This is a genomic window from Knoellia sinensis KCTC 19936, assembly GCF_000768705.1.
Lineage (GTDB): Bacteria > Actinomycetota > Actinomycetes > Actinomycetales > Dermatophilaceae > Knoellia > Knoellia sinensis.
Map to the genome: position 1 here is coordinate 287,904 of NZ_AVPJ01000004.1, position 43,894 is coordinate 331,797.

47 protein-coding genes and 2 riboswitches (1 of these 49 running past the window's edge) are annotated in these 43,894 nt (G+C 67.6%); of the genes, 25 read left to right on the plus strand and 22 right to left on the minus strand.

The window, feature by feature from the left end; translation table 11 throughout:
- A protein-coding gene (locus N802_RS07745; RefSeq protein WP_052109576.1) for a phospholipase D family protein crosses the window boundary here: on the minus strand, positions 1 to 448 show its 5' end (the start). Its footprint begins 1,172 nt before the window's first position; the window shows 448 of its 1,620 coding nt (coding positions 1-448); its start codon is at positions 446 to 448; the stop codon falls past the left edge of the window.
- Complete coding sequence (locus N802_RS07750; RefSeq protein WP_035914300.1) at positions 445 to 1,587, minus strand: MalY/PatB family protein; 1,143 nt, start codon at positions 1,585 to 1,587, stop codon at positions 445 to 447. Before N802_RS07750 ends, N802_RS07745 begins: the two co-directional genes overlap by 4 nt.
- Before the next feature lie 36 nt (positions 1,588 to 1,623).
- On the opposite strand from N802_RS07750, the gene clsA reads away from it, so the two are divergent.
- From clsA to gcvP, 10 genes are all read left to right on the plus strand, one after another.
- Complete coding sequence (gene clsA, locus N802_RS07755; protein WP_052109578.1) at positions 1,624 to 2,226, plus strand: cardiolipin synthase ClsA; 603 nt, start codon at positions 1,624 to 1,626, stop codon at positions 2,224 to 2,226.
- On the plus strand, positions 2,223 to 3,134 hold the full coding sequence (locus N802_RS07760; protein WP_052109579.1) for a DUF881 domain-containing protein: 912 nt from the start codon (positions 2,223 to 2,225) through the stop codon (positions 3,132 to 3,134). The genes clsA and N802_RS07760 overlap by 4 nt, the downstream gene beginning before the upstream one ends.
- A complete protein-coding gene (locus tag N802_RS07765) occupies positions 3,131 to 3,463 on the plus strand; it encodes a small basic family protein (RefSeq protein ID WP_035914305.1) in 333 nt (110 codons plus the stop codon). The genes N802_RS07760 and N802_RS07765 overlap by 4 nt, the downstream gene beginning before the upstream one ends.
- A gap of 10 nt (positions 3,464 to 3,473) precedes the next feature.
- Complete coding sequence (locus N802_RS20600) at positions 3,474 to 4,997, plus strand: DUF881 domain-containing protein (protein WP_211254359.1); 1,524 nt, start codon at positions 3,474 to 3,476, stop codon at positions 4,995 to 4,997.
- Positions 4,998 to 5,019: 22 nt separating this feature from the next.
- Entirely contained in the window at positions 5,020 to 5,409 is a 390-nt protein-coding gene (gcvH, locus tag N802_RS07775; protein WP_035914307.1) for a glycine cleavage system protein GcvH, read from the plus strand.
- Positions 5,410 to 5,506: 97 nt separating this feature from the next.
- Positions 5,507 to 6,007, plus strand: coding sequence for an FHA domain-containing protein (locus N802_RS07780; RefSeq protein WP_035914308.1), 501 nt, complete (start codon positions 5,507 to 5,509; stop codon positions 6,005 to 6,007).
- Positions 5,988 to 6,695, plus strand: coding sequence for a transcriptional regulator FtsR (gene ftsR / locus N802_RS07785; RefSeq protein ID WP_035914311.1), 708 nt, complete (start codon positions 5,988 to 5,990; stop codon positions 6,693 to 6,695). Before N802_RS07780 ends, ftsR begins: the two co-directional genes overlap by 20 nt.
- Positions 6,696 to 6,712: 17 nt before the next feature.
- The gene (locus N802_RS07790; protein WP_035914313.1) at positions 6,713 to 7,213 is read left to right on the plus strand and encodes a bifunctional nuclease family protein; all 501 of its coding nucleotides are present in this window, start codon (positions 6,713 to 6,715) and stop codon (positions 7,211 to 7,213) included.
- A 158-nt stretch (positions 7,214 to 7,371) separates the two neighbouring features.
- Positions 7,372 to 7,947, plus strand: a complete 576-nt coding sequence (locus N802_RS07795; RefSeq protein WP_035914315.1) for a MerR family transcriptional regulator — start codon at positions 7,372 to 7,374, stop codon at positions 7,945 to 7,947.
- Between the two features lie 68 nt (positions 7,948 to 8,015).
- A riboswitch (glycine riboswitch) is annotated at positions 8,016 to 8,115 on the plus strand.
- 73 nt (positions 8,116 to 8,188) lie between these two features.
- Positions 8,189 to 11,077: an aminomethyl-transferring glycine dehydrogenase gene (gcvP, locus tag N802_RS07800; RefSeq protein ID WP_035914319.1), complete on the plus strand. Its 2,889-nt coding sequence runs from the start codon at positions 8,189 to 8,191 to the stop codon at positions 11,075 to 11,077.
- A 47-nt stretch (positions 11,078 to 11,124) separates the two neighbouring features.
- Here gcvP and N802_RS07805 read toward each other — a convergent pair whose 3' ends face one another.
- Together N802_RS07805 and N802_RS07810 are read right to left on the minus strand one after the other, a co-directional pair.
- Positions 11,125 to 14,328 (minus strand): AAA family ATPase, encoded by a 3,204-nt coding sequence (locus N802_RS07805; RefSeq protein ID WP_035914321.1) that lies wholly within the window; start codon positions 14,326 to 14,328, stop codon positions 11,125 to 11,127.
- An 11-nt stretch (positions 14,329 to 14,339) separates the two neighbouring features.
- Entirely contained in the window at positions 14,340 to 15,512 is a 1,173-nt protein-coding gene (locus tag N802_RS07810; RefSeq protein WP_084071983.1) for an exonuclease SbcCD subunit D, read from the minus strand.
- Between the two features lie 158 nt (positions 15,513 to 15,670).
- Between N802_RS07810 and N802_RS07815 the strand changes: the two genes are divergently transcribed.
- On the plus strand, positions 15,671 to 17,158 hold the full coding sequence (locus N802_RS07815; RefSeq protein WP_156971319.1) for a glutamate-cysteine ligase family protein: 1,488 nt from the start codon (positions 15,671 to 15,673) through the stop codon (positions 17,156 to 17,158).
- Between the two features lie 19 nt (positions 17,159 to 17,177).
- Here the strand turns inward: N802_RS07815 and N802_RS07820 are convergent, their stop codons facing one another.
- Positions 17,178 to 17,786 carry a histidine phosphatase family protein gene (locus tag N802_RS07820; protein ID WP_035914516.1) on the minus strand — a complete coding sequence of 203 codons (609 nt, stop codon included), beginning with the start codon at positions 17,784 to 17,786 and terminating at the stop codon, positions 17,178 to 17,180.
- A 26-nt stretch (positions 17,787 to 17,812) separates the two neighbouring features.
- On the opposite strand from N802_RS07820, the gene N802_RS19375 reads away from it, so the two are divergent.
- The 4 genes from N802_RS19375 (at position 17,813) to N802_RS20605 (ending at position 20,376) form a co-directional block, all read left to right on the plus strand.
- Positions 17,813 to 18,355: a DUF1697 domain-containing protein gene (locus N802_RS19375; protein WP_052109581.1), complete on the plus strand. Its 543-nt coding sequence runs from the start codon at positions 17,813 to 17,815 to the stop codon at positions 18,353 to 18,355.
- A gap of 126 nt (positions 18,356 to 18,481) precedes the next feature.
- Positions 18,482 to 18,949: an OsmC family protein gene (locus N802_RS07830; protein WP_052109583.1), complete on the plus strand. Its 468-nt coding sequence runs from the start codon at positions 18,482 to 18,484 to the stop codon at positions 18,947 to 18,949.
- Between the two features lie 3 nt (positions 18,950 to 18,952).
- Positions 18,953 to 19,576, plus strand: coding sequence for an L-threonylcarbamoyladenylate synthase (locus N802_RS07835; protein WP_035914322.1), 624 nt, complete (start codon positions 18,953 to 18,955; stop codon positions 19,574 to 19,576).
- On the plus strand, positions 19,573 to 20,376 hold the full coding sequence (locus tag N802_RS20605) for a GNAT family N-acetyltransferase (protein ID WP_035914324.1): 804 nt from the start codon (positions 19,573 to 19,575) through the stop codon (positions 20,374 to 20,376). Before N802_RS07835 ends, N802_RS20605 begins: the two co-directional genes overlap by 4 nt.
- Before the next feature lie 238 nt (positions 20,377 to 20,614).
- Here the strand turns inward: N802_RS20605 and N802_RS07845 are convergent, their stop codons facing one another.
- Positions 20,615 to 21,112 (minus strand): flavodoxin family protein, encoded by a 498-nt coding sequence (locus N802_RS07845; protein WP_035914326.1) that lies wholly within the window; start codon positions 21,110 to 21,112, stop codon positions 20,615 to 20,617.
- A gap of 154 nt (positions 21,113 to 21,266) precedes the next feature.
- On the opposite strand from N802_RS07845, the gene N802_RS07850 reads away from it, so the two are divergent.
- Positions 21,267 to 22,169: a phosphotransferase family protein gene (locus N802_RS07850; protein WP_245613860.1), complete on the plus strand. Its 903-nt coding sequence runs from the start codon at positions 21,267 to 21,269 to the stop codon at positions 22,167 to 22,169.
- The gene (locus tag N802_RS07855; protein ID WP_035914327.1) at positions 22,162 to 22,509 is read left to right on the plus strand and encodes a hypothetical protein; all 348 of its coding nucleotides are present in this window, start codon (positions 22,162 to 22,164) and stop codon (positions 22,507 to 22,509) included. Before N802_RS07850 ends, N802_RS07855 begins: the two co-directional genes overlap by 8 nt.
- A 126-nt stretch (positions 22,510 to 22,635) precedes the next feature.
- Here the strand turns inward: N802_RS07855 and N802_RS07860 are convergent, their stop codons facing one another.
- Genes N802_RS07860 through N802_RS07870 form a run of 3 tightly spaced genes read right to left on the minus strand, consistent with a single transcriptional unit; the run spans position 22,636 to position 24,028 of the window.
- The gene (locus N802_RS07860) at positions 22,636 to 23,148 is read right to left on the minus strand and encodes a putative immunity protein (protein ID WP_035914329.1); all 513 of its coding nucleotides are present in this window, start codon (positions 23,146 to 23,148) and stop codon (positions 22,636 to 22,638) included.
- A 6-nt stretch (positions 23,149 to 23,154) separates the two neighbouring features.
- A complete protein-coding gene (locus tag N802_RS07865; protein WP_035914331.1) occupies positions 23,155 to 23,565 on the minus strand; it encodes a VOC family protein in 411 nt (136 codons plus the stop codon).
- Between the two features lie 10 nt (positions 23,566 to 23,575).
- Entirely contained in the window at positions 23,576 to 24,028 is a 453-nt protein-coding gene (locus tag N802_RS07870; protein ID WP_245613861.1) for a helix-turn-helix transcriptional regulator, read from the minus strand.
- A 75-nt stretch (positions 24,029 to 24,103) separates the two neighbouring features.
- Positions 24,104 to 24,169, plus strand: a riboswitch (guanidine-III (ykkC-III) riboswitch).
- A gap of 13 nt (positions 24,170 to 24,182) precedes the next feature.
- Between N802_RS07870 and N802_RS07875 the strand changes: the two genes are divergently transcribed.
- On the plus strand, positions 24,183 to 24,497 hold the full coding sequence (locus tag N802_RS07875) for a DMT family transporter (protein ID WP_035914334.1): 315 nt from the start codon (positions 24,183 to 24,185) through the stop codon (positions 24,495 to 24,497).
- Here N802_RS07875 and N802_RS07880 read toward each other — a convergent pair.
- The gene (locus tag N802_RS07880; RefSeq protein WP_035914528.1) at positions 24,487 to 24,822 is read right to left on the minus strand and encodes a single-stranded DNA-binding protein; all 336 of its coding nucleotides are present in this window, start codon (positions 24,820 to 24,822) and stop codon (positions 24,487 to 24,489) included. The two genes, N802_RS07875 and N802_RS07880, sit on opposite strands and share 11 nt — an antisense overlap.
- A 209-nt stretch (positions 24,823 to 25,031) precedes the next feature.
- On the opposite strand from N802_RS07880, the gene N802_RS19380 reads away from it, so the two are divergent.
- The 4 genes from N802_RS19380 (at position 25,032) to N802_RS07900 (ending at position 29,417) form a co-directional block, all read left to right on the plus strand.
- Positions 25,032 to 25,775: an SGNH/GDSL hydrolase family protein gene (locus N802_RS19380; protein WP_052109585.1), complete on the plus strand. Its 744-nt coding sequence runs from the start codon at positions 25,032 to 25,034 to the stop codon at positions 25,773 to 25,775.
- 93 nt (positions 25,776 to 25,868) lie between these two features.
- Complete coding sequence (locus N802_RS19385; RefSeq protein ID WP_156971321.1) at positions 25,869 to 27,380, plus strand: D-alanyl-D-alanine carboxypeptidase family protein; 1,512 nt, start codon at positions 25,869 to 25,871, stop codon at positions 27,378 to 27,380.
- Between the two features lie 49 nt (positions 27,381 to 27,429).
- Positions 27,430 to 28,815, plus strand: coding sequence for an MFS transporter (locus N802_RS07895; protein WP_052109588.1), 1,386 nt, complete (start codon positions 27,430 to 27,432; stop codon positions 28,813 to 28,815).
- A 239-nt stretch (positions 28,816 to 29,054) separates the two neighbouring features.
- Complete coding sequence (locus N802_RS07900; protein WP_035914336.1) at positions 29,055 to 29,417, plus strand: RNA polymerase-binding protein RbpA; 363 nt, start codon at positions 29,055 to 29,057, stop codon at positions 29,415 to 29,417.
- A 129-nt stretch (positions 29,418 to 29,546) separates the two neighbouring features.
- Here the strand turns inward: N802_RS07900 and N802_RS07905 are convergent, their stop codons facing one another.
- The 9 genes from N802_RS07905 to kdd form a co-directional block, all read right to left on the minus strand.
- Positions 29,547 to 30,044, minus strand: a complete 498-nt coding sequence (locus N802_RS07905) for an FxsA family protein (protein WP_245613862.1) — start codon at positions 30,042 to 30,044, stop codon at positions 29,547 to 29,549.
- Positions 30,041 to 30,814, minus strand: a complete 774-nt coding sequence (locus tag N802_RS07910; protein ID WP_035914338.1) for a polyprenol monophosphomannose synthase — start codon at positions 30,812 to 30,814, stop codon at positions 30,041 to 30,043. Before N802_RS07910 ends, N802_RS07905 begins: the two co-directional genes overlap by 4 nt.
- Complete coding sequence (gene lnt, locus N802_RS07915; RefSeq protein ID WP_035914539.1) at positions 30,807 to 32,399, minus strand: apolipoprotein N-acyltransferase; 1,593 nt, start codon at positions 32,397 to 32,399, stop codon at positions 30,807 to 30,809. The genes N802_RS07910 and lnt overlap by 8 nt, the downstream gene beginning before the upstream one ends.
- A 23-nt stretch (positions 32,400 to 32,422) precedes the next feature.
- Entirely contained in the window at positions 32,423 to 32,818 is a 396-nt protein-coding gene (gene kal, locus N802_RS07920; protein ID WP_035914340.1) for a 3-aminobutyryl-CoA ammonia lyase, read from the minus strand.
- Positions 32,819 to 32,822: 4 nt separating this feature from the next.
- The gene (kamE, locus tag N802_RS07925) at positions 32,823 to 33,623 is read right to left on the minus strand and encodes a lysine 5,6-aminomutase subunit beta (protein ID WP_035914343.1); all 801 of its coding nucleotides are present in this window, start codon (positions 33,621 to 33,623) and stop codon (positions 32,823 to 32,825) included.
- Complete coding sequence (kamD, locus tag N802_RS07930) at positions 33,620 to 35,209, minus strand: lysine 5,6-aminomutase subunit alpha (protein ID WP_035914347.1); 1,590 nt, start codon at positions 35,207 to 35,209, stop codon at positions 33,620 to 33,622. The genes kamE and kamD overlap by 4 nt, the downstream gene beginning before the upstream one ends.
- A 78-nt stretch (positions 35,210 to 35,287) precedes the next feature.
- The gene (locus N802_RS07935; RefSeq protein ID WP_035914349.1) at positions 35,288 to 36,343 is read right to left on the minus strand and encodes a hypothetical protein; all 1,056 of its coding nucleotides are present in this window, start codon (positions 36,341 to 36,343) and stop codon (positions 35,288 to 35,290) included.
- Entirely contained in the window at positions 36,340 to 36,948 is a 609-nt protein-coding gene (locus tag N802_RS07940) for an RNA polymerase sigma factor (RefSeq protein ID WP_084072006.1), read from the minus strand. Before N802_RS07940 ends, N802_RS07935 begins: the two co-directional genes overlap by 4 nt.
- A 146-nt stretch (positions 36,949 to 37,094) precedes the next feature.
- Positions 37,095 to 38,195: an L-erythro-3,5-diaminohexanoate dehydrogenase gene (gene kdd / locus N802_RS07945; RefSeq protein WP_245613863.1), complete on the minus strand. Its 1,101-nt coding sequence runs from the start codon at positions 38,193 to 38,195 to the stop codon at positions 37,095 to 37,097.
- Positions 38,196 to 38,281: 86 nt separating this feature from the next.
- On the opposite strand from kdd, the gene N802_RS07950 reads away from it, so the two are divergent.
- Positions 38,282 to 39,727 (plus strand): KamA family radical SAM protein, encoded by a 1,446-nt coding sequence (locus N802_RS07950; RefSeq protein WP_035914351.1) that lies wholly within the window; start codon positions 38,282 to 38,284, stop codon positions 39,725 to 39,727.
- A gap of 32 nt (positions 39,728 to 39,759) precedes the next feature.
- Positions 39,760 to 40,254, plus strand: coding sequence for a Cys-tRNA(Pro) deacylase (gene ybaK / locus N802_RS07955; protein WP_035914353.1), 495 nt, complete (start codon positions 39,760 to 39,762; stop codon positions 40,252 to 40,254).
- A gap of 10 nt (positions 40,255 to 40,264) precedes the next feature.
- Here the strand turns inward: ybaK and N802_RS07960 are convergent, their stop codons facing one another.
- From N802_RS07960 to N802_RS07970, 3 genes are all read right to left on the minus strand, one after another.
- Positions 40,265 to 40,687, minus strand: a complete 423-nt coding sequence (locus N802_RS07960) for a hypothetical protein (RefSeq protein WP_035914357.1) — start codon at positions 40,685 to 40,687, stop codon at positions 40,265 to 40,267.
- Positions 40,688 to 40,821: 134 nt separating this feature from the next.
- A complete protein-coding gene (locus tag N802_RS07965; protein WP_035914360.1) occupies positions 40,822 to 42,603 on the minus strand; it encodes an HNH endonuclease signature motif containing protein in 1,782 nt (593 codons plus the stop codon).
- 258 nt (positions 42,604 to 42,861) lie between these two features.
- Positions 42,862 to 43,284: an Lrp/AsnC family transcriptional regulator gene (locus N802_RS07970; protein ID WP_035914364.1), complete on the minus strand. Its 423-nt coding sequence runs from the start codon at positions 43,282 to 43,284 to the stop codon at positions 42,862 to 42,864.
- Positions 43,285 to 43,322: 38 nt separating this feature from the next.
- On the opposite strand from N802_RS07970, the gene N802_RS07975 reads away from it, so the two are divergent.
- Entirely contained in the window at positions 43,323 to 43,682 is a 360-nt protein-coding gene (locus N802_RS07975; protein ID WP_035914368.1) for a hypothetical protein, read from the plus strand.
- Positions 43,683 to 43,894 lie beyond the last annotated feature (212 nt).

The window sequence follows — 43,894 nt, forward strand, 5'->3', positions numbered from 1 at the left end:
GCGCACCCCCACGGCGAACCCGCATGTCGAGCAGGACCTCGGCGTGGTCGACGTCCTCGTCCGCGAACTCTTCCGCGACCTGGCGGTTCTTCTCGGCGGAGAAGTCGACGGCTTCGGTGTGGGAGCGCCAGATCAGGCCGCGCACCTGTACGCGCCGGGCCTGGGCCCGGTCGAGCACCTTGAGAAGGGTGCTCGACGGGTCATCCGTGAGCTGCTGATCGCCGTCCACGCGCCAGCCCACGAACATCACCATGTCGCCCTCGGTGGTGGCCTCGATGACCCGATGGAGCTCGGCGAAGTATTCGGCACCGTCGACGAGCGGCCGCACGACGTTGCCGGTGGACCACGCGGCCTCCCCATGGTGTCCGTCGTCGAGTCGCGTGTGCGGATTGGCCCGCTCTGACTGGGTGAGCAGCCATCGAGTGACCTCGGGCCCAGGTGTGCTCACGCGAGGGCTCCGACCATCCGCTCCACGGCCTCCTCGAGGATCTCGGGCGACGTCGCGAGGTTGACTCGGACGAACCCGTTGCCGGTCTGCCCGAAGGTGGGACCGGAAGAGAAGGCCACCCGCCCGCGCTCTCGCAGCAGCGCCGCCGGGTCGTCGCCCAGTTCCAGCGTGCGGCAGTCCAGCCACGCAAGGTAGGTCGACGCGGGCGGGGCGTACCCGATCTGGGGCGCACCCTGAGCGAGCAGTCGCCCGAGGAGGGCCGCGTTGTCCGAGATCTCTCGGGTGACCTGCGCGAGCCAGTCGTGCCCGGACGTCCACGCCGCCACGGCGGCGATCTGGCCGAGGTGGCTGGAACCATGGGTGTGCACCTCGTGGAGCAGCAACTCCTGCGGTGCGTCCGGACCGACGGTGACCAGGGCGGCCTTGAGCCCGGCGAGGTTCCACGCCTTGGAGGCCGAGATCAGGCTGACGCCTCGTTCACCGCCGGGCACGGTGAGATACGGAGTGAACGTGCCCTGATGCACGATCGGGGCATGAATCTCGTCGGCGATGACGATGACGCCATGTCGATGGGCGAGTTCGGCCAGGGCGGACAGTTCCGCCTCGGTGTGAACGGTGCCGGTCGGATTCTGCGGGTTGCACAGCAGGTATGCCGCCCGCTCCCCTCCCGTCGTGGCCGCCGCGAACGCCTGATCGAGGGCCCCTGGATCGAGGCGTCCGGCCGCTGTCAGGGGGGCGTCGACAACCCTTCGGCCCAGCATGTCCGCGAAGTCGAAGAACGCGTTGTAGACCGGGGACGAAAGCACCACCGGACCGCCGGGGGACGTGACCCCTCGGAGAAGTTCGCTCAGCCCGATCATCACGTCGGCGACGGGGAAGGACCGCGAAGGATCGATGGTCCACGACCAGGTGCGGGCGGCATACAGGGTTCCGGCCTCGACGAAGTCACGGCCATGGGGATAGCCCGTGTCTCCTCGTCGCATGGCCGCATCGACAGCCTCGACGACCGGGGGGCAGGGGGCGGCGTCCATCTCGGCCACCCACAGTGGGAGGACGTCCGGTGAGTACAGCCCCCACTTCACTCCAGTCCGCCGCGTACGCCAACTCATGGCATCGCCATCAAGGATGCGAGACGTCATGACTCGACTCTAGGGGCGACCGCATAGGCTGACGCCATGACTGCCGGAGAGAGCGTGAGGGGGACAGACAGCGCCCCCGTCGATCGTGTTCTCACGATCCCCAACGCGCTCTCTGCGCTGCGCCTCCTCGGCGTGCCGGCGTTCATCTGGGCCATCGCCACCGAGCACGACGCGATTGCTCTGGTCATCCTGATGGCGTCAGGGATCACCGACTACCTCGATGGCAAGATCGCTCGCCACTACGGCCTCGTGTCGCGCGTGGGTCAGCTTCTCGACCCGATCGCCGACCGCCTCTACATCGTCACCACCCTCGTCGGCCTCGCGTGGCGGGACATCATCCCGTGGTGGCTCGTGGGCATCCTGTTCGCTCGCGAAGCGTTCATGCTCGTGGTCGTCCTGATCGCCAAGCACCATGGATGGACAGGGCTGCCCGTGCACTTCATCGGCAAGGCGGCGACATTCAACCTTCTCTACGCGTTCCCCGCACTCCTCATGGCCGAAGGTGACGGCTGGCTCGCGTCGTTGGCTCGCCCCGTCGGGTGGGGCTTCGCCTGGTGGGGGACCGTGCTGTACTGGGTCGCTGGCATTCTGTATGCCGTGCAGCTCCGTCAGCTTCTCGCTCGCCGGGGTGCCCGATGAGTCACGAAGCCCCCCGACCGTCGCGGCGCCCCGACGCGTCGATGACGCTCATCACGTCGATGCTCGAGCGGCCCCTCGACCCGGGCTATGCGGCTGCCGCTGAGCGGCGCGAGTCGGCGGGCCTGCCACGAGCCACGAGCCTGCGCTCCTGGAGGCTGATCGTCTTCGCCGTGATCATCGGCGTTCTCGTCGGGATCGCAGCCATGCAACTCCGGGGGAGCGAGACGAACAGGCAGAAGACCAAGGCGAGCCTCATCGAGCGGATCGAGAAGGAACAGGCCGTCGTCGACTCGAGGGTGGGGGAGGCGGGCGCCCTGCGCTCCGAGATCGCCGCCCTCGACGCAGAGACTCTTCGACAGGTCAGCGGCGATCTTGCCGCCGACGTCGAGCGACTCTCCCTGGTTGCCGGCGCGGTCCCAGTCCAGGGTCCCGGCTTCGTCGTGACGGTCGACGACGCCCCGTCGGCCGGTGGTGACGGGTCGAACGCCCTGCCACGTGAGGAAACCGAGGACACCGACGGAGAGGTCCTCGATCGCGACCTCCAGATCCTCACCAACAGTCTCTGGGAAGCCGGGGCGGAAGCCATCTCCGTCAATGGGCAGAGACTCACCACGACTGCCTCCATCCGGTTCGCTGGCGAGGCGATCCTCGTCGACTTCCGCCCCCTCAAGAGGCCCTACGTCATCACCGCGATCGGCAACCCGGGCACCTTGCCTGCTCGATTCGCCAATGGCAGCGGCGGGACCTACCTGTCGACCCTCAAGAGTTCGTTCGGCATCCGCGCGGAGACCGTGGTCCGCGCCCGGGTGACGATTCCGGCCGCGGCCACATTGGGGACCCGCGAGGCGGTTCCCGCCGATAGGGTCAACGACTCAGCCACACCCACCTCCGAAGGAGACTCGTCGTGATCCCCGCCCTGGGACTGGTCATCGGCATCGTTGTCGGTGTCCTCCTACAGCCCGAGGTCCCGTTGTGGCTGCAGCCCTATCTGCCCATTGCGGTGATCGCGGCGCTCGACGCCGTGTTCGGCGCCGTGCGCGCCGTCCTCGACGGCATCTTCAACGACAAGGTGTTCGTGGTGTCGTTCCTGTCGAACGTCGTCGTCGCCGCGTTCATCGTCTTCCTCGGCGATCAGTTGGGGGTGGGCAGTCAGTTGTCCACCGGTGTCGTCGTCGTGCTCGGCGTGCGCATCTTCTCCAACGTGGCTTCGATCCGCCGCCACCTCTTCAACGCGTGAGCTGCGCCCGATGAGCAACAAGAAGTCGAAGCGGGCCAAGGCCGCGCGCCGCGCGCGTCGAGCGGCGCAGTCGACCGCACCCGTGACCTCAGCCGAGGTCACCCCGGGCGACGAGGTGCTGGAACCGGAGACACGGGTGCTCCCGGCAGTGCCGAAGCCCGCGGCCGAGCCCAGAGATGTGGGGCGTGCCGAGCCGGAGGACCTGGCCGACGAGACTGTGCCCGAGGACGCCGATTCCGACGCTGAGCCAGAGCAGGTCGACGAGACCGTCCCTGATGGCGAGCAGGAGCTGGGCGAAGAGACCGTCGCCGAGCAGTCCGAGCCCGAGGACCTGGCCGACGAGCTCGAGGCCGAGCAGGAAGACCTGGCCGACGAGCTCGAGGCCGAGCCCGAGGAGACTGTCCCCGAGCAGACCGAGACCGAGGACCTGCCCGACGAGGCCGAGGAGACTGTCGCCGAGCAGACCGAGACCGAGGTCTTGGCCGACGAGACCGAGGCCGAGCCCGAGGAGACTGTCGCCGAGCAGACCGAGACCGAGGACCTGGCCGACGAGCCCGCCCCCGACGCGTCGCGAGACGTCGCCCGCGAGGAACCGGACGCCTTGTCAGAGGCTGGGACAGAGGACCTCGAAGCGGACCAGACGGTCGACGAGTCCGAACCGTCCGAGGCGGAGCTGCAGTCGCACGAGGCCCTGCACTCCGCGAGTGGATCACTCGAGACCACGGACGACGGAGCCGGGCGCGCCGTCGATGAGGAGCAGGATCGTCCGGAAGAGGTCGTCGCAGCAGCCCCGCCAGTGGACAGCTCGCGCCGGGCGTGGCGCCGCCTCAGTCGAGTCGGGCGCCCTCGGCCCACCAAAGCCAATGTCCTTGTCACGATCCTGGCGATCGGGCTGGGCTTCGCCATCGCAGCGCAGGTACGCCAGACGTCGATCGAAGGACTCGAGGACCTGCGCGAGGACGAACTCATTCGCATCCTCGACACCGTGGACCAGGACGGCAACCGACTTGCCGAGGAACTCCAGACCCTGCGTCTTTCTCGTGATCGGCTGCAGAACGACACCACGAGCCTGACCGAGTCTCGCAACGCGGCCCAACAGCGACTCGACTCCTTGGGGATCATGGCCGGGACCGTTCCGGCCAAGGGTCCGGGCATCGTCCTGACGATCCAGGATCCGCAGAACAGGGTCACGGCGCCTCTCCTCCTGGACACTCTCCAGGAACTGCGTGACGCCGGCGCCGAAGCCGTCGAGATGAACGACGTCAGGATCGTCGCGAACTCCTACTTCACCGACGGCGAAGGCGGGATCAGCATTTCCGGCACACCCGTGTCGTCCCCCTACGTCATCACCGTCATCGGCGACAGTGCGACGCTGGCTCCGGCCATGGACATTCCTGGCGGCGTCAGCGAGTCGGTCCGCACCCTCGGCGGACAGGCCACGATCGAGTCCAAGGACGAGGTCAACGTGACCGCGTTGCAGAGCGTTTCGGAGCCTCAGTACGCTCGCCCCGTACCCAGTCCCACGAAGTCCTGACCGGACCAGAAGGAGCCCAAAGATGAGCGACCTCGAGTACCCGAGCGACCTGCGCTACACCGCCGAGCACGAGTGGGTGCGTTCCGGAGACGGGGGCACCGTGCGGATCGGTATCACGTCCTTCGCTCAGGACGCCTTGGGTGACGTCGTCTACGTCAGCCTCCCCGGTGTCGGCGACACTGTGGCAGTGGGCGACGCCTGCGGCGAGGTCGAGTCGACGAAGTCCGTGAGCGACCTCTACGCACCTCTGGCCGGTGAAGTCACCGCAGTGAACGAGGCGCTGGACGCCTCGCCCGAGCTGGTGAACTCGGACCCATACGGCGAGGGCTGGATGTATGAACTGCGTCCAAGTGACGCCGCCGCAGTGGACGCCCTCCTGGATGTCGAGGCATACCAGCAGCAGCTCGGCTGATTCAGCGTCATCCCTCGACGCATTCACCTGTTCATCCCTCGAGTGGTCATCTAGGGTGAGTTCTCCAGAGGACGAGCCCAGACAAGGAGCCGCACAGATGAGTGACCAGAGTCGCGAGAACCCGGACCGCGACCCGGAGACTCCCCGTCCCGAGGAGCAGATCCCGGCGCGAGAGCCGGAGTCCTCCACGACGATGCGGTTCCAGCCGGTCAACGGCCTGGAGCAGTCCGACATCGTCCACGAGAGCGAGCATGTCCTCACCCGAGCGGACCAGGCCACGGTGGAGGCGCTGCGGCCCGGTACGGCCCTGCTGGTGGTGCTCCGAGGACCCAACACGGGCGCGCGGTTCCTGCTCGATGATGACGTCGTGACCTCGGGGCGGCACCCCGAGAGCGACATCTTCCTGGACGACGTGACGGTCTCCCGCCAGCACGCCACCTTCGAACGCACGGGGGGACAGTTCGTGGTCAAGGACGTGGGCTCACTCAACGGCACCTACGTGAACCGTGAGCGCATCGACGACTCCGTGCTGCAGACCGGTGACGAGGTGCAGATCGGCAAGTACCGCCTCGTCTTCTATGCCGCCAAGCAGGCCTGAGCGGCCCCTGACCATCGGGAAGGTCCTCGACGCCCTGCGTGAGGAGTTCCCGGAGGTCAGCATCTCGAAGATCCGGTTCCTTGAGGCCGAGGGTCTCGTGGCACCGGCGCGCACGCCAGCCGGGTACCGAACGTATGCAGTGGGCGACGTCGAGCGACTGCGCTACATCCTGCGTGCCCAGCGAGATCGCTTCTGGCCCCTCAAAGTCATCCGTGAGTCGTTGGATGCCCTCGACCGGGGGCTGACACCTGGGTCCGACGTGGACGGACGGCCACGCCCGCCCGAGCCGACAGGCGATCCGGATGTTCCGGATGCGTCGGCGCTGCGGCCTGAGCGGCCGGAGCGGGCCGTGCGCCTCACCCGCGCGGAACTGGCCGCCGCCACGGGACTGGACCCCGACGTCATCTCGGCTCTTCAGGGTTTCGGTCTGCTGCGTCCTGACGACTCTGGTCACTTCTCGACCGCCGACCTGCAGGCAGCGGACGCGGCTGCCGGTCTCACGGCATACGGAATCGAGGCACGCCACCTACGTCCGTTCCGCACCGCGGCCGATCGTGAAGTGGGACTCGTGGAACAGGCCGTGAGCACCCGTCGCGCAGTGAGTCGCACTCAGGAGCAGGCCGAGGTGGCCCGACTGTGCCTTCAGCTCCACGCCGCGCTGGTGAAGGGTGGTCTCGCCCGACCCTGACGACGTACGGTGGAACGGTGAAGCCACTGGACGTCCTCGGGGTCCGCGTCGAGATGCCGACCAACCAACCGATCGTGCTGCTCAGGGAGCGGGACGGCAGCCGCTACCTGCCAATCTGGGTGGGTGCCGCGGAGGCCGCGGCCATCGCCTACGCCCAGCAGGGCGTCGTGCCGCCACGCCCGCTGACCCACGACTTGCTCAAGAACGTCCTGGACGAGCTTGGGCACACGTTGGATCGGGTCCGGATCACGTCCTTGCAGGACGGTGTCTTCCACGCGGTCCTGGACATCGACGGGGGAGCGGACGGGGGCGGACAGAGCATCGACTCCCGGTCCTCGGACGCCATTGCACTTGCACTCCGCGTCGGAGTCGAGATCACGGCCACCGAGGAACTGCTCGAAGAGGCCGGCGTCGCAATGGCCGGCGAGCAGGAGGACGACGAGGTCGAGAAGTTCAAGGAGTTTCTCGACCACGTGTCCGCTGACGACTTCAACACCGGAGACCAACCGTCAAGTTGACGGTGAGTGTTATGCATGTTACTCACGACACGCATGAGGTTACGGTCGAGTGGTAGTTGACCCCGGGTTCTCAGCGCCCTACCGTCACTTTCAGAGAACGACGTCCATGTAGTTACATCAGCGCGCGACACCGCGCCGCCGGGCAGCAGGAGGTTGGCGTGAACGCCATCGAAGAGAACCCGAAGGGGCACGTGCCAGTCGCGGCGCAGGGCCTGCTGTTCACGGACGACTTGCCGGAGTTCGACGAGGAGACCGGCTACAGGGGCCCGACCGCGTGCAAGGCGGCTGGGATCACCTACCGGCAACTCGACTACTGGGCGCGTACGTCGCTCGTTGAGCCCTCCGTGCGTGGTGCTGCGGGCTCGGGCTCGCAGCGGTTGTACGGATTCCGCGACATCCTCGCGCTCAAGATCGTGAAGCGGCTGCTCGACACGGGGGTGTCCCTCCAGCAGATCCGCGGGGCAGTCCAGGTCCTGCGCGACCGTGGAGTTGATGACCTCGCGCAGATCACGCTCATGAGCGATGGCGCATCCGTCTACGAATGCACCTCCGACGAGGAGGTCATTGATCTGCTCCAGGGCGGACAGGGGGTGTTCGGGATCGCCGTGGGCAAGGTGTGGCGTGAGGTCGAGGGCGACCTCTCGCACCTGCCCAGCGAGCGACTCTCCGATGAGACGCCGGCGGCGCACCCCGGCGACGAGCTCAGTGCGCGTCGGGCAGCTCGACTCGCCTGACCGCTTCGACCACATGACGGCGCGCACCCAAGACGGGTGCGCGCCGTTTGTTACCCTGTCCGTGCCGCAAACACCGTGCGGGAGAGTCCCTGGTCCTTCACCGGAGCCGGGGCGCCGAAGGGGCAAACTCCCCGGAACCTCTCAGGCGCAAAGGACTGCACGGATCAGGCACCTCTGAGACGGCCCCGGCCGCGACAGAAGGGGAGGCCCGTGCCCACCCGTGCGCCAGGAGCCTCACCACATGACTGACACCACGTTGAACTCGCCCCAGCTGCCCGCCTTTGCCGGTCGCCACATTGGTCCGAGCGATGACGACATCGTCGAGATGCTCGCGACCATCGGTCGATCGAGCATCGACGACCTGACGCACACAGCGATCCCCGCTGCAATTCGTGCCACGTCGACCATGTCCATCACGGCTGCGGATTCCGAGTCCGCCGTCGTTGCGGAACTGCGCACCCTGGCGGCGCGCAATCAGGTGCTCACATCGATGATTGGTCTGGGCTACTACGGGACGATCACCCCCGCGGTGATCCAGCGCAACGTCCTCGAGAACCCTGCTTGGTACACCGCCTACACCCCCTACCAGCCGGAGATCTCCCAAGGTCGCCTCGAGGCTCTCCTGAACTTCCAGACGGTGGTCAGCGACCTCACGGGGCTGACCACCGCGGGTGCATCCCTGCTCGACGAGGCCACCGCCGCAGCCGAGGCAATGACCCTCATGCGCCGCTCGAGCAAGGCGGCCGCAGACGCGGTGCTTCTCGTCGATGAGGCGGTCTTCCCCCAGACCTTGGCGGTGATGCGGACCCGCGCGCTGCCCCTGGGCATCGAGATCGTGGTGACGGACCTGTCCGACGTCACGTCGGGTGAGGAACTCGAGGTGGCAGCTGGGGGGCGCGCCGTCTTTGGCGTCCTCGTGCAGTACCCCGACCTGCATGGTCGTCTTCGCGACCACCGCGCCCTCGCGGACGCGGCACACGGGTCCGGCGCGCTCGTCACCGCGGCTGCCGACCTGATGGCCCTGACTCTGGCGACGGCACCGGGGGAGTGGGGCGCAGACATCGCCATCGGCACCACCCAGCGTTTTGGGGTGCCCATGGCCTTCGGCGGGCCGCATGCCGGGTACATGTCAGTCCGGCAAGGCCTTGAGCGCACGCTTCCGGGACGTCTGGTCGGGGTCTCCGTCGACGCGACCGGTGCGCCGGCCTACCGGCTTGCCCTCCAGACGCGGGAGCAGCACATCCGTCGCGAGAAGGCGACGTCCAACATCTGTACCGCTCAGGTCCTCTTGGCAGTCATGGCGAGCATGTATGCCGTGTACCACGGCCCACGCGGGCTGCGCGCGATCGCCCTGAACATTCACGCGCATGCGACGAGCCTCGCGAACGCGCTGCGCGCAGGTGGTGTGGACGTCGAGGAACACGACCGCTTCGACACGCTCTCCGTGAAGGTGCCTGGGCGCGCGGCTGAGGTCACTGAGGCGGCCCTGGCTGAAGGCGTCAACGTCTGGCCTGCCGGCGACGACACAGTGCTCGTCTCTGTCGACGAGACGACCACTCTTGCCGACCTGGAGAAGGTCGCGCGTGCCTTTGGCGCAGACGCGCCGTCGAAGGTGCAGGTTGCCGAGCCGGCGTGGGGCGAGGCACTGCGCCGGACCTCCGAGTACCTCACGCACCCGGTGTTTTCGAGCCACCACAGCGAGACCGCGATGCTTCGCTACCTCCGCCGCCTCTCGGACCGAGACTTTGCTCTGGACCGGGGCATGATCCCGCTGGGGTCATGCACCATGAAGCTCAACGCGACGACCGAGATGCTCGCGATCACGTGGCCGGAGTTCGCGCACCTGCACCCGTTCGCACCACTGGACCAGACCGTCGGGATCCGCACTCTCGTGGACCAACTCGAACAGTGGCTGTGCGACATCACTGGCTATGACGCAGTGTCCCTCCAGCCGAACGCCGGGTCGCAGGGTGAGTTCGCCGGGCTCCTCGCGATCGCGGCGTACCACCGCTCGCGCGGCGATGCCGAGCGCAACGTCTGCCTCATTCCGGCAAGCGCGCACGGCACCAACGCCGCCAGTGCGGTGATGGCCGGCATGAAGGTCGTCGTCGTCAAGACCGACGTCATCACCGGCAACGTGGACATGGACGACCTCAAGGCAAAGGTCGAGGAACACCGTGACGATCTGGCCGCGATCATGGTCACGTACCCGTCGACCCATGGTGTCTTCGAGGACACCATCAGTGACCTCTGCGCGATGGTTCACGATGCCGGTGGGCAGGTCTACGTCGACGGTGCCAACCTCAACGCCATGGTCGGGCTCGCTCAGCCGGGGCGCTTCGGTGCTGATGTCTCCCACCTGAACCTGCACAAGACGTTCTGCATCCCGCACGGTGGGGGTGGCCCCGGCGTGGGTCCGGTGGCGTGTCGCGAGCACCTCGCACCGTTCCTCCCGAATCACCCCCTCGATGTGGAGGCCGGCCCGGAGACGGGCGTCGGCCCGATCTCGGCAGCGCCCTACGGTTCCGCAGGCATCCTCCCGATCTCCTGGGCCTACGTCCGACTCATGGGAGCCGCTGGCCTGCGACGCGCCACGGAGGTCGCGGTCCTCAACGCCAACTACGTCGCCGCTCGGCTGCGCGATCACTACCCGGTGCTCTACTCGGGTGAGGGAGGACTCGTCGCCCACGAGTGCATCCTCGATGTGCGTCCCCTCACGAAGGACACCGGCGTCACGGTCGACGACATCGCCAAGCGCCTCATCGACTACGGGTTCCACGCCCCGACCATGTCCTTCCCCGTCGCTGGCACCCTCATGGTGGAGCCGACCGAAAGTGAGGACAAGGTCGAACTGGACCGCTTCTGCGACGCCATGATTGCGATCCGCGGCGAGATCACGGAAGCAGGGGCGTCGGGCAACGCTGCGACGAGTGTCCTCCGTGGGGCGCCTCACACGGCCGTCTCGTTGGCAGGGGAGTGGGACGTCGCCTACAGCCGCCAAGAGGCTGCCTTCCCCAAGGGTGTCGATCCGCTCGCGAAGTACTGGCCACCCGTGCGCCGCATCGATGGTGCCTACGGGGATCGCCACCTCGTGTGTTCGTGCCCGCCTCCAGAGGCGTTCGAGGACTGATTCGAGCGCGGCCGTATGCCGTGGGGTCGCCGCGTGAGCCTCTCGGCTCACGCGGCGCTCTCGACTCCCGGTCCCGAGATCGAGACGGTGCTGCCGCTGGCGGTCTTGCGCACGAGCAACTGGCTGGTGATCCGGCTCCGGAGCTCGCCGACGTGGGAGACGACGCCGACCGCACGCCCGCCTTCGCGGAGCGAGTCGAGCACGGAAATGACCTGCTCGAGGCTCTCGTCGTCCAGGGTGCCGAACCCTTCGTCGACGAAGAGTGTGCCGAGGTCGAACCCGCCGGACTCTTCCCGGACGGCGTCGGCCAGTCCGAGGGCGAGGGCCAACGACGCCATGAACGCCTCGCCTCCGGACAAGGTCGAGGTCTCCCGGCTCACGCCGGTCCACTGGTCCAGGACCCGAAGACCCAGGCCGCTACGGGCTCCGCGGGCCGCCAACCGGTCCGAGTGTTCCAGCGTGTAGCGCCCATCGCCCATGATCCGCAGCCGTTCATTGGCCAGCCGGGCCACCTTGTCGAGGCGAGATGCCAGCACATAGGACGTGAGGCGCATCCGCAGGGTGTTGTTGACCCCACCTCCGGTGAACGCGTCAGCGAGATCCTTGATGCGGTGGTGGCGCACCAGCGCAGGTCCGGCTGCGTCGAGCCCTTTGAGGAGGCTCGTCCGGACGGTCACGAAGGACTTGCGCGCCGTAGCAGCCTCAGTCTGGGCCGCCTGAGCAGTGAGTACCGCCGCACGTGCTCGAGCCGCGTCCGCCGTCGCTTCGTGCACATCTGGCTCCTCCGCCGCCTCGGCAGCGAGCACTTCGGGGTCATCGAGGACGGATTGGGCGGCAGCACGAGCCCGGTCGTGTCCCTGAATGCGGTCGCGCAGCCTGTCGAGCTCGTTCGGCATCATCAGGGCGTGCGTGACACCGTCGATGGAGTCGAAACCTGCCTCGTGTGCGGCCGACTGGGCATCCGCGCGCACATCGTGGAGCCGCGTCTCGGCGACCTCATGGTCGTGCGAAGCGTTCCGCCATGCCTCCACCAGGCGGATCACCTGACTGTGAGTCGCGGTGATCTCTCGAACCATCGCCACGTCGTCGGCGCTCAGCGTCAGGGTGCGGCCGGTGGATGGAGGACTGCCAGGGGCGCACGGGCACGACTCATGGGACTTCAGGAGGTCGGCCAGCGCGGTTGCCTCATGGCAGTCGGCTGACCGCTCCTGGCCAGAGATGGTTCTCGCTTGTGCGAGGTCGCGTTCCGCGGCAACGACCGACTCATCCACCCGCGCGAGCCGTGCACGCGCGGAATCGAGTGACTGCTGGCTCGCCTGAAGGCGGGCTGCGCGGTCGGAGATCAGCGCGAGATCGCGCTGGGCCGTCTCGGCGGCTTCGGCCAGGGACGTGAGGGCGATCTCCTGGACGGAGGCCACGTCAAGCACCTGCAGTGCGTGCTCGAGTCGGGCCTGCGCAGCGGTGGCGCGCGCATCAGCGTCCTGATGAGCCTGCACGAGGGCAGCGTGCACGCGCCGGGCTTCGTCGAGTTCCGCACCCGACACACGATCACGGGATGTCGTGGGCTCGGGGTGATCGTCCGAGCCACACACTGGACATGGCTCGTCATCGAGGAGGCCCTCGGCGAGCTCGGCTGCCATCTGGGACAGACGCCGTGCGAGCAGATCCTGTTCGTGATCACGAGCATCCTGCGCGGCCGTTCGTGTCTCGGCGGCAGCCCGCCTCAGAGCATCGAGCTTGATGGCGTCGTCCACGGTGCGCCGGGCCAGCTCATGCCTATCCCGAGCAGCCGCGGCCAGAACAGTTGCTCCTTCCCGCGAGGCCACGGCGTCCGCCGAATCACCGACCATGGCCTCCGCCGACGTCACCGCGAGGGCCGCGGAGGCTCGGTCGGCGTCCGCGCGCCCGAGGACCCTCGTGGCCTTCTCGATCAGGGCGATGAGTTCCTCGGTCCTGCGCTCCCGATGGAGCCGGGACTCTGACAGCCGACCCGCCTCGCGCAGCGCGTCATCGTGACCGTGCATCGCCGCGAGTGCGTCTTGGGGCCGGCCGAAGAGCGTGCCCGCTTCCTCCGGGTGACTTGGGGAGCCGATGGCCCCGTCAGTCGCGGCGGAGAAGATGTCGACGAGGCGACTCACCGAGTCCATGGCGACGTCGAGTGCCTGGCGCGCGCCCTGGAGAGTGACCTCCTCGCGCTGAATGGTGGCAAGGTGCCCGCGCAAGGAGACCGCGCGTTGCCCCGCGTCCAGGCGGGCGCGATCCGCGATCAGCTCCTCGGCGGACGCATCGAGATCGGCGAGGGTGCGCCGAGCCGTAGTGGCACGCTGACGCAGAGCTGTGACGGCTCGTGCCTGCTCGGCGCGCTCGGCAGTGGCGCCTTCCACCGCAATGGCGGCATCGAGGGCAACCATCATCTGGGAGAGGTGCTGGTCAAGATCGGCACCGACGGACTCAAGGTGAGCCCGGATACCCTCCGGTGACGCTGGGTCGACCGCGAGCTCATCCGCAGCAGGACGGTCCGGCGCTGGAGCGTTGGTGCTCGTCCCGGCGTGTGGGCCTCCGGCGGTATCCACCGGAGGCGAACCGGAACTCACCCCACTGGCGGCAAGCACGTCCCCGAGCCGGGCCAGGTCGGTGTCGATTCCGGCGCGCAGGGCACCGACCGCGGCCTCGCTCTCGCGCCGTTGCTCGACGAGCCAGGCCTCGATGTCGGCGAATCTGCTGATGTCGAAGAGCTTCTCGAGCAGGGCTCGCCGATCCTCGTCCTTGGCGGTGAGGAAGGCTGCAAACTCGCCTTGGGGCAGCATGGCAACCTTGGCGAACTGCTCCTTGCCCATGCCGATGACGTCGTGGAGAACCTCCGCAGTCTCATCGTTGCGGGTCGACACCACTGCCCACTCAACGCCCCGGAGCTCCGACAGGGTCACTGTGGCAGGGGCATCGACCGTCCCCACGCCGCGCTTCTTGGGCCGCGCGTGCTGGGGGGAGCGATGCAGTCTGAATCGCCTTGTGCCAGAAGTGAACTCGAGCTCGATAGAGGGCGTCGCTGTGGGCGCCGCGTGGTCACTGACGATGCCACGCCGGTCCCGAAGGCCCGGGACGTCGGCAAAGAGGGCGAAGCAGATCGCGTCGAGCAGGCTGGTCTTGCCCGCCCCGGTGGGCCCGTGGATGAGGAAGAGCCCCTGAGCCGTGAGTGCATCGAAGTCGACCACCACTTCGTCGGGGAAGGGACCGAACGCAGTGGCGACCAAGCGGTGAATCCTCATGCTGCCCCGGAGGTGTGACGAGACGAGGCCTCGCCCTCGCCCGCTGTGGCGTTGCGCCGCAGGCGTGCACCCTCGACTGCCTCACCGAGGAGACCACGCTCGCCGGCGTCGGGACCGTGGCCACCGCGCACATGCGTGAGGAAGTCGCAGCACACGTCAAGGTCGGATCGCTCCGTGAGCGACGCGGCATACGCACTCATCGTCGTGACCGAGCCACTCGGCGCGAAGCGGAGATCGAGTGTGTAGGGGAAGCGGGCACGCAAGCGCTCCATGGCGCCCAGCGGCCTGATCGGGTCGGTCAGCGTCACTTGGCACCACGCTGACTCGGCGTCTGAGTGCCGGCGGTCCGTGAGCAGCTCGTCGAGGGTCCCTCGCAACAGTGCGAGCGGCCTCTCGACGGGGGCTGCCACGAAGTCCACGTTCGGGGAGGCGTCAGAGAGATCGACGATCCAGGAGCCCTTGACGTGGGACGCCTCACTGAAGGACATGGCTACAGGAGACCCGGAGTAGCGCACGCCCTCTGCCACTTGCTGACGACCGTGGAGATGCCCCAGCGCCACGTAGTCGACGCCGTCGAAGACGTCGGGAGGAACGGCTGCCACGCCTCCCACGGCGATGTCACGCTCGGAGTCGCTGGTGGCACCACCGGTGACGAAGGCGTGCGCCATGACCACGGACTTGGCGGCTGAGCCGGCGCCGAGGGCGTCACGAACTCGACCCATGGCTGCCCGCAGCACCCCCGCATGGGTGCGCTCGGACGAGCCGAGCGACCCGGCCGACAGCGACGGCTCGAGGTACGGAAGGGGGTGGATCGCGACACCCGACACCCAGACCGGGCGGCCGATGTCGTCCAGGTTGGTCCGAATGTGGAGCCCAGACTTCTCGAGCAGCCGGGCAGCGAACCCCAATCGGATGGCGGAGTCGTGGTTGCCGCTGGACAGCACCACGGCTGCTCCCGCGTCGATGAGCCGTTCGACTGCGTCGGACAGCATGGCCACGGTGTCTGGCGCGGGGAGGGCCCGGTCGTAGACATCGCCGGCCACGAGCACGGCATCGATCGACTCGGACCGCACGACCTCGACGAGATGGTCGAGGTAGGCCGATTGCGCACTCTGGAGACCCACCTGGTGGAAGGCCCGGCCCAGATGCCAGTCGGACGTGTGGATCATGCGCACGTCACCGAGGCTAGGCGCGGCCACCGACAGGGGCGGTGACCGAAACGCGAAATGTCGCACGTTCCCATCGCGTGCTGCACGCAGGGGTGATTGAGTTGGCCACGAGCACGTAGGACGAACCGAGCCGACTGAACCGACGAGAGCCGGAGGTGATGGGCGTGGGTACCGAGGTCAGCGCACAGAGCTACACGCGCGAGGAGCGCCAGCGGTATCGAGAGAAGGTGCGACAGAACCTCGACGTCTTCGAACGGATGCTCAACAAGGATTCGTTCGAGTTCGAACGGCCGTTGACCGGCCTCGAGATCGAGCTCAACCTCGTCAACGGCGACTATGACCCGCATTTCGCCAACGCGGAGGTGCTGCACGCGATCGCCGACCCCGGCTACCAGACCGAGCTCGCGCAATACAACATCGAGCTCAATGTCCCGCCCAGGCCGCTCCCGGGAGACTCGGCACTCGAGCTCGAGGTGGACCTGCGGCAGTCCCTCAACGACGCCGATGCCAAGGCTCGCGAGGTGGGCTCCCGCCTGGTGGCCATCGGCATCCTGCCGACGATCATGCCGGAGCACTACGAGGGAGAGTGGATCAGCGACAACAACCGCTACACCGCCCTCAACGACTCCATCTTCGTCGCGCGCGGCGAGGACATCTACCTCGATATCAGTGGCCCCCACGGGGAACGGGTCGCGACGTACTGCGACTCGATCGCGCCGGAGTCCGCCTGTACGAGCGTCCAGTTGCACCTCCAGGTCACGCCTGGCGACTTCGCCGACTACTGGAATGCAGCCCAGGCCCTCTCACCCATCCAGGTCGCCGTCGCCGCCAACTCTCCGTTCTTCTTCGGCCAGCGCCTCCACGCCGAGACCCGGATCGAGCTGTTCAAGCAGGCGACCGACACTCGACCGATCGAACTCAAGAATCAAGGCGTCCGGCCTCGTGTCTTCTTTGGAGAGCGCTGGATCACGAGCATCTTCGACCTGTTCGAGGAGAATTCGCTCTACTTCCCGGCACTGCTTGCCGAGACCACGGACGAGGACCCAATGGCGAGGCTGGACGCGGGCCAAGCCCCGGACCTTGCCGAGTTGCGTCTGCACAACGGCACGGTCTATCGCTGGAACCGCCCGATCTACGACATCGTCAAGGGACGTCCCCACCTCCGGGTCGAGAACCGCGTCCTCCCGGCTGGGCCGACGATCGCCGACACCCTGGCCAACGCTGCGTTCTACTACGGCGCGGTCCGTCGGCTCGCCGAAACCGATCGACCCGTATGGACCAAGATGAGCTTCGCGGCCTGCGAGGAGAACTTTCACCGCGGCGCCCGCGACGGGATCGAGGCACGGCTCTATTGGCCGGGCTTCGGAGAACTTGGCGTTGACGAGCTCGTCCTCCGGCATCTGCTGCCCCTGGCCCACCAGGGACTGGAGTCCTGGGGGGTTTCCCAGGCGGTCCGCGACCGATTCCTGGGGATCATCGAGGCGCGCTGCCAAGCCGGCGTCAACGGCGCCACCTGGCAGACCGAGGCGGTGCGACGATTCGAGGCCAAGGGAGCCGACCGTCGGCTGGCGCTGCACCAGATGCTCGAGATGTATGCCGAACACATGGGCAGCAACGAGCCGGTGCACACCTGGCCGCTGCCCTGAGCCGGCACTGAGGCGGGCCTCAGCCGAGGCTGTTCCAGAGCTTGATGGCAGGTTGTTCGCGTTCGTACTCCAACACGCTCACGGAACCGGCGTCGAGAAGCACCTTGGCTGCGAACCGTGATTGCTCCCGCAGGAACACGGTGGCGAGGATGCGCAGGGCGTGCCCATGCCCGAAGAGCAACACATCCCGCGTGGCCAGCACCGGCCAGGCCCGGAGCAGGATGCGTGAGGCTCGCGCGGCGACCTCCTCGACCGTCTCGCCCGGAGTCGCGCCCGGGACGACACCGTGCTCGAACGCGGCCCAGTCGTAGCCCAGTTCGGCACGGATCTCCTTCGTCGTCCGCCCCTCGTAGCCACCGTAGTCCCACTCGACGAGGTTGGGATCGACCTCGGCAGAACCGAATCCGGCGATTTCAGCAGTTCGGCGCGCCCGCCGCATCGGCGACGTGAGAACGAGACCGAAGTCGAATTCTGCGAGGCGGGTGGGGAGCGTGGCTGCGTCGGCCTCGCCCTGCGGCGTCAGTGGGATGTCCGTCGTTCCGGTGTGCTGACCTGATTCGCTCCACTCGGTCTTGCCGTGACGGACAAGGACGATGCGGCCTTCGGGGACAGCGGGTGCGCCAGTCATGAACGTCACTCTGGCAGGATCCCTGTATGCCGCGCTACCTCGCCTTCCTGCGCGCCATCAACCTCGGAGCCGTCCGCAAGGTGCCCATGGCGGAACTGCGCGACCAGTTGGCGGGTGCTGGTTTCACGGATGTCGAAACCCACATTCAGACGGGCAACATCGCCCTGACGTCGCGCATGCGCTCCGCTGCGAAGGTGGAATCGGCCATCGAGGCTCTGCTGGGGGAGTGGCGCGGGTTCGACGTCCCGACCATGGTGCGCTCGCCCGCGGAACTGCACGACCTCGCAGCACGGATCGAGATGGCACCCACCATGGTCGGCAGCCAGCCACGCCGGTACGTCGCCTTCGCCAAGGGCGAGGTGAGCCCGGCAGCGGCGGCTGCCCTCACGGCATACAAGGACACTCCGGAGCGTTGCTGCATCGTGGGCAGAGACCTCCTTCTCGAGTACGACACCTCCTTCCCCAATGCACGGCTGGCCGGGGCCAAACTCGAAAAGCTGGCCGGCACCGCACTCACGACGCGCGACATCAAGGTCGTCCGCGCCCTCGACGCGAAGTGGGCGTCATGAGGGTGCCTGGCCCATGCCCCGACACTGGAGGATCGCCGCTCCGTCGCCAGCCGAGCCTGAGCAGCATCGGTCTTGCGGCCACCTGGTCATGACATCTCACCCACGCAACACGAAACGGAGCACCCGATGACCGACACCACGCACGATCGGGCCCAGCAGGAAACCGGTGGGACCGGACCAGGGCACCGATCGGTCACGCTGACCCGCACGTCCCATGGCGAGCTCGACGTGACGAACGTCCGCGGCGGAACCATCCACATCGGCACGGGGGAATCGGACGACTTCACGCCGGTCGAGCTGCTCCTGGCGGCGATCGCGGGCTGCAGCGCCGTCGACGTCGACTTCATCACGGCGAAGCGGGCCGAACCCACCGAGTTCACGGTCACGAGCGAGGGTGACAAGGTCAAGAGCGCTGACAAGGGCAACCACATGGACAACCTCGAAGTGACCTTCCGCGTCCGCTTCCCGGAGGGGCCCGAGGGTGACAAGGCGCGCGAGATGCTGCCGCGGGCCATCGCTCAGTCTCACGACAGGCTGTGCAGCGTGTCGCGCACGGTCCAGCTCGGCACGCCGGTCACCATGCGCGAGGTCTGAGCAGTGGCGCGATACCTCGACGTTCACCCTGTCGATCCGCAGCCGCGCCTTATCGGCCAGGCGGTTTCCGCGTTGCGTGAGGGTGGCCTCATCGCCTATCCGACCGACTCGGGCTACGCCCTCGGCGCTGCGCTGGGCAACCAGGAAGCCAAGGATCGCATCCGCGACATTCGCCGCCTCGACGACAAGCACCACTACACCCTGGTGTGCGCTGACTTCGCCCAGCTCGGGCACTTCGTCCACGTGGACAACGCCGTCTTCAGGGCCGTGAAGGCCTCGACCCCCGGCCCCTACACGTTCATTCTCCCGGCCACGGGGGAGGTCCCGCGCAAACTCCTCCATCCCAAGAAGAAGACCGTGGGCGTCCGCATCCCCGACTACCCCGTGGTGCGCGCTCTCCTCGCCGAATTGGGGGAGCCGATCCTGACCTCGACCCTCATCCTCCCCGGCGAGACCGAACCGATGACCGATGGCTGGCAGGTCAAGGAGGAGCTCGACCACGCCGTCGATGTCGTCATCGACGCGGGGGAGGCCGGGCGCGAGCCCACGACCGTCGTCGACCTGTCTGGCGACGTCCCGGAGGTGCTGCGCGTCGGGGCCGGGGACCCCAGTCGCTTCGAGGCGTGAGCATCGGACACATTGCCGAACCGGGGTTCCCGAGCCTGGCGCTGCAGTCGTTCGGTCGCCACGGAGTCGCGCCCAGCCGCGGCTACGTCACCCTCGGTCACGAGGACGCGCTGATCAGCCACTACCCACCCGAACCGGATCGCCCTTTCGTCGTGCACTGGACGCGGTCCGAACGAGACGCCGACGAGCTTTTCGACGAGCTCACGGCCTACCTGCGTGATGCCGGTGCGCGGAGCGCGGAATGGTGGTTCCGCGACGACTCGACACCGGAGGGGCTCGAGGACGTGGTCCTCGCGGCAGGAGCCACGACCGTCGAGGACCAGGTGTGTGCGGCGCGTGCAGTGGGCGGCAGCCTGCCCGAGATCGCGCCGGGAGTCAGGGTCACCCTCGTCCAGGACGGCGAGGCTCTCGAGGCCGCAGTCGGCATTGGTGTGACGGTGTTCGGGGAGCCCGATGCCGTCGATCGGAGCAGCCTTCTGGCCGAGGTGCTTGACGATCTTGACCGCGGAACAGGGGCTTGGGTTCTGGGATGGCTCGGGGATGAACCAGTGGGCAGGGCGCGCGTCGGTTTCGAGTGGGGTATCGCGCCCCTCGTGGGAGCCGCCGTCCTGCCGCACGCCCGCCGCCGGGGCGTGTATGCCGCGATGCTCGCGGCCCGTCTCGACCTCGCCGCGACGGCTCGATGCCACACGGCCGTGGTCAAGGCACGTCGATCGCAGTCGCTGCCCGTGCTTCTGCGCGAGGGTTTCGTCCAGGTCGGCCTGGAACGCGCTCACCTCTTGGGACTGCCCGCGGCCTGAGCGGTGGGCCCGCATGCGTCACCCCCATCGGTGCATGAGCCGTGTGGACCGATGGGGGTGACGACGGCCCTGCTCGGGAGGAGGCGAGCCGGGCGTGGCGGCGGTCAGGACGGAACTCCCTGGTCCGTGCCGAACGCCGCACCATCCACCGTAGGAAGCGTCGGTCAACGCCGGGTTCGGGCCAGGTCAAGAGTTGGTATGCCGGGTCAAGACTTCGTTCCCCGGTCAGCTGGCAGCGTCACCGGCTGAGGAGGGCGGCAAGGGTTCCTCCCAGCTCCGTCGCCCGCGCACGAGCGCCCTCGTCGACGTCGCCCATGACCTCCAGGACGTCCGATGCCTGACGCCAGCCCAGTGCCTGAACGATGGACGTCACGGAGCGAACCGCACCGGTGACGTCGTAGCGCCCATGGACCCAGAGGCCGAACGGCCGCTTCGCCGTCGGACCGGCGGTGGGGGAGTTGTCGGCCCCGCCGGAGTCATCCAGCGCGCCGCCGATCTCCAGGAACGTGGAGTCGAAGAAGTGCTTGAGCGCGCCGGACATGTAGCCGAAATTGGCGGGCGTCCCGAGGAGATACCCGTCCGCTCCGAGGACGTCGTCCGACGTGGCGTCCAGAGCAGAGACCACCTCAACGTCCACACCCTCGATGTCCGGGTGCTGCGTTCCCTCGAGCGCCGCGTCGAGCAGGGCGCGGGTTCCGCGCGTCGGGCTGTGGTGGACGACAAGGAGACGGGCCATGGTTCTCATCGTGCCTGCTGCGACGTCCTAGGGTGACTCCCATGGCCGACCTGACCGAACCCTGCCCGAACTGTGGCCAGCTCATGCGCTGGGAAACCTCGCACGAACGGTGTGACGGGTGCGGGTACATCCGCCCGTGCTGTGAGGGTGCGCCTTGCCCGATTCCGTGAGGCACGACGAGGATCTGATCGCTCGACTGACGGCGGAGCAGCGAGCTGTTGTGGGGGAGTGGCTCCCCGAAGTCGTTGCCCTCAAGGACCACAGTTGGGGTTTGACGGGAACGATCGTCCTTGAGGCGCTGTCCGGAGGTGGGCGCGTCATCATCAAGGCCTGCGACGCCACGGACGGGCACTTCGCACGTGAGCTGCGAGCCCACCGGGAGTGGCTGGGCCCGTGGGTCGCGGCCGATCGGGCTCCACGGCTTCGTCACGTGGACGAGGAGGTGCGTTTGCTCGTGACCGACTTCGTGCCAGGCGATCTCGTGCAGGGGAGTGGTGCCGAGTTCGAACCGGACACCTATCGGCAGGCAGGCGCCCTGCTGGCCGCTCTCCACGAACAGCACGTCGTCACGGACGAGGACTACTGGGAGCAGGAGCAGGAGGCGGCTCTGGCATGGCTGGACAAGGAGCACCGGATCCAACCCGATGTGGAGGCTCGGTTGCGCGCGATCGTCGAAGCGTGGCCGACGCCTGCCAGCGAGCTGGTCCCGACGCATGGCGACTGGCAGCCGCGCAACTGGGTCATCAGCGATGGGACAGTGTCGGCGATCGACTTCGGGCGGGCCGCGCTGCGACCGGCGTTCACCGACTTCGCCAGGCTTGCCGCACAACAGTTTCGGGGGAACCGTGACCTTGAGGCCGGCTTCATCGAGGGCTACGGCTCAGACCCGCGACTCGATGACGGCTGGCAGCGCCAGCGACTCCGAGAGGCCATCGGCACAGCGGTGTGGGCCCACCTCAAGGGCGACGTCACCTTCGAGCAACAGGGACATCGCATGATCGAGGAGGCACTGGCGGACGAGGAGGCACTGGCGGACGTGGAGGCAGCGCATGGGTGACCGGGACGACTTCGAGGCCAACCAATTGCGCGTGAGCGCCCTGGCCATCAACGTCGACGTGCCAGATGCGTTGCAGTGGAAGGACTCGCGTCGAGGCGAGGAGTACGTCCTGACGACCCTGAACATCCGGCTCCTTCCCAGTGGGCACGTGGCTGCCAAGGCCTATGGGCGTCCGGTTGCTGGCGGGCGCGGTGGTTACACGTCATTCCGGGTTCCGGACCGGTCCGAGCTGGCAGGCCTCATTGATGCGGCTGCGACGCGGGCTGGTGAACTCTGGACCCACCACAAGGGTCTCGATGCCGCGCCTCGGAACCTCCCGGACTCGGCCGAAGACCAGTGATGTCAGTCGGCGCAATGCCGGGCGGTCGTAGCCACCCCGAGGTTCCGGCGGGGGACCAGGGGTGGCGGGCCGGACGTCATGGCGACTGCACTTACTTGACATAATGTTGATTATCGGCGTTCCAATTCAAGCAAAGACGGACCAGCAGATGTCGTTGCGCCGCCGCTGATCGTCGAGGACGAGCGCACGGATCTCGTCGGGCAGCTGCTCACGTTGCCAGTCCCGCTCGAGTCGCCCGAGGCGCCCACTGTCGTCACCGCGAGCCGTCGCCATCACGGCTTTGATCGCGTATGCCGCACCGCCCAGATCGTGTTCTGCAACGTGCGGCACGCATGCCGCCTGACCTGCCGCGTATGCCGCAAACCTGGCTGCGCCCGTCAGGTTCCGTGCCGCTCCCATGGCGTGCCCGCCCGCAGCTCGGGCCGTCATCATGGCGACGTGGCCGCCGGTCCACGCGCGCACGTGCTCGATCGCCGCGCGGGGTCGTCCATCCTCCGGACAGGTCGATTCGAACAGGTGTAGGACGTGCTCGGCGCACATGGCGGCCCACAGGGCAATGAGTCTGTGATCGACGTCCGTGAGCGTGCCGCCGCGACGAATCGTCACGAGGCGTGGATCACGAACCTCCGGCAGAATCACGCGGTATCACGACGCCTGATTGATCCTCACGTGATTACCGGCCGGATCGCGGAAGGCGCAGTCCCGCACACCCCAGGGCTGGTCGGTCGGCTCCTGAGTCACCTCGGCCCCCGTGGCCTGCGCTTTGTCGAACGTCTCCTCAAGCCGCGGTGTGGTCAGCACGATCGTGGCGAACGTTCCCTTGGCCATCATCTGGGCGATCGTGTTGCGCTCGTCCTCGGTGATGCCCGGGTCGGCGGCAGGCGGATGGAGGACGATCGACGGTGAGGAGGTCCCCGCTGGCGCGATCGTGACCCACCGCATCGTGCCCTCGCCGACGACGTTGAGCACTTCGAAACCAAGCGCCTCGCAGTAGAACGCCATCGAGGCGTCAGGGTCCGTGTGCGGAAGGAACGTGTGCTGAATGGCGATGTCCATGAGGCTGACGTTAGTTCTGCGCCGGCGGTCGTGCTTCTCGATTCCTGATCGGTCTGGTGACCGCCTTGGTGACACACGAGGGAAGTTCGCCGTCCGACTCCCCCGCGCGCCGTCGATACGTGCTTGGTGGCATTCCCACGAGTTCGGCGAAGCGTGTGCTGAACGTGCCCAGGGATGAGAAGCCCACGGCGAAACACACGTCCGTCACGCTCATGTCCCCCCGTCGGAACAACGCCATCGCCCGCTCGATGCGTCGCGTCATGAGATAGCTGTAGGGCGACTCTCCGTACGCCGCCTTGAACGACCGGCTCAAATGTCCGGAAGACATGTGCACGTCACGGGCCAGGGCTTCAACGTCCAGTGGCTGCGCGAACTCACGGTCCATCCGATCCCGAACGCGCCGTAGCAGGGCGAGGTCCCGCAAGCGGTCCGCGGAGACGGACGATGTGGTCGGTTCGGTCACGCCCCGATTCTGCACTGCGGGATGAGTCCGCGCGAGAGCGGTTTGTTGCCCCTGCCCGTGTGTGACACCCTTGCGGCAGAACCCGATTCGGGTTCCCGGACGATGGGTGCCGTACCCGGCGACGCGACAAGACGGCCCACAGGAGTGATTCGTCATGGCATGGATCGTGCTGACGATTTCCGGAGTTCTGGAGGCCGTGTGGGCCACCGCCCTGGGTCGATCAGAGGGTTTCACCCGGGTCGGGCCAACCGTGACTTTCGCGGTGGCGCTCGTGCTCAGCATGCTCGGTCTCGGATACGCGATGAGGGAGCTCCCCATCGGCACGGCGTATGCCGTGTGGGTCGGGATCGGTGCGGTCGGCACAGTGGGTTGGGCCATGGCGACGGGCCAGGAGCCGGCGTCCTTGGTGAGGATCCTGCTCGTCGGGATGATCGTCGCGGGTGTCGTGGGGCTCAAGGTCACCCACTGACCCGCTGACGGGTCAGCTTGGACACTTCCACCTCGTATCGGGAGGCGGCTCCACCTGGCGTACGGAAGAACCTCCGTCGCAACGCTCCCGAGACGTGAACGTGGTCCCCGTCCGATAGCCGACTCGCGGAGCGACGCGCCTGTGAGGACCAGCACGCGAGGTCGATGGTGTCGACGGGACCACCGGCCGGCCTCGGCACGACGAGGCGAAGAGTGACGAGGTCGTCTCCACTCGGTAGGACTCGCGCCTCGGGGGTGCCGCTGACCCGCCCCGAGAGGTGCACGCTGTTCACCGGGTGACCACGTTCTGGATTCTGAGTCGGCATCGCCCGCACTCCCCTGTCCGTATTTCGCGTTCTGGCTCCATGTCGATGGTCAGCCTGCGCCCGCACCTGATCCTGAGGCCAGCCCCAGACGCCCACCTGTGGACAACCACCGGCATCGGCACGGGCCTGTGGACGGCGGATGCGCGGGAATCCCCGGCGGCGGCGCGTCTGCGATCCGGCCGCGGTCCGTGCCGTGGAACACTGCCCCCATGAACCGTCGTCTCGAGAACGGCGCCCTGGCCGGGCTCCTCGTCCTGACGCTGGTCCTCGTCGGGTTCTCCCTACGCAGCCGGGATGCGACCTCGGACGCCCCGCCAGCGGCCCCCCGCCAGTCCGCGAGCGGCTCCCCCACCGCTTCGCCGTCACGCCCGGCTGCCGGAGGCAGTGTGGTCTTCTTGGGCGACTCTGTCGCCGAAGGCAAGAGCGCCACGGCCCAGAACAAGCGCTGGACGGCTCTGGTCGCCACCCACCTGGGACTCACGGAGGTGAACCTCGGACACGCACGAACCGGCTATCTGCGGGCCGGACCCGATGGTTCGTGCGGTGACCGGGCCTGCCCCAACTTCCAGAACTCCGTGCAGGCAGTCGTCGAGGCCAAGCCGACCACCGTGGTCGTGAGCGGCGGTGGGAACGACACTGGGATGGGCGAGCAGGAGGTAGCCGCCGCTGTGTCCAACACCCTCACGTCCCTTCGTGCGGCCCTCCCGGAGGCCACGATCTACGTCGTGAACCCTTGGTGGGACCTCCGCCCGGTCCCCGACGACCTCGCGCCGCTCACGGAGACCGTCCAAGAGGCATCCAAGAAGGCCACTGCGACCTTCCTGGACACCCAGCAGCCGCTCGTGGGCCAGCCCGACCTCATGGTCGACGGAAGCACCAATCCCAACGATGCCGGCCATTCGGCTCTCGCCCGAGCGGTCATAGCGTCGATCGGACAAACCCCTTCTGGCTGACAGGGCTTCCTCCTGCCTCTACTGTGAAGTGAGAACACCGGGTCATGCCCGGTCCTGCAGGGGGCGCAGGATGCGCCCGAAGGATGGACGACGATGCAACGGAGACGTCTGCCGCACTTTGCGGCGGGGATGGCCGCATCTGCGGCTGCCGTTGCGCTGAGCCTGTCGGCGGCGTCCGCTGCGCCGGTCGAGGTGACCGAGCCGGCACCGACGACGGCAGCGACCGAGGCTGAACCCACGAGCCCGACGCCGACGCCCACACCGACTCCGACTCCGACTCCGACACCCAAGAAGACGACCACCGTAACGCGGACTCCCACGCCGACCCCGACGCCCACAACCGCGTCGCCGAGCGCCACGCCGACCCCGGCGAAACCGGGAGCCACCACTCCCCCGTCGAAGCCCAAGCCGGCGCCGGCCCCCACCAAGCCGTGGCAGCCGCCACGTCCCGAGTCCCATGATGGGCCACGCTCCTTCGACCCGGATGTCACGCTGAGCACGTCGCAGTTGGCCACCCAGATCGCTGCAGCTGACCAGCTCTGGGCCAAGATCGCCGCCTCGAACACCGTGCTCGCCACGGCGCTCAAGGACCTGCAGGCCATGGCGACGCAGTCGAACGCACTCCTTGAGTCGCTCACCGAGGCGCGGGCCGCGGAGCAGGCAGCTACGACGTCTGCGGCCCAGGCGAAGGTCGAGTTGGGTGTCATCCAGGGCCGACTCGACCGCTCCCGCGCCATGGTTCGCGAGTGGGCATTCCAGGCGTACTCGGAGGGTGGCACGGGCGGCGAGATGCTCTCGGTCCTCGATGCGATGCGCGCCGAGGAGGCCGAGGTGGGCGACCCGCTGGGTGACCTCTCCTACCTCACGGACCAGCGTGTCCGATCCGTCGACGAGGTCCGGACCTTGGCGGCCCGGCAGAAGGTTCTCACCGAGAGCCGAGCCGAGGCCCAGAAGGCGGCGACCCGCGCTGCTGCCACGATCGTGACGGAGAAGGCCAAGCTCGACGTCCTCGTCAAGGCCCAGCAGGCCAAGTTGAGCGCGGTCCAGAAGGCCAACTCGGCCGAGATCGCCAAGGCCGGGCCGGTGGTCCAGTACCTCGTGGGGATCCGGACACCCGAGGCCAAGGCGGCCTACGCCAAGTTGACCAAGGTGCTCAGCACGCCCACTGTCAAGGCGGGAATCGGCAAGCCCTGCAGCAACGCGACTCCGAAGTTCCCCAACGGGATGTACCCCGCCAGCGCGCTCTGCCCGCTGTGGCAGGCGCCCGGCGAGAACTTGGCTCCACGAGCCGCGGCCGCGTTCAACGCCATGAGCCAGGCCTACGCCCGACAGACCGGCAGCCCGATCTGCGTCAACGATTCGTACCGTTCGCTCAGCCGCCAGTACGTGACCAAGGCGAAGCGTGGACGATTCGCTGCGCGCCCAGGGACCAGCCGTCACGGTCTGGGGATGGCGCTGGACCTGTGCGGTGGAATCAACAACTTCGGCTCGCCTGCTCACCTCTGGATGAAGCAGAACGCCCCCCTCTACGGCTGGTTCCACCCCAGCTGGGCAGGCCCTGGCGGCGCGACACCGGAACCGTGGCACTGGGAGTTCGCAGGCTGAGTAGGCATACTCGCCCCCTCGGTCCGGTCGGTGTGCGACAGTTCGGCACATGACGATGCAGTCGGCAGCCTCGGTGGCAGAGGACTACGAGACCAACGCCCAATACCAACGGCCGTGGTACTGGTACGACTGGGCCAACTCGGCCTTCGTGACCACGACTGCCACCGTTCTTTTCGGGCCCTACCTCACCGCCATTGCCACTGAGGCGGCCTGCCCGGGACTCGCCGACGGTGCCGACTGCACCACCGACCTCAACGTCCTGGGCGTGCCGATCGACCCGGGCTCCCTCCACCCCTACACGGTCGCTCTCTCCACGTTCGTCGGGGCGCTCCTTCTCATCTTCGTCGGAGCCATCGCCGACCGCACGAAGCACCCCGCCCGTCTGATGGCGCTCTTCGCCGCAATCGGGGCCACTGCTGCCGCATCGATGTTCTTCGTCGAGGGCACGAACTGGGGGCTGGGCGTGGTCCTGCTCATGGTTGCGAGCATTGCCCTGGGCGCCTCCTTGGTGGTCTACGACGCCATTCTTGTGCGCATCGCCCACCCTGACGACCGCGACAAGGTGTCCTCACGAGGATGGGCTCTGGGCTACCTCGGCGGCGGTCTGCTGCTGGCGGTGAACTTCCTCATGCTGAGCAACGCGGACTCGTTCGGGGGGACGGGGCAGGCCGTCCGGATCAGCATGCTGATGGCGGGCCTGTGGTGGGGCCTCTTCTCCCTCATCCCGATCCTGGGCATGTGGCAGATGCGCGGGGTCGAGCGACCTGTGGTTGCTGCCAAGGCCGGCGTCGTCGGGGGCACCTTCCGCCAGCTCCGGGACACCTTCCGGCACCTTCGGGCGCTCCCGCAGACCCTGCTCTTCCTCGTCGCCTACATGTTCTTCAACGACGGCATCCAGACCGTCATCGGGCAGTCGAGCCTCTATGGCACGGCCGAGCTCGGCTTCTCCGAGACCACGATGCTGACACTGTTCCTCATGGTGCAGTTCGTGGCCTTCGGCGGCGCCCTGATCTTCGGTCAGATCGCGAGGCGAATCGGCGCTTGGCGGACCGTTTTGGGCGGCATCACGATGTGGCTGCTCGTGATCGTCGCGGCGTTCTTCGTCCCGGAGAGGGCCCTCGCGGCACTCTTCGCCCTGGGCGTCGGCATCGGTCTGGTCATGGGTGGAACTCAGGCCCTGAGTCGCTCAATGTATTCGCAGCTCGTCCCGCGCGACCGTGAGGCTGAGTTCTTCAGCCTCTACCAGGCCCTCGAGCGCGGTACGAGCTGGTTCGGGGCCGTCATTTTCGGTGTGGTGCACCAGGTCACCGACTCCTACCGTCCCGCGATCCTCGCGTTGATGGTGTTCTTCGTGGTCGGTGGTCTCCTGCTGGCGAAGGTCGACATGCGTCGTGGGATTCAGGAGGCAGGCAACGAGGTGCCGACTGTTGTCTGAGTCACACCCCCGTGTGCAGGCGCCATGTTCGATGTGCGCCAGCCGTCCCGATTCCGCTATCCTGATGTGTCGCGCCGTCAGGGCGTGAAACCAGTCACAGGGGGACGCGCCCCGCTCGGGGCATCGGCGAGGTTATCGCCTGCGCTCGGAACAACGGACGTTCTCCGGTCGTTCCACCCTGTGACACCCGGCATCCGCACCGATCCGCCGGGATCCACGAATTCGTTGGGAGTTACCCCATGGCAGAACGCAGCCTGCGCGGCAGCCGTCTCGGCGCCCTCAGCATGGAGACGGATGAGAACGTCGTCCCGAGCGAGCGGCAGATCACGACCTACCTGTGCCCCCAGGGTCACAAGATCGAGTTGCCGTTCTCGATCGAGGCCGAGATCCCGGCGGTGTGGGAATGCCGCTGTGGCGAAGAGGCCAAGCTCCAGGGTGGTGGCCCCGAGCCCGAGCAGAAGCCGGTGAAGCCGGCTCGCACGCACTGGGACATGCTCCTTGAGCGCCGCTCGATCCCCGAGCTGGAGGAGCTCCTCGAGGAACGGCTCACCCTCCTGCGTGCCTCGCGCGGTGAGAAGCCGGGCAAGAAGAAGTCCGCCTGATCGCTCCGCTCCCCCACAAGCACTTTCACGTATGCCGTGTGCCTCGGGCACACGGCATACGTGCGTTTGAGGGCTAGTCCGGACCGAAGCCGGCCGCCCACGCCCGGACCAACGCCGGGACGTTCACGATCAGTCGACGACCTCGCCGCGGATGGTGCCCTGAGCACCCGGTGAGGTCGGCCCATCTCCCCCCGGGAATGGCACCCGGACCAGGACCCGACTGGCGATGAATGCCTCGAGCACTTGGCGAGCGAAAACGCGGGTGAAGGGCAGGACGAAAAAGAGGCCGATGAGATCGCTCACGAAACCAGGGAGCAGGAGGAACGCGCCACCGATGAGGACGAGCGCGCCGTCCGCAATCTCGTGGCTGGGCATCCGACCCGTCTGCGATGCCTCGCGCAGAGCCTTCCAGGTGCGAGCTCCTTCGCGACGCATGAGCCAGGTGCCCAGCACTGTGAGCGTCAGGAGCGCCAAGAGCGTCCACGCCACACCGATGGTCTTTCCCACGGCCACCAGCACGGCGATCTCGATGATCGGCGCCACGACGAGGCCGATCAGGACGAAGTTCAGCCAGCGCGGGCGTCGCTGACGTCGGGCGTACGGGGTGGAGCCGATCGGGTGGTTCACAACTTGTGCCAACGAGTGCGACCCGCCAGCCGTTCCCTCAGCTGCGCGCCCCGGCGCTGCACTCCCCAGACGGTGATCCGTCCCAAGGACTCGCGCACGATGTCGCCATCCATCTTCGATTCACCGATCTCGCGCTCGACAAAGGTGATTGGCACCTCGACGACGGTGAGCTCGGCGAAGACCGCCCGACGCGTGAGGTCGACCTGGAAGCAGTACCCGGCCGACTCCACACTTCCGAGGTCGAGTGCCCTCAGGGCCGCTGCACGGTAGACCCGGAAGCCCGCAGTCGCATCGTTGACATGCATGCCGAGCAGCAGCCGCGTGTAGAGGTTGCCGCCGACACTGAGCACCTTGCGGTGGGTCGGCCAATTGATGACTTCGCCCCCCTTCACCCAACGGGATCCGATGACGACATCGGCGTCTCGGGCGGCATCGAGCAGGAGGTGCAGGTCCTCGGGACGGTGCGATCCGTCCGCGTCCATCTCGACGACCGCGTCGTACCCCTGGTCGAGCGCCCAGGCAAAGCCATGGAGGTATGCCGCCCCCAGCCCTTCCTTGCCGGTGCGGTGAAGGACGTGGATCTGGTCGTCCGCGGCCGCAAGTTCGTCGGCCACTGCACCCGTGCCGTCGGGCGAGTTGTCGTCGAGGACGCAGATGTCGACCTCGGGCACGGCGCGCCTCACGCGATCGACGATCATCGGCAGGTTTTCGCGCTCGTTGTACGTCGGGATGAGCACGACAACGCGATCGAGGGCTGGACGCTCAGTCAAGGATGTCCTTCGTGGGTCGCGCCGAAACAGGTCGATCGACCCTATCCAATCGACCCCCGGCAACGGCTCCAATGAGGAGAGCGATGAGCGCCACAACGGCGAGACGCTCGGGCCACGGGCCAAGCCAGTCAGACACCGTTCGATCCGTGCGGATCGTGAGCGAACCGATGCCCTGTTCAGCCGTGAAGAGACCGGTCTTCCCGGTGACTGAACCGTCGGGTGCGATGAAGCCCGACACCCCCACGGTCGACACGTGAGCAATCGAGCGACCGTGCTCGATGGCCCTGATTCGAGAGATGGCGAACTGCTGCTCCGACTCGGCCGTGAATCCGAAGGTGGCGTTGTTCGTCTGGACCAGGAGGACGCTGGCCTCCTTGCCCGGCTGGGTCACGGACTCGCGCATCAGGCCGTCATACGCCACCTCGAAGCAGATCGTCGGCAGTGCCCAATACGCTCCCGAGGGTGCGTCGATCCGGAAAGCGCCGAGTTCCGTGCCCTTGGCGAAGTCCCGAGTGACGAGGTCGACCTTGTCGCTGAAGTTCCGGAAGAAGTCGCGGTACGGGATGTATTCCGCGAACGGCACGGGGTGGTTCTTGACATAACGTTCGGGCTCTCCTCCCCCGGGCCGATACAGAAGCGACGCGTTGGAGATGTTGGGATCCGGCTCCTGGAGCACGGCCCCCACGATGACGGGCACACCCACGGAGCTGACCGCGCGCTGCACTTGGGCCCCCGCGTCCGCGTTGCGAAGCGGGTCGATGTCCGAGGAGTTCTCGGGCCAGACGACCAGGCTGAGCGGTTCCAGCACGCGCTCCCCCAGACCCTCCTCGACCCGTGCCGCAATGGCCTCGGTCCCCCGAACGTGGTTGTCGAGCACCATCCGGCGCTCGGCGTTGAATTCCAGACCGGGCCGTGGCACGTTGCCCTGGACCATGGCGACGGTGACCTGCCGCCCCTCGGTCGAGGGCGTAGAGGCGGCCGGCAGGGCGAGAAGAACCGCAATCCCCACAGCAGAAGGGAGGATCGCCAGACGGTTGAGCTGACTTTCGACGCAGGCCATCAGGAGGAGCATCCCGATGAACGCCACAGCAAAGCTCACCCCTGGCGCGCCAAGCCATTGCGCGACATTGCGGAGAGGGCTGTCAGCCTGGCTGAAGGCCAACCTCGCCCAAGGGAAGCCGCCGAAGGGGGTATTGCTTCGGGCAAACTCTTGGGCCACCCAGGCAAGCGGAACCACCAGGTACGCCGTCCGTGGCCGCTTGTGCCGCCACCTCTGGGTCAGGTAGCCGACGACCGCACACATGGCGCCGAAGTACAGCGCCTCGAGGGTCGCAAGGGCGAACCACGGCACTTTGCCGACGTAGATCCCCGACCACGACAGCACCGGGACGAAGAACGCCCACCCGGCCAGCATGCCCAGGCCGAACCCGCGCCGACCGCCCACGTCGTAGGTAACCACCCCGAGTAAGCCCACCGCGATGGGGGCGAGCCACCAGAGGTTGTGGTCGGGAAAGGCCAACCAGAGCAACAGGCCGGCGGCGACCGCGAGAAGGGCGCGGACGGCATACGGGATTCGCGGTGGCACGGTGCCACCGTAGGTCACCGACCTCAGCGCGGTGGCACCACCACGACACCGCGTGCCGTCGTGGCGACCACAGGCGGATTGAGGACGTCTGCTGCGGACTCCCCGCGCTCGGGGTTGCCGCGCGCGACGACGCGCACGGCAAACTCCATCTCGCGGCTGCGCGTACCCACCCGGACAAGGGTCGCCTCGATCTCGATGCAGTCTCCGGCGCGCACTGGTGCGAGGAACTGCACGTCGCTGTAGGACGCGAAGAGCCCCTCGTCGCCGTCGGTGATGATGCACATCTCGGTCGCAACGTCGCCGAACGCGGCCAACGAGTAGGCGCCGTCGACGAGGTTGCCGGCGTAGTGCGCGTGGCTGTAGGGAACGTAATGGCGGTGGGTGACCTTCTGACCGACGGTCGCGGTGGGCTCGCTCATGTGGTCATGCTCCCTTGGTCTGGTGCGCGGTGGCACGAGGCGCGACGAGCGCGTGGACGAGATAGCTCGCGACCTCGCCGGGCGTCGTCCCGCGACCGAAGATGCGGTCGACGCCGAGCGATCCCGCCGAGCCCTCCTCGAACCGCGGACCGCCGACGACGAGGTGCGGCACCTTGCCTGCCGGGAACGCTTCGCGGAAGGCCGCCGACATCGCGGTCGTGTTGTGGATGTGGGCGTCGCGCTGGGTGACGACCTGGCTCACGAGCACGGCGTCGGCCTTCTCGGCGCGGGCGCGCTCGACGAGGTCGGGGACGAGGACCTGGGCGCCGAGGTTCACGACCTTGATCTCGCGGTGGTACTCGAGGCCCTTCTCCCCCGCGAAGCCCTTGATGTTGAGGATCGCGTCGATGCCGACGGTGTGGGCGTCGGTGCCGATGCATGCCCCGACGACGACGAGCTTGCGGCGCAGGTGGCGCTTGATTGCCGTGTTGATCTCCTTGCCGGAGAGCAGCGGGAACTCCCGCTCGACGACCTCGACGAGGCCGGGTTCGACGAGGTGCTTCACCGAGCCGTAGACGACGAAGAAGGTGAATCCGTCGCCGATCGGCTTGCTGTGCACCACGATGGCCGGCTCGATGCCCATCTTGCCGGCGAGCTGGAGGGCTGCCCCCTCGGCACGCTTGCCGCCAGGCATGGGAAGGGTGAAGGACACCTGCACCATGCCGTCACCGGTCTGGTCGCCGTAGGGACGAATGACCTTCGGAATCTCCGTGACCTCCGGCAACGGCTGCTTCACAGGGCTCATCGGGTGGCTCCCGTCTCGAGGAGGTCGATCGCTGGGTTGACGAAGCCGTCGGCCCGCTCGACGACACCGTCGAGACCCTTGCCGGCGGTGGCGGGGCGCTTCATCTCACCGAAGGTGCCGTCGGCGATGGCCTCGAGCAGTGGCGCCTTGCCCGGCTCGGCGGCGATTTCCTCGAGCAGGTCGATGGCCTCGCCGAGGACGTGGCGCGCTCGCGTCTGGATGAAGCCGTCACGCGGCGGGTGGAAGTCCTCGGTGAGGCCACCGGCTGCGTTGAGCACGTAGCGGACGTTCTGGAGAGCGATGTCGCGGTCGGAGATCCACGGCGTGACCACGGCCTCGGTCATCATGCCGACGAGGAGGATGCCCTGGCCGGTGAGCGTCCCGACGAGGTTGAAGAAGCCGTCGAGCAGATTGCCGCGGAAGACGTCGCCGGTCATGTGCTTCGTCGGAGGCATCCACTTGAGCGGTGCGTCGGGGAAAAGCGTGCGCGCCAGAAGCGCGTGGGCCAGTTCCATCCGGAACGAGTCCTGCAGGTCGGGGTTGATCTCGAAGGCGTGCCCCAGCCCGAGCTGCCAGTCCTCAAGGCCGGCCTCCTTGGCGAAGTACTCGTTGAGCAACTGGCTCACCGTCACCGTGTGCGCCGCTTCGACCGCGTCGCTCGTGGTGAGGTAGTTGTCCTCGCCGGTGTTGATGATGATCCCGGCGCGCGCGTGGATCTGGCGGCTGAACCGCTGGTCGACGAACGTGCGGATCGGGTTGATGTCGCGGAAGAGGATGCCGTACATCGAGTCGTTGAGCATCATGTCGAGCCGCTCGAGTCCGGCGAGGGTGGCGATCTCGGGCATGCACAGCCCGGACGCGTAGTTCGTCAGGCGGATGTAGCGGCCGAGCTCCTTGCTCGTCTCGTCGAGCGCCGCCCGCATGAGCCGGAAGTTCTCCTGGGTGGCGTAGGTGCCGGCGTATCCCTCGCGCGTCGCGCCCTCGGGCACGTAGTCGAGGAGGCTCTGCCCGGTGGAGCGGATGACGGCGATGACGTCGGCACCTTCTCGGGCGGCAGCCTGCGCCTGGGGAATGTCCTCGTAGATGTCGCCGGTGGCGACGATGAGATAGATCCACGGGCGCTGCTTCGGGTCACCGTGGCGCTTGATCAGCCGGTCACGCTGGGCTCGCTGCTTGTCGATGCTCCGTATGCCGGCCGCCACCGTCGTGCGCGCCTGCTTGGCTGCCGCTGTGGCGTCCTTTCCTCCGGGGATCCGGAAGTCGACCGAGCGGCTGCTGGACTTCTGGGCCAGGGTCAGCAGGTCGGGTGCGACCCCTCGGCGAAGGGCGTCCCAGACGGGCAGGGCCACGCCGTGCTCCAGGCCTGACGTCTCGCGCACGGCGTCGACGAGGTGGTTGACCCATGGGACGCGATCGTGGTCTGCGCCAGCGAGGCCTGCAAGGCGCAGCGTTGCGCGCTCGACCGACACGGTCGTGTGGCGGGAGGCGATGTCGACGACCGGCTTGCCAACCTTGCGGGCGAGGGAGCGGGCCCGTCGGACGTCTGCCTTGTCGAGTTCGAGGAGGGGCTTGGTACGCGAAGACACGCGGCAAATCTAGCAGTGAGAGGGAGGACTTCCGGCCCAGCACACGCTGGACCGGAAATCCTCCCTCGTGGGCGCGAGTCAGTTAATGCCTATCGGCTTCTTCACGCAGTCGGGGCTGTTGGGGATGGCGTCAGGACCGTTGCATCGAGTCATCCACTTCGTGCGAGCGGCCTCCTGCCGGCGGGCCTGATCGGCCAGACCAGGCGGCATGGCGGCGACGACCTCTCGGCGCGTGATCACTGATCTGTAGTTCGTTTCGCCACGGGAGGTTTGTGCCTCTTCCAGCAAATTGGCCGTAGTGGAAGCGAAAAGCATCACTTTGGTCTCATCCTTGCGAATCGAGTCGTCCGCAAACTCAACGCGAACCACCCGCTGACCCGCCACGGACACCTTTGCTGCGGTGACTTCGGGCAAACTCGCCAGCACCTCCAGAGACGCGGCTCGCACCCTTGGCGGAAGATCCCCGGCTCGCGACAACGCTGCGATCGCCTCGAAAACGGCCTCGTTCTGAGAACTCGATCCCTGAACACGGCGCCGCAGGAACGCTTCAAGGGCGTTGGCGTCGGTTGGGAGTTCGAGGGTGGAGACCGACTGGGGCAGGTGGAGGGCATTACCATCCTGGGCCCCAAGGTCCTCAAGGACAACGCGGCCGCTAGGCGGGCTGGTGCGCCGCCACAAGTGACCGTCCGAGCTCATCCAACTCTCCCTGGTGAGCGGCGCATCCCCCGCCGAGCCAGGCGGCAGCCCATCCGGGTTCTCAACGGTGACCAGATGGAGGAAGTGCCCCGCGGGGATGACCACCGGGTCCGCATTTTCCGCAATCGAAATCAACGGTGTGATCGCGGCGGTGGCGGACGTTGACCCACGTCCAAGGAGCGCCGGGGCGACGATAGCCACGAACGCCATGGCTGCTGCCACGCCGCCCAGGGCGGCCCAGCGACGAGTGGTGCGCCGACGCGGTGACAGCCGGGACACGTATGCCTGCTTGCCGTCGCTCTCGGCGAGCCGCTGCATGGTCGCGAGAGCGCCTTCGGAGCGGGTGCTCGACCATGTCGTGTCCAGCGAGGCGTCGGTGGGGCGGGCCGTGGTCAAGAGGTCGAGCGGGTCGCGGGAATCGTGGTCGGTGGTGTTCATGACATCTCCTGGGCAAGTCGAGTGGTGGCGCGAACGGACCCCTCCGCCGGTTCGTGGTGCGTCTGGATGGGTTCCGTGCTGTGCAGATCCTGTGCGGCGAGAGCGGCTCGGAGTCGGGTCCGGGCGCGGTGCAGGCGCACGGTGAAGGCCCTTGTCGAGCAGTCGGCGATCGCCGCTGCCTGCTCGGGGGTGAGCCCGTCCCACGCAGTCAGCAGGAGGGCCTCGCGCTCGGCCCTGGTGCAGGACTCGAGCGCGCCGATCATGGCCTCGCGTTCGATGAGCGACTGGTCAGCCGATGGGCTCGTCGCGGTCCACCCCTGCCGGACCGCGGCGAACCAGAGATCGTCCGCACGTCGGTTCGTGCGTCGCTGGTTGGCGATGACGTTGCGCGCGACCACGAGCAACCACGGCAATGGCTCCTCCGGCACTTGGTCCGGTCGCCTCCACGCGACGAGAAAGGTCTCCGAGACGACATCGTCGCAGTGACTCTCCTCGACATGTCGCCGCGCGTAGGCGTAGACGCGAGCTGCGTGTTGGCGGAACAACGCGGCAGTCCGCTCAGGGATCTGCCCCGGCGGCTCATCGTGTTCTGTCGTGGTGGTCATGCCCTTGTATGTCCGCCCAAGTCCCCCGATCACGCCCACAACCGAGATTCTTGCGTCTCAGGCTCCCTCGCGGGGCCGGACCTCGTGGCTGACGAGGTCCGAAGCCTCGCCGTCGCTACAGCGCACCCGGTGAAGTCGAGCTGACGTCAGTCCTCTAGCCGACTCTCGAAGAGTTCGCGCACTGCCGCGTTCCCGCGCAGAAGTTCCAGTGCGTATGCCGCGTGGCCCGGCACGTAGCCGTTGCCCACGAGCATGGTCACGTCGGCGGCCAGCCCCTCGGCACCGAGGGCAGCGGCCGCGAAGTTCGTCGCCATGGAGAAGAAGATGACCGTGCCACCGTCGGCGGTTGTCAGGATTGCCGGCTGCTCGCAGCCGGTGACATCGACGCAGACGACGGTGAGGTCTGCGGGACCACCCGCCGACTGAACGGCCTCGGCGAGCCCGAGTGGGTTTCGCGCGTCAGCGACCACCACGTGAGTGGCCAAGCCGGTCCCTTCGAGCAGTGAGGCCTCCGACGCATCACGAACGACCGCCACCCGACGGGTTGCACCAGCGTCTGCCGCTGCCGCCAAGGACAACGACCCCGACTTGCCCGCCCCTCCGAGCACGACGACAGACGGGCCGTCCTTGGACGGGGAGTCGACATCGGAAGGCGAACGGCCGGCATACCCCTTGATGGTCCGTGACACGAGCGCAGGTGCGCCGCAGACGTCCATGACCATGAGCGCGAGCTCAGGCGCCAGGTCGTCGGGGAGCTTGGCCGCGATCGACCGACCGAACAGGATGGCGTGCCCCGCGGCGGGTATGCGCTCCCCCTGGCCGTCCCATCGCTCGAGCCCGTCACTGATCTCAAGCGGCGTGAGGGACAGGGACACGAGGGTCGCAACGCGATCGCCGACGGCGAGTCCCAGGGGCGACTCGGGGCCGACCTCGGCAACGGTGCCGATGAGCATGCCGCCACTGCCCGTCACGGGGTTCTGCATCTTGCCGCGCTCCCCCACGATCGCCAGGACCTCGTCGCGGATCGCGGCTCCGTCGCCGGCGTGCTTGTCGTGCAGTTGGCGATAGGACGCTGCGTCGAGGTTCAAGGTCTCGATGTCGATGCGCACCTCGTCCGGCCAGATCTGCGGACGGGGGTCGAGCACACGCGCCGCTTGGGGCAGGGACTCCCCGGCCGGCTCGAGGACACGGTGAACGCCGAAGGGTGAGGACGGGCCGGACACGGGTGACACGGTCGACGCGAGCACGAAAGTTCTCCTGTCCTGCGACACGCAACGATAAATATTGCGGCACAAGTGTGACGAATGAGTGATCTGTCCGTATCCTCGCAGATATGACGACGAACATCGAGCAGCCCTACGTGTACCGGCGCACGGAGCTCATCGAGCCCGACTGGACCCGCTACCCGGGGTGGCGCGACGTGACCCGCGCCGACTGGGAGTCCGCCCAGTGGCAGCGCGCCCACTGCGTCAAGAACATCGCGCAGCTCCGCGAGCTCATGGGCGACCTGCTCACGGACGAGTTCTATGCCGACCTCGAGCGCGACCAGGCCGAGCGCGCCACGATGTCGATGCTGGTGCCGCCGCAGATGGTCAACACGATGGTCCCGTCGACGTCCGAGCCGATGCCAGCCGCTGGCATCGACTTCACCGAAGCATTCATGGCCGACCCGGTGCGCCACTACATGCTCCCGGTGTTCAGTGACCGTCGGACGGACTGGGCGTCACACCCGTTCTCTGCTCGCGACAGCCTTCACGAGCATGACATGTGGGCTGTCGAGGGTCTGACGCACCGCTACCCCACCAAGGTCCTCGCCGAGATGCTGCCGACGTGTCCGCAGTACTGCGGCCACTGCACCCGCATGGACCTCGTGGGCAACTCGACCCCGCAGATCGTCAAGCTCAAGCTGGCCGGCAAGCCGGTCGACCGCCACGCGGCGATGCTGGACTACCTCCAGCGCACCCCGCAGGTCCGCGATGTCGTCGTCTCGGGTGGCGACGTCGCCAACATGCCGTGGAAGAACCTCGAGGGCTTCCTGGACAAGTTGCTGCGCATCGACAACATTCGTGACATCCGTCTCGCGACGAAGGCCCTCATGGGTCTCCCCCAGCACTGGCTCCAGCCCGACGTCGTCGAGGGCGTCGCTCGCGTGTCTGCCCTGGCGCGCTCGCGCGGGGTCTCCCTCGCGATCCACACGCACGTCAACCACGCCAACTCGGTCACGCCGCTCGTGGCGGACGCGGCCAAGGCAATGCTCGAGGCAGGTGTTCGTGACGTCCGCAACCAGGGCGTCCTGATGCGCGGGATCAATGACTCGAGCGAGAGCCTGCTCGACCTGTGCTTCGCGCTTCAGGACGAGGCCATGATCACGCCGTACTACTTCTACATGTGCGACATGATCCCGTTCTCGGAGCACTGGCGACTCGCCCTCCACGAGGCGCAGCACCTGCAGCACTCGATCATGGGATACCTCCCCGGTTTCGCGACGCCGCGCATCGTCTGCGACGTGCCCTTCGTCGGAAAACGCTGGGTGCACCAGGTCGACAGCTATGACCGCGACAAGGGAATGTCCTTCTGGCGCAAGAACTACCGCACCTCGATCGAGGGTGAGGACGCACAGGCGCTCTCCCGCGAGTACGTCTACTACGACCCGATCTATACGCTCCCCGAGTCGGGTCAGGAGTGGTGGCGCACCAACACGGACGTGGACCAGGTGCACGCTGCTGCCCTCGCCGGTGCGGGTGCGAGCCGTGAGGCCTCGGCACGAGACCTCACCTGACGTAGGCGCGCGGACGGCATACTCTTCGCGTCATGGGACGCAAGGACCGCGGTGGCTCCGTCGGCACTCCGGCGACCGCCGCGTTGACCAAGGCCAAGATCCCGTATGCCGTTCGCGCCTATGAGCACGACCCTGCGGCCGAGTCGTTTGGTCTCGAAGCAGCCCAGGCCCTGGGTGTCGAACCCGGACGCGTCTTCAAGACGCTGCTCGTCGACACCGGGGCCGGACTGGCTGTCGGCGTGGTTCCCGTGGACAAGAGCCTAGACCTCAAGGCGCTTGCCTCAGCGTTGGGCGTGAAGAAGGTCGCCATGGCGGATCCCATTGCGGCAGAGCGCAGTTCGGGCTATGTCGTGGGCGGCATCTCCCCCATTGGCCAGAAGCGAGAACTGACGACCGTGGTCGACGTGTCGGCCCATCAGCACAACACCGTGCTCGTCTCGGGCGGGCGTCGCGGACTCGACATCGAGCTCGCGCCGGCCGACCTCGTCACCGTCACGCATGCCACCCAGTCGGCCATCGCCCGCTGAGCGAGAGTCGTCACGACGCCAGCCTGAGATGATCGGGCAACTCGCGAACGGCACTCTCGGAGGCCACGTAGGTCGCGATCAACTCGACCTCCTGGGCGCGGCACACCTCGACCAGCGCCTGATGCAACTCGCGGTCGCCGTCCGTGAATCGGGGTGGACCCGGTCGGCCGAGTGCCGCGACGAGGCCGGGGGGCCTGCCGTGTTCGAAGAGGGCCGTGAGGACCTCGTGCACGTCCGCAGGTCCACGCTCACCCATCTCGGCGATCACGATGGGCTCGCCCATGATGAGGTGAACTTCGTCCAGTGCGAGGAGTGCGAGGCAGCCGGCGAGGCGATCGCGGTAGGAGACCACCAGATCGACCACATCGGCGCGAAGGTCGGGGTCGTCGAGCGGGAGGTCCGGCCAGTTGTTCGGAAGGTTCTCGAAGGTCATGCAGGGATCGTGCCGAAAATCGCCGAAGGCGCCGCAGAGTTATCCACAGCGCACCAGGGGCGGGGCAGAACGCTGACGATCTGAGGTCAGCTCAATCCTCATCAGCAGTGCCCCTGACGAGGGCAAGCGGATGATCAGGCCGGGATGTCCCAGGGCAGGTCGTCGTGGCCGGGCAGCTCGTCGTGGCCGGACAGGTCGTGGAGCCAGTCGGCGCGGCCTGCTGCGAGGTGGTCGGCTTCGAGGTCGGCGACGAGGTCGTCGCTCACGTCATCGGGTGCCGCTGAGACCCACCCCTCGGAGGGTCCAGTGTCCAACCGTGGCCGTGGCCGTCGACGGTGTCCCCGTCCTCCAGTGCCAGCCGCATCGAAGGTGCTGTCGTCGAGGTCGTCGATCCCCTCGCGGGCTCGCCGGAACTGCGCCAACCGGGCGGCGAGTTCGCGGTCGTAGCTGCCCGGGGTCAGATCCCAGGTCACGCACCGCCCCCACTCGTCCGGGGCACCCACGGTGCCGATCAGGCGCTGCTCATGGACCTGCGTGTGATGCCGCTGGCACAACAACGCCGCATTGACTGCGTCCGAGGGGCCCCCGTCGGCCCAATGCACCAGATGATGCGCCTGCGCCCAACTCGAGGGCATGCCACACCCGGGGAAGGTGCACTCCCGGTCCCGGTGCCACAACATCCGCCGCTGACCCCGCGTGAACAACCGGGTCGCCCGCCCCAGATCCAGCACCTCACCCTCAGCCCCGAGCACCACCGGGATCACATCGGCGTCACACGCCAACTGCCGCACCACCGACGGCGCCAACATCGTGCCCTGCACCCGCGACCCCATCACCAAGCCGGCACCCGCTGGCGCGCCCGCACCACCCGCGGGACCTGAACCCTCGGCGGACGCCTCGGCCTGCGCGTCGACACCGGCGCCGAACACCGACCCGCCCGCACCACAGGACTCGCTGGTGGTGTCCCGGGTCAGGCCGGCCAGTCCCGCGAGCAGTTCCGCGAGCGTGATGGACACGTGCACCACCGTGGCCGCACCCCCCGGCGCCGCCGCCCCGGCCGCATCCGCACCGACCGCCTTCCCGAGGACCGCATGCAGTGCCTCGACCCGGCGCTGCCCGGCCGGGCGCAGATCCGCCTCCCCCGTCACCGGGTCCGGCACCGGCTTGCTCAACGGCCCGATCGCGGCCTCGAGCCGGGCCGCCTGCTCCGGCGTCAACCCCATCCGATACTCCGACACGTCCCCGTCGGCGACCTGCGGCGACGACAAGTACGCCCCCGCCCGCAACCGCTTCTGCTTCTCGTCGAACTCGCCCTCGGCCCCGTACTTCGCCAACAACGCCGCCCTCACCCGCCTCGTGTCCCCGGCCCCGAACCGCGACCCGTGATCCAGCATCGCCCCCGCCACCGTCGGGATCGCCTCCGCCACCAGGCGGTCCTTGAGCTTGCCCATCTCCCGCAACGTCGCCAACGCCAACTCCGGCCCCACCTCACCGGTGACGACCCGAGCCCACACCACCCCCTCGGGACGCTCCGGGTCCGCATACACCCCCGCCACCGGACCCCCGTCCACCCACGACCCGGTCGGGGTCGCCGCCGCCGCCTCCTGAGCGAACTGCGCCACCTGCCCCGCACCACCCTGCCGCAACGACGGCGCATGCTCACGCACCCACGCCTGACCCGACCCGACCCCACGACGAGCCGCCGTGAACTCACCGCGCGAGGCCGCCTCCCCCACGACCCGCACCTGCACCGCCCCGACCTGAGCCTTCACCTCATCACTGAGAGTCATCACCTCCGCCAACTCGGCCGCAGACAACGACGCCAACGCCGGCCCGACCCCCGACAGTCCGTCCCGGGCAGCCATCAGGACCGCGCGCAACTGCGCCACCGGCCCCGCCGACTGCTCCATGTCCATACCCCACACCCTATCGAACTCACGTTCGACAATCCTGCTTGTCCACAGCCCAATTCCGGGTGAATTCTCCACTGTCCCAACAGAATTCACGGCAAATGGCACACCTCGAACGCCGACCACGGTCGGTCATCAGAACGCTACCTGCGACCACCGACAATGCACATCACGGGCGACCGCCCCCGCAGTTCAGTCGACCAACGGGATGCCGCACCGACAGCGGGATCGGGGTGGACGGCATACAAACCTTCTTCGGAGCGTCTACTCCCAGGGAGTCGAAAGGACGACCGTCGTCTTCGTCGAGACATTGGCCTTGGCCCTGACGGTCGCCAAGAGCTCTTCGAGTTCGAGTGGCGTGGCAACGCGGACCTTGAGGATGTAGTTCATGTCGCCTGCGACGGAGTGACATGCCTCAACTGCAGCCACGTCACGCAACCGGTCGGGGATGTCGTCCGGAGCAGCAGGGTCCAGAGGGGTGATCGCGATGAAGGCAGTCATCGCGACACCAAGGGCGGCATGGTCGATCCGGGCCGTGTAGCCCTTGATGACACCGCGCTTCTCAAGACGTCGGACTCGCTGGTGCACCGCAGAGGTCGACATGCCCAGGGCACGACCGAGATCGGTGTAACTCATCCGACCATCCGTCGCGAGTTGCTCCACAATCTTGCGGTCCAGGTCCTCCACGACGCCAACCCTAGTCATTTCGGGGCACGATGCAGGACATGTCCACCCACATGCAGGCATCTCGTCGGCCGCGAGGCTCACTCATCGTCCTCGTCTGCCTCGCCCTGCTGTGGGTCGCATGGGCGGCCTGGTACTTCCTCGCACCGGACAGCAACGCGAACGGCCAGTGTGAGGGCCTCGGGTTCGGGTGCACCCTCACACCCCGCGACCTCGCGACATTCGCAGGCACCATCGCCCTCGGACCGATGACGGGGCTCGTTCTGCTTGTGACTGGCGCGGTGCGCATCGTCCGGGTGAGCGCGGGTTCCTGGCGCACGATCTGGGACGTCATCGTCTGGTCTCTGCTGTCGCTCGCCGTTGCCGCTGTCGCGGCGGGGACCCTGGCTGGTGCCTTCTGACGCAGCCCGGTGACCTGGCCACAACTAGGGTGATGGTCATGACGAACGGCCGGCTCCTCTTGCTCGACTCTGCCTCGCTGTAGTGGACCCTTGCGCACATGAGCCCGGGCGGTCATGAGTCGCGCCAGCGCAGTTCGCCGCTCCTGTCGCCCCCACTCCTCAAGACACGGCGACATATCGTTGGACAGAGCCCCGGGGAGTGGTGGGGATTG

Bases quoted from the DNA above. Each gene is read 5' to 3' on its own strand.
- N802_RS07815 (WP_156971319.1), top strand. From the start codon at position 15,671: ATGGGCGTGGGTACCGAGGTCAGCGCACAGAGCTACACGCGCGAGGAG.
- N802_RS07965 (WP_035914360.1), bottom strand. From the start codon at position 42,603: ATGGACATGGAGCAGTCGGCGGGGCCGGTGGCGCAGTTGCGCGCGGTC.
- N802_RS07895 (WP_052109588.1), top strand. From the start codon at position 27,430: ATGACGATGCAGTCGGCAGCCTCGGTGGCAGAGGACTACGAGACCAAC.
- N802_RS07865 (WP_035914331.1), bottom strand. From the start codon at position 23,565: ATGGACATCGCCATTCAGCACACGTTCCTTCCGCACACGGACCCTGAC.
- gcvP (WP_035914319.1), top strand. From the start codon at position 8,189: ATGACTGACACCACGTTGAACTCGCCCCAGCTGCCCGCCTTTGCCGGT.
- N802_RS07760 (WP_052109579.1), top strand. From the start codon at position 2,223: ATGAGTCACGAAGCCCCCCGACCGTCGCGGCGCCCCGACGCGTCGATG.
- N802_RS19385 (WP_156971321.1), top strand. From the start codon at position 25,869: ATGCAACGGAGACGTCTGCCGCACTTTGCGGCGGGGATGGCCGCATCT.
- N802_RS20600 (WP_211254359.1), top strand. From the start codon at position 3,474: ATGAGCAACAAGAAGTCGAAGCGGGCCAAGGCCGCGCGCCGCGCGCGT.
- gcvH (WP_035914307.1), top strand. From the start codon at position 5,020: ATGAGCGACCTCGAGTACCCGAGCGACCTGCGCTACACCGCCGAGCAC.
- N802_RS07875 (WP_035914334.1), top strand. From the start codon at position 24,183: ATGGCATGGATCGTGCTGACGATTTCCGGAGTTCTGGAGGCCGTGTGG.
- N802_RS19375 (WP_052109581.1), top strand. From the start codon at position 17,813: ATGCCGCGCTACCTCGCCTTCCTGCGCGCCATCAACCTCGGAGCCGTC.
- N802_RS07940 (WP_084072006.1), bottom strand. From the start codon at position 36,948: ATGACCACCACGACAGAACACGATGAGCCGCCGGGGCAGATCCCTGAG.
- N802_RS07830 (WP_052109583.1), top strand. From the start codon at position 18,482: ATGACCGACACCACGCACGATCGGGCCCAGCAGGAAACCGGTGGGACC.
- N802_RS07900 (WP_035914336.1), top strand. From the start codon at position 29,055: ATGGCAGAACGCAGCCTGCGCGGCAGCCGTCTCGGCGCCCTCAGCATG.
- N802_RS07845 (WP_035914326.1), bottom strand. From the start codon at position 21,112: ATGGCCCGTCTCCTTGTCGTCCACCACAGCCCGACGCGCGGAACCCGC.
- N802_RS19380 (WP_052109585.1), top strand. From the start codon at position 25,032: ATGAACCGTCGTCTCGAGAACGGCGCCCTGGCCGGGCTCCTCGTCCTG.
- N802_RS07975 (WP_035914368.1), top strand. From the start codon at position 43,323: ATGTCCACCCACATGCAGGCATCTCGTCGGCCGCGAGGCTCACTCATC.
- N802_RS07750 (WP_035914300.1), bottom strand. From the start codon at position 1,587: ATGACGTCTCGCATCCTTGATGGCGATGCCATGAGTTGGCGTACGCGG.
- kal (WP_035914340.1), bottom strand. From the start codon at position 32,818: ATGAGCGAGCCCACCGCGACCGTCGGTCAGAAGGTCACCCACCGCCAT.
- N802_RS07950 (WP_035914351.1), top strand. From the start codon at position 38,282: ATGACGACGAACATCGAGCAGCCCTACGTGTACCGGCGCACGGAGCTC.
- kamE (WP_035914343.1), bottom strand. From the start codon at position 33,623: ATGAGCCCTGTGAAGCAGCCGTTGCCGGAGGTCACGGAGATTCCGAAG.
- N802_RS07810 (WP_084071983.1), bottom strand. From the start codon at position 15,512: ATGATCCACACGTCCGACTGGCATCTGGGCCGGGCCTTCCACCAGGTG.
- N802_RS07935 (WP_035914349.1), bottom strand. From the start codon at position 36,343: ATGAACACCACCGACCACGATTCCCGCGACCCGCTCGACCTCTTGACC.
- N802_RS07855 (WP_035914327.1), top strand. From the start codon at position 22,162: ATGGGTGACCGGGACGACTTCGAGGCCAACCAATTGCGCGTGAGCGCC.
- N802_RS07960 (WP_035914357.1), bottom strand. From the start codon at position 40,687: ATGACCTTCGAGAACCTTCCGAACAACTGGCCGGACCTCCCGCTCGAC.
- N802_RS07820 (WP_035914516.1), bottom strand. From the start codon at position 17,786: ATGACTGGCGCACCCGCTGTCCCCGAAGGCCGCATCGTCCTTGTCCGT.
- clsA (WP_052109578.1), top strand. From the start codon at position 1,624: ATGACTGCCGGAGAGAGCGTGAGGGGGACAGACAGCGCCCCCGTCGAT.
- N802_RS07780 (WP_035914308.1), top strand. From the start codon at position 5,507: ATGAGTGACCAGAGTCGCGAGAACCCGGACCGCGACCCGGAGACTCCC.
- ybaK (WP_035914353.1), top strand. From the start codon at position 39,760: ATGGGACGCAAGGACCGCGGTGGCTCCGTCGGCACTCCGGCGACCGCC.
- N802_RS07880 (WP_035914528.1), bottom strand. From the start codon at position 24,822: ATGCCGACTCAGAATCCAGAACGTGGTCACCCGGTGAACAGCGTGCAC.
- ftsR (WP_035914311.1), top strand. From the start codon at position 5,988: ATGCCGCCAAGCAGGCCTGAGCGGCCCCTGACCATCGGGAAGGTCCTC.